44 protein-coding genes and 2 pseudogenes are annotated in these 44713 nt (G+C 70.5%); 9 read left to right on the top strand and 37 right to left on the bottom strand.

The window, feature by feature from the left end:
• The 3 genes from AOK22_RS04085 to AOK22_RS04095 form a co-directional block, all read right to left on the bottom strand.
• Positions 1-354, bottom strand: a 354-nt coding sequence (locus AOK22_RS04085; protein WP_167357825.1) for an aldo/keto reductase, incomplete at its 3' end; no start/stop codon positions are given.
• A gap of 165 nt (positions 355-519) precedes the next feature.
• Complete coding sequence (locus AOK22_RS04090) at positions 520-1791, bottom strand: DUF418 domain-containing protein (RefSeq protein ID WP_055697158.1); 1272 nt, start codon at positions 1789-1791, stop codon at positions 520-522.
• 68 nt (positions 1792-1859) lie between these two features.
• The gene (locus AOK22_RS04095) at positions 1860-2561 is read right to left on the bottom strand and encodes an SGNH/GDSL hydrolase family protein (protein ID WP_055697159.1); all 702 of its coding nucleotides are present in this window, start codon (positions 2559-2561) and stop codon (positions 1860-1862) included.
• A 90-nt stretch (positions 2562-2651) separates the two neighbouring features.
• Between AOK22_RS04095 and AOK22_RS04100 the strand changes: the two genes are divergently transcribed.
• Positions 2652-3641, top strand: a complete 990-nt coding sequence (locus AOK22_RS04100) for a hypothetical protein (RefSeq protein WP_055697160.1) — start codon at positions 2652-2654, stop codon at positions 3639-3641.
• Positions 3642-3675: 34 nt separating this feature from the next.
• On the opposite strand, the gene AOK22_RS04105 is transcribed toward AOK22_RS04100, so the two are convergent.
• Positions 3676-4464 carry a TetR/AcrR family transcriptional regulator gene (locus tag AOK22_RS04105; protein ID WP_055697161.1) on the bottom strand — a complete coding sequence of 263 codons (789 nt, stop codon included), beginning with the start codon at positions 4462-4464 and terminating at the stop codon, positions 3676-3678.
• Positions 4465-4577: 113 nt separating this feature from the next.
• Here AOK22_RS04105 and AOK22_RS04110 point away from each other — a divergent pair, with 113 nt between their 5' ends.
• Positions 4578-5552, top strand: a complete 975-nt coding sequence (locus AOK22_RS04110) for an ATP-binding cassette domain-containing protein (RefSeq protein ID WP_055697162.1) — start codon at positions 4578-4580, stop codon at positions 5550-5552.
• On the top strand, positions 5549-6379 hold the full coding sequence (locus AOK22_RS04115) for an ABC transporter permease (protein WP_055697163.1): 831 nt from the start codon (positions 5549-5551) through the stop codon (positions 6377-6379). The genes AOK22_RS04110 and AOK22_RS04115 overlap by 4 nt, the downstream gene beginning before the upstream one ends.
• Before the next feature lie 66 nt (positions 6380-6445).
• On the opposite strand, the gene serC is transcribed toward AOK22_RS04115, so the two are convergent.
• The 7 genes from serC to AOK22_RS04150 form a co-directional block, all read right to left on the bottom strand.
• Complete coding sequence (gene serC, locus AOK22_RS04120) at positions 6446-7564, bottom strand: phosphoserine transaminase (RefSeq protein WP_055697164.1); 1119 nt, start codon at positions 7562-7564, stop codon at positions 6446-6448.
• Positions 7565-7728: 164 nt separating this feature from the next.
• Entirely contained in the window at positions 7729-8949 is a 1221-nt protein-coding gene (locus AOK22_RS04125; protein ID WP_055697165.1) for a cytochrome P450 family protein, read from the bottom strand.
• Positions 8946-10208, bottom strand: coding sequence for a cytochrome P450 (locus AOK22_RS04130; protein WP_055697166.1), 1263 nt, complete (start codon positions 10206-10208; stop codon positions 8946-8948). The genes AOK22_RS04125 and AOK22_RS04130 overlap by 4 nt, the downstream gene beginning before the upstream one ends.
• Complete coding sequence (locus tag AOK22_RS04135) at positions 10205-10849, bottom strand: GTP-binding protein (protein ID WP_055697167.1); 645 nt, start codon at positions 10847-10849, stop codon at positions 10205-10207. The genes AOK22_RS04130 and AOK22_RS04135 overlap by 4 nt, the downstream gene beginning before the upstream one ends.
• On the bottom strand, positions 10830-11243 hold the full coding sequence (locus tag AOK22_RS04140) for a DUF742 domain-containing protein (RefSeq protein WP_063795191.1): 414 nt from the start codon (positions 11241-11243) through the stop codon (positions 10830-10832). Before AOK22_RS04140 ends, AOK22_RS04135 begins: the two co-directional genes overlap by 20 nt.
• A complete protein-coding gene (locus AOK22_RS04145; RefSeq protein WP_055556816.1) occupies positions 11240-11647 on the bottom strand; it encodes a roadblock/LC7 domain-containing protein in 408 nt (135 codons plus the stop codon). Before AOK22_RS04145 ends, AOK22_RS04140 begins: the two co-directional genes overlap by 4 nt.
• The gene (locus tag AOK22_RS04150) at positions 11644-13269 is read right to left on the bottom strand and encodes an ATP-binding protein (RefSeq protein WP_055697168.1); all 1626 of its coding nucleotides are present in this window, start codon (positions 13267-13269) and stop codon (positions 11644-11646) included. Before AOK22_RS04150 ends, AOK22_RS04145 begins: the two co-directional genes overlap by 4 nt.
• A 490-nt stretch (positions 13270-13759) precedes the next feature.
• Here AOK22_RS04150 and AOK22_RS04155 point away from each other — a divergent pair, with 490 nt between their 5' ends.
• Positions 13760-14881 carry an LLM class flavin-dependent oxidoreductase gene (locus tag AOK22_RS04155; RefSeq protein ID WP_055697169.1) on the top strand — a complete coding sequence of 374 codons (1122 nt, stop codon included), beginning with the start codon at positions 13760-13762 and terminating at the stop codon, positions 14879-14881.
• 157 nt (positions 14882-15038) lie between these two features.
• Here the strand turns inward: AOK22_RS04155 and AOK22_RS04160 are convergent, their stop codons facing one another.
• The 12 genes from AOK22_RS04160 to AOK22_RS04215 all read right to left on the bottom strand — a co-directional run bounded on the left by AOK22_RS04160 (position 15039) and on the right by AOK22_RS04215 (position 27045).
• On the bottom strand, positions 15039-17849 hold the full coding sequence (locus tag AOK22_RS04160) for a DEAD/DEAH box helicase (RefSeq protein WP_055697170.1): 2811 nt from the start codon (positions 17847-17849) through the stop codon (positions 15039-15041).
• A gap of 54 nt (positions 17850-17903) precedes the next feature.
• A complete protein-coding gene (locus AOK22_RS04165; RefSeq protein WP_055697171.1) occupies positions 17904-18794 on the bottom strand; it encodes a diacylglycerol kinase in 891 nt (296 codons plus the stop codon).
• A gap of 17 nt (positions 18795-18811) precedes the next feature.
• On the bottom strand, positions 18812-19708 hold the full coding sequence (gene tatC / locus AOK22_RS04170; RefSeq protein WP_055697197.1) for a twin-arginine translocase subunit TatC: 897 nt from the start codon (positions 19706-19708) through the stop codon (positions 18812-18814).
• A gap of 92 nt (positions 19709-19800) precedes the next feature.
• Positions 19801-20085, bottom strand: a complete 285-nt coding sequence (gene tatA, locus AOK22_RS04175) for a Sec-independent protein translocase subunit TatA (RefSeq protein ID WP_055697172.1) — start codon at positions 20083-20085, stop codon at positions 19801-19803.
• Between the two features lie 207 nt (positions 20086-20292).
• Positions 20293-20490 (bottom strand): hypothetical protein, encoded by a 198-nt coding sequence (locus AOK22_RS04180; RefSeq protein ID WP_055697173.1) that lies wholly within the window; start codon positions 20488-20490, stop codon positions 20293-20295.
• A gap of 9 nt (positions 20491-20499) precedes the next feature.
• Positions 20500-20757, bottom strand: coding sequence for a hypothetical protein (locus AOK22_RS04185; protein WP_055697174.1), 258 nt, complete (start codon positions 20755-20757; stop codon positions 20500-20502).
• Between the two features lie 11 nt (positions 20758-20768).
• Positions 20769-21746, bottom strand: a complete 978-nt coding sequence (locus AOK22_RS04190) for a helix-turn-helix transcriptional regulator (RefSeq protein WP_055697175.1) — start codon at positions 21744-21746, stop codon at positions 20769-20771.
• A gap of 16 nt (positions 21747-21762) precedes the next feature.
• Positions 21763-22716: a helix-turn-helix transcriptional regulator gene (locus tag AOK22_RS04195; RefSeq protein ID WP_055697176.1), complete on the bottom strand. Its 954-nt coding sequence runs from the start codon at positions 22714-22716 to the stop codon at positions 21763-21765.
• A gap of 137 nt (positions 22717-22853) precedes the next feature.
• Positions 22854-23228 (bottom strand): FKBP-type peptidyl-prolyl cis-trans isomerase, encoded by a 375-nt coding sequence (locus AOK22_RS04200; protein ID WP_055567247.1) that lies wholly within the window; start codon positions 23226-23228, stop codon positions 22854-22856.
• 58 nt (positions 23229-23286) lie between these two features.
• Entirely contained in the window at positions 23287-24285 is a 999-nt protein-coding gene (locus AOK22_RS04205; RefSeq protein ID WP_055697177.1) for an FKBP-type peptidyl-prolyl cis-trans isomerase, read from the bottom strand.
• A gap of 129 nt (positions 24286-24414) precedes the next feature.
• The gene (gene pafA / locus AOK22_RS04210) at positions 24415-25776 is read right to left on the bottom strand and encodes a Pup--protein ligase (protein WP_055697178.1); all 1362 of its coding nucleotides are present in this window, start codon (positions 25774-25776) and stop codon (positions 24415-24417) included.
• A 9-nt stretch (positions 25777-25785) separates the two neighbouring features.
• Positions 25786-27045, bottom strand: a complete 1260-nt coding sequence (locus AOK22_RS04215) for an MFS transporter (RefSeq protein WP_055697179.1) — start codon at positions 27043-27045, stop codon at positions 25786-25788.
• Positions 27046-27189: 144 nt separating this feature from the next.
• On the opposite strand from AOK22_RS04215, the gene AOK22_RS04220 reads away from it, so the two are divergent.
• Positions 27190-28197, top strand: coding sequence for a LacI family DNA-binding transcriptional regulator (locus tag AOK22_RS04220; RefSeq protein ID WP_167357827.1), 1008 nt, complete (start codon positions 27190-27192; stop codon positions 28195-28197).
• Positions 28198-28271: 74 nt separating this feature from the next.
• On the opposite strand, the gene prcA is transcribed toward AOK22_RS04220, so the two are convergent.
• The 6 genes and pseudogenes from prcA to arc all read right to left on the bottom strand — a co-directional run bounded on the left by prcA (position 28272) and on the right by arc (position 34073).
• Positions 28272-29048 (bottom strand): proteasome subunit alpha, encoded by a 777-nt coding sequence (gene prcA, locus AOK22_RS04225; RefSeq protein WP_055697181.1) that lies wholly within the window; start codon positions 29046-29048, stop codon positions 28272-28274.
• Between the two features lie 52 nt (positions 29049-29100).
• Positions 29101-29946, bottom strand: coding sequence for a proteasome subunit beta (prcB, locus tag AOK22_RS04230; RefSeq protein WP_055697182.1), 846 nt, complete (start codon positions 29944-29946; stop codon positions 29101-29103).
• Positions 29898-30089, bottom strand: a pseudogene (locus AOK22_RS42500) (endonuclease domain-containing protein); the annotation flags it as partial. The pseudogene AOK22_RS42500 and the gene prcB, both read right to left, overlap by 49 nt.
• A gap of 154 nt (positions 30090-30243) precedes the next feature.
• Positions 30244-30462 carry a ubiquitin-like protein Pup gene (locus tag AOK22_RS04235; RefSeq protein ID WP_030782898.1) on the bottom strand — a complete coding sequence of 73 codons (219 nt, stop codon included), beginning with the start codon at positions 30460-30462 and terminating at the stop codon, positions 30244-30246.
• A gap of 119 nt (positions 30463-30581) precedes the next feature.
• Entirely contained in the window at positions 30582-32093 is a 1512-nt protein-coding gene (gene dop, locus AOK22_RS04240; protein ID WP_079036329.1) for a depupylase/deamidase Dop, read from the bottom strand.
• 213 nt (positions 32094-32306) lie between these two features.
• On the bottom strand, positions 32307-34073 hold the full coding sequence (arc, locus tag AOK22_RS04245) for a proteasome ATPase (protein ID WP_055697184.1): 1767 nt from the start codon (positions 34071-34073) through the stop codon (positions 32307-32309).
• 254 nt (positions 34074-34327) lie between these two features.
• Here arc and AOK22_RS04250 point away from each other — a divergent pair, with 254 nt between their 5' ends.
• Entirely contained in the window at positions 34328-34639 is a 312-nt protein-coding gene (locus AOK22_RS04250) for a ferredoxin (protein ID WP_055697185.1), read from the top strand.
• A 19-nt stretch (positions 34640-34658) separates the two neighbouring features.
• Here the strand turns inward: AOK22_RS04250 and AOK22_RS04255 are convergent, their stop codons facing one another.
• The 3 genes from AOK22_RS04255 to AOK22_RS39455 form a co-directional block, all read right to left on the bottom strand.
• Positions 34659-35237, bottom strand: a complete 579-nt coding sequence (locus tag AOK22_RS04255) for a hypothetical protein (protein WP_055697186.1) — start codon at positions 35235-35237, stop codon at positions 34659-34661.
• A 220-nt stretch (positions 35238-35457) separates the two neighbouring features.
• Positions 35458-36360 (bottom strand): tRNA (adenine-N1)-methyltransferase, encoded by a 903-nt coding sequence (locus tag AOK22_RS04260; protein ID WP_055697187.1) that lies wholly within the window; start codon positions 36358-36360, stop codon positions 35458-35460.
• Between the two features lie 58 nt (positions 36361-36418).
• Positions 36419-37963, bottom strand: a complete 1545-nt coding sequence (locus AOK22_RS39455; protein ID WP_244164690.1) for an MFS transporter — start codon at positions 37961-37963, stop codon at positions 36419-36421.
• 65 nt (positions 37964-38028) lie between these two features.
• Here AOK22_RS39455 and AOK22_RS04270 point away from each other — a divergent pair, with 65 nt between their 5' ends.
• Positions 38029-38703 (top strand): TetR/AcrR family transcriptional regulator, encoded by a 675-nt coding sequence (locus tag AOK22_RS04270; RefSeq protein ID WP_055697188.1) that lies wholly within the window; start codon positions 38029-38031, stop codon positions 38701-38703.
• 54 nt (positions 38704-38757) lie between these two features.
• Here AOK22_RS04270 and AOK22_RS04275 read toward each other — a convergent pair whose 3' ends face one another.
• From AOK22_RS04275 to AOK22_RS41285, 4 genes are all read right to left on the bottom strand, one after another.
• Entirely contained in the window at positions 38758-39147 is a 390-nt protein-coding gene (locus tag AOK22_RS04275) for an anti-sigma factor antagonist (RefSeq protein ID WP_079036331.1), read from the bottom strand.
• Between the two features lie 444 nt (positions 39148-39591).
• A complete protein-coding gene (locus AOK22_RS41275; protein ID WP_157872173.1) occupies positions 39592-40128 on the bottom strand; it encodes a hypothetical protein in 537 nt (178 codons plus the stop codon).
• Positions 40129-41505: 1377 nt separating this feature from the next.
• On the bottom strand, positions 41506-42042 hold the full coding sequence (locus tag AOK22_RS41280; protein WP_157872174.1) for a hypothetical protein: 537 nt from the start codon (positions 42040-42042) through the stop codon (positions 41506-41508).
• Between the two features lie 242 nt (positions 42043-42284).
• Positions 42285-42803: a hypothetical protein gene (locus AOK22_RS41285; protein ID WP_141753696.1), complete on the bottom strand. Its 519-nt coding sequence runs from the start codon at positions 42801-42803 to the stop codon at positions 42285-42287.
• Between the two features lie 250 nt (positions 42804-43053).
• Here AOK22_RS41285 and AOK22_RS04295 point away from each other — a divergent pair, with 250 nt between their 5' ends.
• A complete protein-coding gene (locus tag AOK22_RS04295; RefSeq protein WP_055697193.1) occupies positions 43054-43419 on the top strand; it encodes a hypothetical protein in 366 nt (121 codons plus the stop codon).
• Positions 43416-44492 carry an NUDIX hydrolase gene (locus AOK22_RS04300; protein ID WP_055697194.1) on the top strand — a complete coding sequence of 359 codons (1077 nt, stop codon included), beginning with the start codon at positions 43416-43418 and terminating at the stop codon, positions 44490-44492. Before AOK22_RS04295 ends, AOK22_RS04300 begins: the two co-directional genes overlap by 4 nt.
• On the opposite strand, the pseudogene AOK22_RS04305 reads toward AOK22_RS04300, so the two are convergent.
• A pseudogene (locus tag AOK22_RS04305) lies at positions 44450-44713 on the bottom strand (MBL fold metallo-hydrolase); the annotation flags it as partial. The gene AOK22_RS04300 and the pseudogene AOK22_RS04305 sit on opposite strands and share 43 nt — an antisense overlap.

The following is a 44713-nucleotide window of genomic DNA, read 5'->3' on the forward strand; positions in this document are numbered from 1 at the left end:
CCGCAGCGAGGCCTCGACGGCCTGGCGGATGTGGAGCGCCGAGAGCTTCTCCTGGTTGGGCCAGACGCGCTCGCCGTCCGGGGCCGTGTTCCCGTACACCTTGGTGGCGAGGACGACCTTGTCGCGCCGTCCGCCGCCCTGCGCGAACCAGCTCCCGATGATCTCCTCGGTGCGGCCCTTGCCGGCGGTCTGGCCGTAGACGTCGGCCGTGTCGAAGTAGTTGATGCCCGCGCCGAGCGCGGCGTCCATGATCGTGTGGCTGTCGGCCTCGTCGGTCTGCGGCCCGAAGTTCATGGTGCCGAGCGTGAGCCGGCTGACCTTGAGCCCTGTGCGTCCCAGCTGCGTGTACTCCATGAGGATCAAGCCAACGGGGTGGAGTGGGCTCTAGGCAAGGGGAGTTGAGTCAGCCTCGGGAGAAATCGGGAGTGACGGCAGGGGCGGGAGCGGGGCCCGTGGCCGCCGCGCACCCGGCCGCTCGATCCGCCGTACGCAGCGGGACGCTGACGCCGTACCCGACCGTCACGTGCGGTACATCACCCGCCGCAGCACCGCCTCCAACGGCCCCCGCCGGCCCGCCCGTTCCAGGGCGTACGCGCCGGCCACCGTCACCAGCCACACGCCGACCGCGAACAGCGCCATCGTCGCGCTCGTCAGACGGGCGCCGAGGCCGAGGCCCCAGGCGGCGAGCAGCGGGGCGAAGAGGAGGGAGTGGGCGAGGTAGCAGGACAGGGAGCGTTTGCCGACGGCCGAGACCGCGTCGACCGCCTTCGCGCCGCGGCGCGTCGGGCGGCGCGTCCACCAGTGGACGAACAGCGCGACGGCGGCGACGTACCCCAGACCCGCGGCGTTCCCGGTGAGTTCGCGCAGGATGGTCAGTGCCCCCGACTCGCTCTGCGCGTCGTCCGGCACGCCGAGCGCGCCGATGTGCGCGAGCGCGGCGGGCAGCGCGCCCAGCCAGCCGACCGCGATGCCGAGGACGGCGGTGCGGCGCAGCAGCGGCAGATGGCGCCCCGGCTCCTCCAGGACGCGGCGGCGCGCGGCCCAGAAGCCGAGCAGGAAGACGGTGAAGCCGCCCCCGACGAGGGAGAGGGGCGCCGCGACGAAGGTGACGAAGAAGCCGCTGGCGAAGCGGGTGCGGGCCGCGTCGAGCCAGCTGGTGTCATCGGCCGCGTACGCCGTCGCGCCGGGCTCGGCGCCCGCGTCGCCGAGCGAGCCCAACCCGCCGTGCAGCGCGGCCGATACGACCGGTTCCGCCGCGACGTACACCATCAGCGCGATCCCGACGCCGATCCACCACGTCAGCGCGCGGTCGCCGCGCCGCAGGAAGAGCAGGCCGAGGGCGAGGCTCAGGACCCCGTAATAGCCGACGATGTCGCCCGCCATGAGGAGGGTGGAGTGCGCGAGGCCGATGACGATCAGGCAGAGGCTGCGCCTGCGCAGGAGGCCGGCGGCGCCGCGCGGGGTGGTCCCGGCGGCGGTCTGGCGCAGATACAGCTGCGTCATCCCGTACCCGAAGAGGAACGCGAAGAGCGGGTACACGCGCAGGTCCAGGGTGGTGATCATCGTGAACTGCACGGCGTGGTCGAGCGGTCCGCCGTTCACCGGCTGCCAGCCGGAGGGCCCGTAGGTGGAACGCCAGAGGTGGAAGGCGGTGTTGGAGAGCGCGATGAGCAGGAGCATCAGCCCCCGGGCGAGGTCGGGGGCGAGGGCCCGTTCGCCCGCCCGTACGCCCGCGCGGCGGGGCGCCGCCGTCTTCGTCGTCGTCCCGGTCACCGGGGTCTCGGCCGTCATGCCTGGACGGTAGGAAGCCGGGCGGGGCACCCGCGTCCGTCTTCCGGCCAGGCGCCGGAGACCTTCGGCTAGGAGGCGGCGACCAAAGTGGGGCCGTGCGGGCCGGGCGTCCCCCACGCCTGGGCCATCGCCGTCGCGAAGGCGTCCGCGAGCTTGCGCTCGCCGCTCGCGTTGGGGTGCGTGCCGTCGTAGGTGTCGGCGTGGATGTCGTACGCGTCCGGGCGCGAGGCCAGCAGCAGCGGCGAGGCGCCCGTGTCCAGGTCCGCCACCGCCTTCGCGAGCAGTTCGTTGAAGCGGGCGACCTCGGCGGCGAAGGGCGCGTCCGTCTCGGCGCGGACGTTGGGGATCACCGGCAGCAGGACCATGCGGATCCGCGGGTTGGCCGTGCGGGCCCGGGTGACGAAGGCGCGGACGTTGTCCGCGGTCTGCTCGGCGTCGGTGTAGAAGCCGAGGTCGATCAGGCCCAGGGAGACGAGCAGGACGTCGGCCGGGTCGCGGCCGAGGACGCCGGCGATCTCCGGGGCCATGTGCAGCCAGCCCTCGCCCCAGCCCGCGAGGTGGTGGCGGGGGAAGTCGGGGGAGGCGTCGGCGTAGTCGTGGGAGACGGGCCCGCCCGCGGTTTTGTCGTAGAGGGCGGTGCGCGGGCCGACCACCGCGAAGCCGTCGTCCCCGTACGTGTCCCGCAGGTGCCGCCACATGTGATGGCGCCAGGTGCGTTCCCCGGCGCTTCCGATCGTCATCGAGTCGCCGACGAACATGAACCTGAGCATCCGCTCATCATGGCGGATCCGGGTCCCCGCCTGCGATGTGAGGCTGAGCACGCCGCACGGCCCCCGTGCCGGGATGGCACGCTTGGGCCCATGCGTTCGCTTCGGGCTGTTCCGTCTGTTGTCGCCGGTGCCGTGGGGCTCGTCGCCGTGGGGGCGTTCGCCGCGCCCGCCGCGGCCGACGGCCACGACTCGTTCACCATCAAGGACCCGCGGATCGTGGAGTCCAGCGGCCTGGCCGCCTCCCGCGCCCACCCGGGCGTCTACTGGACGCACAACGACCAGGACAAGGGCGCCTTCCTCTACGCCGTCGACTCCCGGACGGGGAAGACGGTCGCCACCGTCACCATGACCGGCGTCGGCGCCCCGCGCGACGTCGAGGCGATCTCCGTCGGCAGCGACGGCAACCTCTATGTCGGCGACATCGGCGACAACTTGGGCGGCACCTGGCCCCACGTATGGATCTACAGGCTGCCCGAGCCCAAGGAGCTGAAGGACCAGAGCGTGCGCGCCACGCAGTACGTCGTGAAGTACGCCGACGGGCCGCGCGACGCCGAGGCGCTGATGGTGCATCCGAAGACGGGCCGGATCTACATCGCCGACAAGAAGGAGAACGGCGGCAGCCTCTACGAGGGGCCTGCCGAGATGTCCGCGTCCAGGACCAACGTCTTCAAGAAGATCGCCGACACCGATCTGTGGGTGACCGACGGCGCGTTCTCGCCCGACGGCAAGCAGCTCGCCCTGCGCGAGTACTTCGGCGGGGCGTCCTTCGCGTGGAAGGGTGCGGGCCGGGCGCCGGAGCGGGAGGGCCGGCTGAGCGTGCCGTTCCAGCGGCAGGGCGAGTCCGTCACGTACACGACGGACGGGACGACGCTGATGTACGGCACCGAGGGCGCGCAGAGCAAGGTCACGCCCGTGGAGGTGGCCGGGAAGGGCGGCTCCGGCTCGGGTTCGGGCCGGGGCGGCTCGGACGGCGGCGCCCAAGGGGCGGGGATCGGCGGGGACGTCAAGACCGGTGCCCTCGCGCTGGCCGCCGTGGTGCTGGCGTTCTTCGGGCTGAAGAGGGTGCTGCGCAAGAAGTGAGGCGGTAGCGGGCCCCCGGGGCGCCCGAGCGGGCTCAGGCCTCCCGCTGGACGGGCTCTGCCTCCCGCGCCGCCCGCCCGGTGACCAGCACGTCCAGGCCGTCGAGCAGGCGCCGCAGCCCGAACTCGAAGTGGTCGAAGTCGGGGCCGAACGCGTCCTCGGAGAGCTCCGCGAGCACCGGGTACCGGCCGCTCTTCATGATCCGCTCCAGCGTGGGCGCCTGCGCCTCCCAGAACGCCTGGTCCGTCAGGCCGCTCTTCTTCACCGCCTCCGCCTCGTGCACATGGGTGCGGGCGACCCCGGTGACGTACCCCTCGACCATGATGATCACGCTGATCAGCTCGGGGTCGGTGAGGCCCATCGGCTTGATGCGGGACAGGGTGCGGTCGAGGCCGCCGACGGCGCCGGGGCCGAGGACGGGGCGGGCCTGGTTGACGTGCAGCAGCCAGGGGTGTTCCCGGTAGAGGACGAGGGTCTCGCGGGCGTACCCCTCGACGGCCTCGCGCCAGGTGCCCGTCCAGGGCGCCTCGTCCGCGGGCACCGTGAACACGCGGTCCAGCATCAGGTCGAGCAGGTCGCCCTTGCCGGAGACGTACCGGTACAGGGACATCGTGCCGGTGCCGAGCTCCGTGGACAGGCGGCGCATCGAGACGGCGCCGATGCCCTCGGCGTCCGCGAGGCGCAGCGCCTCGGTGACGATCCGGTCCAGGGTGAGCCCCGGCTTGGGGCCCCGGGTCGGGCGCTCGCCCTTGCCCCAGAGCAGCTCCAGGCTGCGGGCGATCTCGCTGCCGGTGCGCTCTTCGCCACCGCTCGTGCTCGTCATGGCGCCCAGCCTAACCGTCCGCCGATTAATTGAGTACGCCGTACCCAAAGAACTGGGTACGCTGTACTCTCATCTGGGTACGCCGTACCCAGATAAGGGGAGAAGGGCAGGCCATGAACGGAAACGGCTTCGCGGTACGGGCCGAGGGACTCCAGAAGCGCTACGGGGAGAAGGACGCCCTCGACGGCTTCGACCTGAGCGTCGGACAGGGCACGGTGCACGGACTGCTCGGCCCCAACGGCGCGGGCAAGACCACCGTCGTGCGGATCCTGACCACCCTCGTCCGCCTCGACGGCGGCCGCGCCGAGGTGGCCGGCGCCGACGTGGCGCGCGAGCCCGACCTGGTGCGCGGCCGCATCGGCCTGGCCGGGCAGTACGCCGCGGTCGACGAGATCCTCACCGGGCGGCAGAACCTGGAGATGTTCGGCCGCCTCTTCCACCTGGGCACGCGGCGCGCGGCCCGGCGCGCCCAGGAACTCCTGGAGCAGTTCCACCTGGAGGACGCGGCGGAGAAGGCCGCCGGTCAGTACAGCGGCGGCATGCGGCGCCGCCTCGACCTCGCCGCCTCGATGATCCTCGCGCCCGCCGTCCTCTTCCTGGACGAGCCGACCACCGGCCTCGACCCGCGCAGCCGCCTGGAAGTCTGGGACTCCGTACGGGACCTGGTGGCGCGCGGCACGACCGTGCTGCTCACCACCCAGTACCTGGAGGAGGCCGACCGCCTCGCCTCCCGCATCACCGTCATCGACCGGGGCCGGGCCATCGCCGACGACACCCCCGACGGCCTGAAGAACACCGTGGGCGGCGCCCACCTCGACGTCGTGGTGCGCGAGGGCGCCGACCTGCCCGCCGCCGTCGCGGCCGTCGCCCGGGTCTGCGACGGCGAACCGCTCGCCGTCGCCGTGGAGCGCCGCGTGCAGGGCGCCGTCACGGACCGGGTCGGCGCGCTGACCGAGGTGGCGCGGACCCTGCGCGCGCAGGGCGTCGTGGTCGAGGACATCGGTCTGCGCAGGCCCAGCCTCGACGACGTGTTCCTGCGGCTCACGGGCCAGGCCTCCGACAACGACGAGCTGGAGGTGGTCGCATGAGCGCCGTCCTGACCGCCGACGCCGCGCACGGCCGGCTCTTCTGGGCCCTCACCGACTGCTGGAACGTCACCCGCCGCTATCTGACCCACTATCTGCGCCAGCCCGTGACCATCGTCTGGCAGCTGGGCTTCCCCATCATCAGCGTGCTGCTGTACGCGTTCGTCTTCGGCGAGGCGATGAAGGTGCCCGGCGGGGGCGACGACGGCGACTACAAGCAGTTCCTGATGCCCGGCATGTTCGTGATGACCATGGCCTTCGGCTTCATGAACACCGCGATGGGCGTGGCCACGGACTCGACGAAGGGCGTCATCGACCGCTTCCGCTCGATGCCGATGGCGCCCTCGGCGGTGGCGTCGGGGCGCGGCCTCGCCGACCTGATCGTGGCCTGCGCCGAGCTGGCCATCCTCGCGCTGACCGCCCTCGCCATCGGCTGGCGCTCCAGCGCGGGCCTCCTGGAGACCCTCGCCGCCTTCGGTCTGCTGCTGCTCCTGCGGTTCAGCCTGATCTGGGTGGGCGTCTTCCTCGGGCTCGTCGTGCCGAGCCCGGAGGCGGCCGGCGGGCTCTACGCCGTCGCCTTCCCGCTCACGATGATCTCCAGCATCTTCGTGGCGCCGTCCCTGATGCCCGACTGGCTCGGCCCGATCGCCGCGTGGAACCCGGTGTCCTCCACCGGCACGGCCACCCGTGAGCTGTTCGGCAACCCCGGTGCGGGCGGCGGCAGCTGGGTCGAACAGCACGCCCTGCTGATGTCCGTGCTGTGGCCGCTGGCGCTCTCGCTGCTCTTCCTGCCGCTCGCCGTACGGAAGTTCAAGCAGCTCAGCCGCTGAGAGCACGCGAACGGGGGCGCCCGGCACGGTCAGGTGCCGGGCGCCCCCGTCGGCGTACGCGCTGGGTCAGAGCTTCTCGATGACGTAGTCGATGCACTTCGTGAGCGCCTCGACGTCCGCCGGGTCGATCGCCGGGAACATCGCGATGCGCAGCTGGTTGCGGCCGAGCTTGCGATACGGCTCGGTGTCCACGACGCCGTTGGCGCGCAGGGCCTTGGCGACCGCCGCGGCGTCGATCTCGTCCGCGAAGTCGATCGTGCCGATGACCTGCGAGCGCTGGGCCGGGTCGGCGACGAACGGCGTCGCGTACTTGGACTCCTCGGCCCAGCCGTACAGCGTGCGCGAGGACGCGGCGGTGCGGCCGGTGGTGAACTCCAGGCCGCCCTGGCCGTTCATCCAGTCCAGCTGCTCGGCGAGCAGGAAGAGCGTGGCGAGCGCCGGGGTGTTGTACGTCTGGTTCTTGCGGGAGTTGTCGATCGCCGTCGGCAGCGAGAAGAACTCCGGGACGTGCCGGCCCGAGGCGTGGATCCGCTCGGCGCGCTCGATCGCGGCCGGGGAGAACAGACCGATCCACAGACCGCCGTCCGCGGCGAAGGACTTCTGCGGGGCGAAGTAGTAGACGTCCGACTCGGCGACGTCGACCGGCAGGCCGCCCGCGCCCGACGTGGCGTCCACCAGGACCAGGGCCCCGGAGTCCGCGCCGTCGACGCGCTTGACCGGCGCCGCGACACCGGTGGAGGTCTCGTTGTGCGTGAGGGCGTAGACGTCGACGCCCGGCTCCGCCTTCGGGTCCGGGTGGGTGCCCGGGTCCGAGGCGACGACGGTCGGCTCGGCCAGCCACGGGGCGAGCTTGGCGGCCTTGGCGAACTTGGAGGAGAACTCGCCGAAGCTGAGGTGCTGCGACTTGTTCTCGATCAGGCCGTGCGTCGCCACGTCCCAGAAGGCGGTGGAGCCGCCGTTGCCGAGGACGACCTCGTACCCCTCGGGCAGGGAGAAGAGGTCCTTGACGCCTTCGCGCACCCGGCCGACCAGGTTCTTGACCGGGGCCTGACGGTGGGAGGTGCCGAGGAGGGAGGTACCGGTGGCGGCCAGGGCGTCCAGCGCCTCCGTACGCACCTTGGAGGGGCCCGCGCCGAAACGGCCGTCGGCGGGCTTCATGTCAGCGGGAATCTGGATCTCAGCCACGGGGGGAGCCTAGCGGCTCAGGGCGCGGGGTCCTTGGGGTGTCCGGCGGCTGAGATCTCACCGTCACGTCGCGTGGACGACTCGGGGCGCTGCCCCGGACCCCGCTCCTCAATCGCCGGAGGCTCAATGATTGCTGGACGAGGCCGGATCGTGGCGGGTACGGGCTAGCTGCGGAGCTTCACCGGCAGTTCGTACAGGTCGTTCTGCGTCACCACCGGCTTGTTGCGGAGTTGTGATCGCGGGATCGCCAACGTCAGCTCGGGGAAGCGCTCGTACAGGGCCGGGAGCGCCACGCCCGCCTCCAGGCGGGAGAGGGCCGCTCCGGGGCACACGTGCGGGCCGTGGCCGAAGGAGATGTGGCGGGTGGGGGACGTGCGGGTGATGTCGAAGTCGCCCGCCGTGGGGCCGTGCGCGGCCTCGTCGCGGCCGATCGCGCCGTACGAGACGATCAGCGCGTCACCCTTGGGGATCACCTTGTCGCCGACCGGGACGTCCTCGGCGGCGAAGCGGATCAGGACGTGCGAGGTGGGGGTCGAGTAGCGCAGCGTCTCCTCGATCACCGCGTCCCAGCCGACCTCGCCGGAGCGGACCAGGGCCAGCTGGTCGGGGTGGGTGCTGAGGTTGACGACGGCGTTGACGATGAGGGAGATCGTCGTCTCGTGCCCGGCCGCGACCATCAGCTGGAGCGTGGAGACGATCTCCTCGTCGGTGAGGTGGTCGCCGTCCTCGGAGGCCTGGATCAGCGCGCTGGTCAGGTCGTCGCCGGGCTCGGCACGGCGGGCCGCGACGACCCGGCCCATCATCGCGGCCAGCTCGCCGAGCGTGGCCACGACCTCCTCCGGCGGGGTCTGCGAGGAGAAGAACTTGTCGAACAGGACCTTCAGGCGCGGGTGGTCGGCCTCGTCGACGCCCATCAGGTCGCTGATGACGTACATCGGCAGCGGGTAGGCGAACTCGGCCTTCAGGTCGACCACGCCGGACTCCGCGGCGGCGACCTTGTCGAGGAGGCCCCCGGCCAGCTCCGCGATGCGGCCCCGCATGTGCTCCACCCGGCGCGGCGTCAGCGCCTGCGCGACCAGCGCGCGCATCCGGCGGTGCTCCTCGCCGTCGACCGTCAGCATCGAGCGGCCCGGGTTGGCCAGGCCGATCAGCGGCCAGTCGGCGGGTATCTCGCCGCGCCGCCAGGCGCCCCAGACCTCGATGTCCTTCACCAGGCGCTTGTCGGTGAGGAGTTGGCGGGCCTCGGCGTGGTGGGTGACCGCCCACACCGGGACGCCGCCGGGCAGCTCCGCCGCGGCGAGCGGGCCCGCCGCGCGCAGCCGGGCGCTCTCGCCGTCCAGGTCGGTGACGAACGGGTCGAGGGCGATTCTGTCGGAGCCTGTCATCGGGGTTCTCCAAGGGCTGAGGTCGGGGTGAAGGCCACCGGCAGCTCGGTCAGGCCGCGCAGCCAGGGCGAGGGACGGCGGGTCAGGGACGCGGCCGGTACCGCGAGGTCGAGGTCGGGCAGCCGGTCGAGGAGCACCTCGATGCCGGTCCGCGCGATGACCTCGGCGACCTCCTGGGCGGGGAAGGGGCAGCGGTGCTCGCCGTGCCCGAAGGCGAAGTGCGCGCTGTTGCCGCCGGTCAGCGCGGAGCCGTCGGTACGGACCTGCGGGTCGGCGTTGGCGGCGGCGAGGCCGAGCAGCAGCAGGTCACCGGCGTTGATGCGGCGCCCGCCCAGCTGGGTGTCGCGCGAGGCCCAGCGCCCGGCGACGTTCTGGGTGGGGGTGTCCTCCCACAGGACCTCGTTCATGGCCTCGGCGACGCTGTGCCGGCCGCCGAAGAGGGAGGCGGCGAAGCGGTCGTCGGTGAGCATCAGGCGCAGCGAGTTGCCGATCCAGTCGGCGGTCGGCTGGTGGCCCGCCGCCATCATGACCATCAGGTCCTGGGCGATCTCCTCGTCGGTGAACCCGGAGCCGTCCTGCGCGAGCTGGGTCTCCAGCATGTGCGAGGCGACGTCCTGGCCCGGGTTCGCGTGCTTGTCGGCGAGCAGCGCGACCATCGACGAGGCGAGGTGCTGCTGGCCCGCGAGCGCCCGCTCCCGCCCGTCGATCATGTCGTTCATGGCGGTGACGAGGCCGGGGCCCTGCTCGTCGGAGAAGCCGTAGATGCGGGCGAGGACGCGCACGGGCAGGAGCATCGCGTACTCGGCGACGATCTCCGTGGCGCCCTTGCCGCAGAACCGGTCGATCAGCTCGTCCGCGAACTGCTCGGCGTGCGCCTTGAGTTCGAAGGGGTCGACGGCCTCCAGGGCGTGGGCGATCATCGCGGCGCGCCGCACGTGCCGCTCGCCGACGGTGTAGAGGATCGACGGCTGCTTGTGGCCGATCATCGGGAGCAGCGGCCAGTCGGCGGGGATGTGCGGCCACTGGTTCCACAGCTCGGAGTCGCGGCTGAACAGGACCGGGTCGGCGGTGACCTGGTGCAGTTCGCGGTAGCCGAGGACCAGCCAGGCGGGCACGTCGCCGTCCAGGAGCACGGGGGCGACGGGGCCGTGGTCGCGCCGCATCTCCCGGTACAGGACCGCGGGTTCGGTGGCGAACCGCGGGCCGGACAGCGGGACGGGACCGGGCGCGCCGGCGGCACCGGTTACGGGGCAGGTCACTGGGCGCTCTCCTGGCGTTGCGAGGGGGCGGTGGCGTACCGCGACGTGAGGTGCTCGACGAGCGTGATCAGGACGTCCTTGCCGGACTGCCGTGAGCGCGCGTCGCACTCGATGAGCGGCACGTGGGGGTCGAGGTCGAGCGCCTCGCGCAGCTCCCCGGGCGTGGGCGCGGGGCCGCCGAAGTCGTTGCGGGCCACGATGAACGGCGTGCCGTGGTGCTCCAGGCGGTCGATCGCGTACCAGGAGTCCTCCAGGCGGCGGGTGTCGACGAGGACGACCGCGCCGAGCGCGCCTTCGAAGAGGCCGTTCCACAGGAACCAGAAGCGCTCCTGGCCGGGGGTGCCGAAGAGGTAGAGGACCAGTTCCTCGGAGATGCTGATGCGGCCGAAGTCCATGGCCACGGTGGTGGCCGTCTTGGACTCGGAGCCGTAGTTGTCGTCGACGCCGATGCCCGCCTGCGTCATGGTCTCTTCGGTGGTCAGCGGGCGGATCTCGCTCACGGAGCCGACCATCGTCGTCTTGCCGACCCCGAAGCCGCCCACGATCACGACCTTCACGGCGGCGGTGGCCGTGTGCGGCAGGACGTCCTCGCTGCGGGGGCCGGTGATCGTGTCCGTGTTCTTAAAGCTTCTGGAGTCCATGCATCACCGCTTCGAGAAGGGATCGGTCGGGGAGCGCGGAGCGGACGATGGGGGCGCGCGCCTGAACGAGCTCGGTCGCGAGCAACTCCGTCAGGACGACGGTCACCACGCTGAACGGGAGCCCCATGTAGGCCGAGAGTTCGGCGACGGAGAGCGGCGTCGTGCACAGCCGCAGCACGGCGGAGTGCTCCGGCTGTGCGGTGGGCGACGCCTCGCCCTGCGCCACGATCAGGGTGACGAGGTCGAGCGGTGCCCGCTCGGAGCCCTCGCCGGTCAGGATGTACAGCCGCTCCGGGTTCTCGGGGCTGCGGCGCTCCCGCTGGGGAGGCGTGCCCTCGGGCGCCGTGGCGCCGTCCCGCTTCGGGCCTTGGGGGGAGTCTTGCGGAGGAGTCATACGGCCTGCCCGTCGCGTCGGGGCGGGCTTGTCAGATGCGCCCCGATGCGTACGACGAGATCGCGCATGCGGGTGCCGATGAGACCGGCGTCGACGGTCTCGTCGGCGAGCACGGCGAGGTAGGCGCCCGCGCCCGCGGCCATCAGGTAGAAGTAGCCTCCGTTGATCTCGATGATGACCATCTTCATGCCGCCGTCGCTGTGCGGGATCTCGGTGGCCACGGCCGCGGCGAGGCTCTGCAGCCCCGCGCAGGCCGCGGCGATGCGGTCGGCCGCGTCCGGGTCGCCGCCGTAGCGCGCGATGCGCAGGCCGTCGGCCGAGAGCACCACGATCTGGCGGGTCTGCGGCACGCCGTCGGCGAGCTCCTTCAGCATCCAGTCGAAGTTGGCGCGTTGCTGGATCACTGCCAGTCCCTCTCGTCGGCGCTGCCGTTGTTGTTCTGGGTGGTTCCGTGCTGGGGCGGGATGCCGCCCGGTCCGTCCTGCGGGGCGGCCGGGTCGGGGTCGCCCTTGACGCCCTTCATGAACGCCTCGATCCACAGGCCGGGTTCGACCTCGTCCTTCTTGGGCGGCGCGGGGGGCGGTGCGGTCGCGGCCGCGTGCGCCTCGGCGGCCCGCTGGGCCTCGGCCTCCTGGGCGTAGCGCTGGCTGAGCGGGATCTTCACGCGGCTGCGGCGCTGCGGCAGGCCGTTGGGGGTCCACTCGGTGACCTCGGGAACGTCGTCCTCCATGGTCGCGGCGGCCGGCGAGCGCAGCGGCGGACCCGCGGTGACGACACGGGGCTTCTTGCGGCGGATGTTGCGGGCGGGCTCCTCGATGGTCCGGCCGCTGTTGTCCACGCGCGGTACGGCGGAGGCGCCGATGCCGTGGGCGAGGCCGGGCGCGGGCCCGGTGGTCATCATGTCGCGCGGCACGATGAGGACGGCGCGGACGCCGCCGTAGGCGGACTGCCGCAGGGAGACCTGCATGTCGTACATCTGCGAGAGGCGGCCGACGACGGCCATGCCCAGGCGGGGCGTCTCGCCGAGGTCGTTGAGGTCGATGCCGGCCTGTGCCTGCTCCAGCATGCGCTCGGCGCGGGCGCGGGCCTCCTCGCTGAGGCTGACGCCGCCGTCCTCGATCTCGACGGCGATGCCGGTCTGCACCTCGACGGCGGTGACGTGCACCTTGGTCTGCGGGGGCGAGTACCGCGTGGCGTTGTCGAGCAGTTCGGCGCAGGCGTGGATGAGCGGCTCGACGGAGGTGCCCTTGATCGCGACGTTGGCGATCGAGTGCAGCTCGACGCGCGGGTAGTCGAGGATCCGGGACATCGCGCCGCGCAGCACGCTGAACAGCGGTACGGGCTTGGGCCACTGGCGGCCCGGCCGGGCGCCCCCGAGCACCGCGATGGAGTCGGCGAGCCGGCCGATCAGCGCGGTGCCGTGGTCGATGCGGAGCAGGTCGTCGAAGACCTCGGGGTTGCGGCCGTGGAACTCCTCCATGTCGCGCAGTTCCGCTGCCTGCTGGTGCACGATCGACTGGACGCGGCGGGCGATGTTGACGAAGGCGCGCTGCGCGGACTCGCGCATCGCTTCCTCGCGGTCCAGGGTGTCGAGGACGGAACGGAGCAAGTCACGCTGGGCGTCGGGCAGTTCGCGGTACGCCTCGTCCTTGTCGACGACGTTGCGGACCACTTCGACCGGCGATTCGCCCTGCCGCAGCCGCCAGAGCGCCTCGGGCAGGATCTCCCGGCCCAGGCGTACCGTCTCTTCGTCGTGGGATGCGATGCGCCGCTCCAGGAAGGCGAGCTGCTGCGCGTGGCGCGCGCGCTGCCCCCGGATGGTCCGGCCGCGCCGCACGGCTTCGGCACCGACCGCGATCACCATGAGGGTCGCGACGGCACCGCACCAGCCGACGGCGGTCCGGGCCGGTTCCGTCACTGCCGCGACGGCGGCTCCGGTCGCCGCGGCCATGAGCATGGCGGGCAGCAACAGTACGCGCGCATAAGGGACTTCTCGGCCACCGGGAGGCGATTGAACACTCACCATGTATGCCCTCTGAAGACTCGTCTTGGGGAAGGGGGTGTGGGGGAGGTACGGGGGAACACAAACCGAACTATCGAAAGATTTGGGAACAAGCGCGCGAAGTTATCGCAACTCGTTTCAACTCGCCGCGCTCCGGGCGAGCTTAGTCCGCCGGAATCATCGCCGAGTCATATTCGGCAACCCCCTGCAGAGCCCCGGCCGACAGGCATACACTCGCCCCATTTGCACGCGTGGCGATCATTCGAACACATGGAGTGACGTCCTCGAACGCCGTTGGCGATCACGGGAATTGCGGCCGCGCGGACGGGAATCCCCCGGCCCGGCGCATGGTTGACGCCTCGTATGGACGCCAGTTCTCCTGCGCGCATGCGACCTCAGCCGCGGTTGGTCACCCGCGACCACATCGACTTCGGCCGGGTGTGGTCGGCCGCGTGTCGTCCCTGACGGCACCGCAGACCACGTCATGTCACCGCGCAAGAGATGAGGCTTTGCCATGCCCGTCGAGTTCCTCGGCATCGCAGCGACCAACGAAGGCTCCGAAGTCACCGCCCGTTCGGGCGCCTCCTTCGACAAGGACTACACGCTCCGGCTCGCCCGCGCCCATGAGGACCACGGCTGGGACCGGGTGCTCTTCGCCTACGGCTCCGGATCCCCCGACCCCTCCCCCGCCGCCGCGTACATCGCGGCCCGCACCGACCGGCTCCAGATCCTGGTCGCCCACCGCCCCAACGTCTCGTACCCGACGTTCGCCGCGAAGACCTTCGCGACCCTCGACCGGATCAGCGACGGCCGGCTCGCGGTGCACTTCATCACCGGCGGCAACGACCACGAGCAGCAGCGCGAGGGCGACTTCCTCACCAAGGACGAGCGGTACGCCCGCACCCGCGAAGCCATCCAGATCATCAAGAAGGCCTGGACGTCGCACGAGCCCTTCGACCACGAGGGCACGCACTACCGGTTCAAGGACTTCGTCAGCGACACCTTCCCCGTCCAGCAGCCGCATCCGCGGGTCTCGTTCGGGGGATCCTCGCCCGCCGCGTACGCGGCCGGGGGCGCCGAGGCCGACATCTACTGCCTGTGGGGCGAGCCGCTCGCGCAGACCGCCGAGCAGATCGAGTCGGTGAAGGCGGCGGCCAGGGCCGCGGGCCGCACCGACGTCCCGAAGATCCAGGTCGCCTTCCGCCCGATCATCGCGCCGACCGAGGAACTGGCCTGGGAGAAGGCGTACGCGACGCTGGACCGCATCAAGGCCCGCAAGGCCGGATCACCGCTCTCGCGCCGTCACCCGCTGAAGAACCCCGAGAACTCCGGCTCGCAGCGCCTGCTCGCGGTCGCCGCGTCCGGCGACCGGCACGACCGCGCCCTGTGGACACCGACCGCCGCGGAGACCGGCGGCGCGGGCAACTCGACGGCGCTCGTGGGCACCCCGGAGACGGTCGCGCAGGCGCTCCTCGACTACTACGACCTGGGCGTGGAGATCCTCTCCGCCCGCGGCTACGACCTCCTCGACGACGCGATCGACTTCGGCCGCCACGTCATCCCGATCGTCCGCGAGGAGGTGGCGAAGCGGGACGCGGAGGCCGCCCGGCAGCGGGAGACCCCGCTGAGCGCCTGACGCCTGGCGCCGGTGCGGACCGCGAAAGGGGCGGACCGCACCGGCGCGTTCGACGTCCAGGCGGCCGAGAGGCGCCACCACGTTCGGACGGGCCCGGTCATCGCGGCCGGGCCCGTCCGTCGTGTCACCGCCACCGGGCCCCGCGGCCCGGACGGCCTCAGCCCACCGAGCTGTAGGCCACGACGCCCCGGAGCAGCTGGTCGACCGCCTTGCGGGCGTTCTTCGCGACCGTGCTGCCCTCGCGCGGGGCCGCCGCCGAGATCTGGCCCAGGACGTCGATGACCTGCTTGCACCAGCGCACGAAGTCCCCGGCCGGCATCTCCGCCTCGCGCAGCACCTCGTCCAGGCCCTTGTCGCTGGCCCACATGTACGCCGCCCAGGCGAAGCCGAGGTCGGGCTCGCGCTGGCCCACGCCCTCCGCCTGATTGATCTTGAACTCTTCCTCCAGGCCGTCGAGGCGGCCCCAGATGCGCACCATCTCGCCGAGCGCCGCCTTCGCCGCCCCGGAGGGCAGCTTGGGCGCCAGCGCGTCGTCGCCGACCCGCGACTCGTACACCAGCGCCGAGACGCACGCCGCCAGCTCGGCCGGGCCCAGGCCCTCCCACACGCGGGCGCGCAGGCACTCACTGGCCAGCAGGTCCAGCTCGCCGTAGAGCCGGGCGAGGCGCTTGCCGTGCTCGGTGACCTCGTCGCCGCGCAGATAGTCGAGCTCGGTCAGGAGCGCGACGATGCGGTCGAAGGTGCGGGCGATGGTGTTCGTCCGGCCCTCGATGCGGCGCTCCAGCTGCGAGGTGTCGCGCTTGAGGCGGTGGTACCGCTCGGCCCAGCGCGCGTGGTCCTCGCGCTCGTCGCAGCCGTGGCAGGGGTGGGCGCGCAGCTCCGCGCGGAGCCGGGCGATCTCCTGGTCGTCGGCCGCGGCCGCACGCCCCTTGCGGTGCCGGTCGGGCACGATGTGCCCGGCCTTGGTGCGCAGCGCGGACGCCAGATCGCGGCGGGACTGCGGCGAGCGGGCGTTGAAGGACTTCGGGATGCGCATCCGCTCCAGGGCCTCGACGGGCACCGGGAAGTCCATCGCGGCGAGCCGCTTGACCTGCCGCTCGGCGGTCAGCACCAGCGGGCGCGGACCGTCCACGTGGTCGAAGCCGCGGTGGCCGTTGGCCCGGCCCGCGGGCAGGCCCGGGTCGAGCACGAGCGCGAGGCCCGCGAACTTCCCCGTCGGGACGTGGATGACGTCACCCGGCTTGAGCTTCTCCAGCGCCGCGGCGGCGGCCGCCCTGCGCTGGGCCGCCCCCTGCTTGGCGAGCTCGGTCTCGCGGTCCTTGAGCCGGCGCCGCAGCTGGGCGTACTCCTCGAAGTCGCCCAAGTGGCAGGTCATGGAGGCCTTGTAGCCCTCCAGGCCCTCCTCGTTCTTCTGCACCTGCCGGGAGATCCCGACGACCGACTTGTCGGCCTGGAACTGCGCGAAGGACGTCTCCAGGAGCTCGCGCGAGCGGTGCCGCCCGAACTGCTCGACCAGGTTCACCGCCATGTTGTACGACGGCTTGAAGCTGGAGCGCAGCGGATACGTGCGCGTACCGGCCAGACCGGCCAGGTGCTCGGGGCTCATCGCGCGCTGCCACAGCACCACCGCGTGGCCCTCGACATCGATGCCGCGGCGGCCCGCGCGGCCCGTCAACTGGGTGTACTCACCCGGGGTGATGTCGGCGTGCTGCTCGCCGTTCCACTTGACGAGCTTCTCCAGGACCACGCTGCGCGCGGGCATGTTGATGCCGAGCGCGAGGGTCTCGGTGGCGAAGACGGCCTTGACCAGGCCGCGCACGAACAGCTCCTCGACGACTTCCTTGAAGGTGGGCAGCATGCCCGCGTGGTGCGCCGCGATGCCGCGCTCCAGCCCTTCCAGCCATTCGTAGTAGCCGAGGACATGGAGGTCCTCGTTCGGGATCGAGGACGTGCGCTCCTCGACGATCTGGCGGACCGTCATGCGCGCCTCGTCGTCGTTCAGCCGCAGGCCCGCGTACAGGCACTGCTGCACGGCGGACTCGCAGCCCGCGCGGCTGAAGATGAACGTGATGGCGGGCAGCAGCCCCTCGGCGTCGAGCCGCTCGATGACCTCGGGACGGCCCGGCGTCCAGATCCGCGATCTCTGCCGGCGCTCGCGCTCGCGGTCGGCCTCGCGGACCATCTTGCCCTTGCGGCGGTCGCGCGGGTTGTACGAGCGGCTGGCCTCCATGCGCGCCATGCGCGTGAGGTCGGGGTTGACCGCCTTCTTGTGGCCCTCGCCCTCCTCGAAGAGGTCGTACATCCGGCGCCCGGCGAGCACGTGCTGGAAAAGCGGCACGGGACGGTGCTCGGAGACGATCACCTCGGTGTCGCCGCGGACCGTGTCGAGCCAGTCGCCGAACTCCTCGGCGTTCGACACCGTCGCCGACAGGGAGACCAGCGTGACCGACTCCTGGAGGTGGATGATCACTTCCTCCCAGACGGCGCCGCGGAAGCGGTCGGAGAGGTAGTGCACCTCGTCCATGACCACATAGCCGAGGTTCAGAAGGGACTGCGAGCCCGAGTACAGCATGTTCCGCAGGACCTCGGTGGTCATGACGACCACCGGGGCATCGGAGTTGACGCTGTTGTCGCCGGTCAGCAGGCCGACCTTGTCCGAGCCGTACCGCTTGGCGAGGTCGGCGTACTTCTGGTTGGAGAGCGCCTTGATCGGCGTGGTGTAGAAGCACTTCTTGCCCTGGAGCAGGGCGAGGTGCACGGCGAACTCGCCGACGATCGTCTTGCCCGAGCCGGTGGGGGCGGCCACGAGCACGCCCTTGCCGGCCTCCAACGCCTGGCAGGCCTCGATCTGGAAGGGGTCGAGGCCGAATTCGTACATCTCGCGGAAGGACGCGAGTGCGGTGGCCTGCTCGGCAGCGCGCTTGCGCGCCGCCGCGTACCGCTCGGCCGGTGAGAGGTCCTCTGTCATCGTGCTTTCGAGACTACCGGGCACCACTGACAACGGACGATCAATATCGGCGGCTCACGGTGCGAGCACGCGCACCGCCCCCGCCACGCACTCCGCCCTCAGCGGCAGTGCGCCCAGGGGCTCCCCGTCCGCGTACCCCGTGATCCCGGGCGCGGCCAGCTCCACCCGCGCGGCCCGGTGGACGGTGACCTTCGGATGGTCGAGATGGGTGCCCTTGTAGACGCGCGGGAAGACCTTGAGCAGCGTCGCGCGGCTGCAGTCCCCCACCACGGTGATGTCGAAGAGCCCGTCCTCCAGGTCGGCCCCGGCGCAGATCCGCATGCCGCCGCCGTACGAGGTGCCGTTGCCGACCGCGACGAGCGTGGCCTCGACCTCGTGGACGACGCCGTCGTCCAGCGTGATGCGGTACGGGATCGGCCTGAAGGCGGCGAGCTCGGCGACCATCGCGAGGTCGTACTTGAAGCGTCCCGTGGGCCATCGCGCGCGGTTGCCGCGGTCGTTGACCCGCGAGTCGAAGCCCGAGGCGAGCACCGTCCCGAACCAGGTGTCGCCGACCTTCCCCAGGTCGACGTCGCGGGTGCGCGCCCCCTTGAGCGCCTCGGCCACGATCTCCCCGGCCGCGGCCGGCTCGCGCACCGGGAGCCCGAGCGCCCGCGCGAAGTCGTTGCCGGTGCCCACGGCGATCACCCCGAGCGGGGTGCGTGTCCCGGCGACGGCCTGCAGCGCGAGGCTGGCCATGCCGTCGCCACCGACGGCTATGAGGGCCCCGGTGCCGCCGTCGACGGCCTCCCGGGCCCGCCGCAGCGCGTCCGGGGCGTCCTCACCGATGACCGTCCGGACGGAGAAGCCGCGGGCCCGCAATGCGGAAGCGGCCGGCTGCGCCGCGTGAGCGCCCCGGCCGCGGCCCGCGGTGGGATTGACGAAGAGGGTGATCTCGCTTGTCACGGCGGGACCCTACAAGGTCAGGTCACGTCGTCGAAACCGTTGACGCGTTGGTCGGTGCGTCCGCTGCCCGCCTGCTCGGGCAGCGCCCTGGGCGGTCGCACGGAGTCGACGTCGCCGATGTCCTCGGGCGTGAGGTCGATGTCGGACGCCTCGTCGTCGTCCAGCTCGGCATCGGGGTCGTTGCGCCTGCGCCGCTTGTCGTTGAGGAGCGAGAAGCCCACGGCGATGAAGTACAGGACGACGATCGGGCCCGCGAGGGCGATCATCCCGAACGGGTCGGTGGTCGGAGTGGCCACCGCGCCGAAGATGAACACGCCCATGACGACACCGCGCCACCAGCCCGCCATGCGCTTGCCGGTCACCATGCCCGTGAGGTTCAGCATGATCAGCAGCAGCGGCAGCTCGAAGGCCGCGCCGAAGACCAGGATCATCCGGACGGTGAAGTCGAGGATCTTGTCCATCGGCAGGATGTTCGCCGAGCCGTCCGGCGTGATGCCGAGGAGCACGCGCATGCTGATCGGCATGATCACCCACGCGAGCCAGGCGCCGCCCGCGAACAGCGGCACGGCGGCGGACACGAAGGCGTAGGTGTACTTGCGCTCGCTCTTGTGCAGCCCCGGGGCGATGAACGCCCACAGCTGGTACAGCCAGATCGGGCTGGCGATGATGACGCCCGCCATGACGCTGACCTTGACCGTGGTGGTGAAGGGCGACAGCAGGTCGGTGTAGGCGACGACCGCGCACTCGCCGCCCTTGCTCTCCAGGCCGCCGTCAGGACAGCGCGGCACCGGAGACGCGAGGAACTTCATCAGCTTCTCGCTGTAGAAGGCGGCCACGATCGCCACGACCGTGATCGCCAGCATGCCCTTCGCGAGCCGGTTGCGGAGCTCGCGCAGGTGCTCCGCGAGGGGCATCCGCCCCTCGGGGTCCTTCTCCTTCTTGCGGGCAGAGTTGAGCAACCCACGTCCTCATCTCGTGCGGCAGGCCGGCCTGCGCCGGCCTTGGATCAGCGCTGCGTCGTACGGTCGGTGGGCTCGGTGACCGGGCGCGAGCTGGTCACGTCGCCGGGGGCCGCCTGGATCGTGCGCTGCTGGACGGCGGGGTCGCTCGGCGGGTCGGCCGGGGCGGCGGCGTCGTCCTTGCTCTCGGACTTCATGGCCTTGGCCTCGCTCTTGAGGATGCGGGCCGACTTGCCCAGCGAGCGCGCCATGTCGGGCAGCTTCTTGGCGCCGAAGAGCAGGACGATGATGACGAGGATGAGAATGATCTCGGTGGGGCCGAGCCTACCCATAGCTGTATACCTTCTTCACCGAGGCGACAGGAGTCTGGTTTGCTCGCAGATCGGACATTCATCCGACCTCCGCGCTGGCAGCGATCGTAACCCCCCGGGGTAAACGCTCGGCAATCCCCGCGCATACTCCGAGTACGGCCCCCGCCTCGATCCGGGCCGTATTCGCAGCGTACCCGCACGCCTTGGGCCGTTGACAGGTCGCGGAGGCTAAAGAGCCCCTCGGCCCGCACGGGCCACTCCGGCCGCGGCCCTCTCGAGGTCCTCCGCCGCCTTGTTGATCTGCCGTGTGGTCTCGGTCACCTGGCGGCCGAGCCGCTGTGCCTCCACGAAGACCTTGATCGCCAGTACGCCGAGGACGGCGAGACCCAAGAAGCCCGCCGTGATCGCGAGCATCGCCCAGAACATGCGCCGAGCCTAGACGGTCGAGTGCAGGCGCAGCGTCCGCACCCCACCGCCGGTGAGCAGTTCGACGATGCGCTCGCCCGCGGGCTTGCGCACCGCGGCCTCGCACTCGGGGCAGGTGAAGGAGTAGAAGGTCGTGCGCGCGCTGGCGCCGATCGCGAGCCGCAGGGCCCCCGCGGACAGCTCGAAGCGGGCGCGGCAGTCGGGGCAGGAGGCCGTGAAGAGGACGGGCGCGGGCCGCTGCGCCGGCACTCCCGGCAATCCGGACATGGTTGGTGTGCTCAATGCCCCTGCTCCTGCCTGTCGTAGTCCCTCTCGTAGGCCGCGAGGGCCTCCCGGGCGGCCTGCCGCGCGCTGTCCGCCAGCTGGGCCGGGGAGACGATCCGCCCGTCGCCGCCCAGGCGCAGCGCGAGGCGGCGCAGCGAGGCGGGGTCGGGGGTGCGCAGGGTGATCCGCAGGCCGCCGTCGGGCAGCTCGTCGGCGCTGTCGTGGGGGTAGTACTCGGCGACCCAGCGGCCGCCGGGGCCGACCTCGACGACGACCTCGGGGTCCTCGGCGGCGGGCTGCACCAGGCCCTCGGACAGGTCGCGCAGCTCGACCTCGGGCGGCGCGGACGGCTCGTCCAGGATCTTGATCTCGGCGACGCGGTCGAGCCGGAAGGTGCGCCGCGCCTCGGAGCGCCTGCACCACGCCTCGACATAGGTGTGGCCGACGCTCACCAGGCGGATCGGGTCGATCTCGCGCTCGGTGACCTCGTCGCGCGCGGGCGAGTAGTAGCGGATCCAGAGCCTGCGGCGCTCGGAGATGGCCCGGTCGACGTCGGCGAAGACGCCGCCCTCGGACTCGAAGGTCACCGAGAGCCGGGCGCTGGCGCCCGCCGCCTCGCCGGCCGCGGTCTCCAGCTTCGCGGTGGCGCGCAGCAGCGCGAGGCGGTCGCTCTCCCTGAGGCCCGGCAGCGTGGCCACGGCGCGGGCCGCCACCAGGAGCGCGGTCGCCTCGTCGGCGGCCAGGCGCAGCGGGGCGGCCACGTCGTCGGGGTTGTGCCACCAGATGCGGTCACCGTCGGTGTCGATGTCGAGCAGGTCGCCGCCGCGGAAGCTGGTGCCGCACAGCGGCAGCACGTCCAGGTCGGAGATCAGCTCGTCCGTGGTGATCCCGAAGGCACGGGCGACGTCCTCGACGTGGGCGCCGGGGCGCTCGCGCAGATAGGTCACCAGCGACAGCATGCGTCGCGTCTGGTCGATGGCGTTCGAGGCCATTGGTCTGCGCTCCCCCTCAGCCCTTGGCCACGGCACGCAGCCGGTCCACCACGTCGGCCCGCAGCTCGGCGGGCTCCACGACCACCACGTCGGGCCCGAACTCCACCAGCCACGCGTCCAGGCCGTGGCCGTACGGAATCTCCAACTCGTCCCACCCGTCGCCCCGTTCCCGCACCGAGACGGCCTTGGCCCGCAGCGGGTAGCCGGCGCCCGTGCGCAGCCGGATCCGGGCGGTGCGGTCGGCGATCTCCCCGGCCCAGCTCGCGACGGTCTCACGGACCGTGACGACGTCGGGGACGTCGGCGGTGTACTTGCCCGCGCGGGCGCGCACCTTGCCGGTGATCCGCGAGAGCCGGAAGACGCGCTCGGCCCGCCGGTCGCGGTCCCAGCCCGCGAGATACCAGTGTCCGCGCCAGCACTCCAGCGCCCAGGGCTCCACGTGGCGCTGCTCGGGCTGGGCGGCGGTGGCCTTGCGGTAGTCGAAGACGACGGGGCGGCGGTCGCGGCAGGCCAGCATCAGCGGTTCGAAGGACGCCTCGTGCGCGGGGATGCGGGGCTCCAGGGCGCCGTGCGCCTCGTACGGGTCGACGTCCTCGGGCAGGCCCGCGGCGCGCAGCTTCTGCAGGGCGCCGCTGGCGGCCCCGGCCAGGCGCGCCTGCTGCCAGACCTTGGCGGCCAGGCCCAGGGCCGCGGCCTCCTCGGCGTCGATCGTGACGGGCGGCAGCCGGTTGCTGTCGCGGCGGGCGAGGTAGCCCACCTCGCCGTCGAGGTTCTCGACGGTCTCGATGACCAGGCCGAGCTCGCGCAGATCGTCCTTGTCACGCTCGAACATCCGGTTGAAGGAGTCGTCGGACCCCGCCTCCAGATAGGCCTCGATGGACTCGCGCAGCTCCCGCTTGCTGAGCGGCCGCCGGGTCCCGAGCAGGCACAGCGCCAGATTCATCAGCCGCTCGGCCTTGGCAATGGCCATCGACGCCCTTTCTCGGCCTTACTGCATACAGTGCTTCCGACCGATGACCGTACCGCCCCGGGGTGTCGTGGCAAAAGCCAAGGGTCCATGCCAGACAGGCATGGACCCTTGACGAACAGATCAGGTCACAGACGTCCTCAGACGGAGACCAGGTCGCAGACGAAGATCAGCGTCTCGCCCGGGGCGATGCGGCCGCCGCCGGCGCCGCGGTCGCCGTACGCGAGGTGGGCCGGGATGGTCAGCTCGCGCCGGCCACCGACCTTCATGCCCTGCACGCCCTGGTCCCAGCCGGAGATGACCTGGCCGGCGCCCAGCTGGAACTCCAGCGGGTTGCCCCGGTTCCAGCTCGCGTCGAACTCCTCGCCGGTGCTGAAGGCGACGCCCACGTAGTGGACCTTGACGAAGTCGCCCGCCTTGGCGACCGCCCCGTCGCCCTCCCAGATGTCCTTGATCTGCAGGTCGGCCGGCGGCTCGCCGACGGGGAAGTCGACCTCGGGCTTGTCAATGCTCACGAAAATGCTCCTGCTTGATACGAAAGGTCAGCGCGGACAGTCTTACATCCCCGAGGGCTCAGGCCTTCGCGAGGATGTCCACGGAGAAGACCAGCGTGGAGTCCTTCTTGATGGAGCTGCCCTGCGGGGGCTGGTCGCCGTACCCCAGCTCCGGCGGGATGACGATGAGGACGCGGCTGCCGACCTTCTTGCCGGTCAGGCCCTGCGCCCAGCCCTTGACGACCTGCGCCAGCTGGAACTGCGCGAGCTGTCCGCTCTTGTACGAGGAGTCGAACTCCTTGCCGTCCGCCCAGAGCACGCCCTTGTACTGGCACAGGAGGCTGTCGGTCTCCTTGACCACGTCCCCGTCGCCCTCCAGGACGTAGGACGCGACGAGCTTCTTGGGCGCGTCCGTCTTGGGCACGTCGATCGAGGGGGCCTTGCCGTCGGTGTTCGTGCCGACCTTGGGCAGGTCCTTGTTGGACTGCGCGACCTCCTTGCCCTTGGCCGAGCTCTTGGCGTTGAAGGTGTCGACGATGTCGACGACGAACACCAGGGTGTCCGAGCCCTTGATGCCCGCCTGCTTGTTGCCCTCCTCGCCGTACCCCATCTTCGGGGGGATGGCGAGCTCCACACGGCTGTCGATCTTCTTGCCGACCAGGGCCTGGTCCCAGCCGGGGATGACCTGGCCGACGCCGATCGGGAAGACCGTGGGGTTGCCCCGGTCGTAGGAGTTGTCGAACACCTTTGCCGTCGCCCAGATCTGGCCGAGGTAGTTGGCCTGGAGGTAGTCGCCCTTGACGACCTCCTTGCCCTTGCCCTCGATCAGGGTCTTGACCGCGAGGTCGGAGGAGGCCTTGCCGGGACCCTTGGCGACGGTCGGCTTCTCGCCGAACTTCGTGCCCTTGGTGATCTCGGGCAGCGGGCCGTCCACGATCTTCGCGGTCGGCGGGGCCGACGGCGAGTTGGACGGGCTGTCGCTGGTCTTGGACTTGGCCTTGTCGGCCTTGTCGTCACCACAGCCTGCCAGCGTCAGCAGGCCGGCCGGGACGGCAAGGAGAAGTGAGCGTCGGCGCACGGTGGGGGCCTCGTATCGATCGATCTTGTGGGTTGGCGTGCGCGCAACTCTACGGCGTGAGAAGGGCGCCGCACGAGGAACGCACGGCGCCCGCGTTGCGTTCCCGCAACGCCCCACACTTCACAGGGTTCACATTCCGGCGATGAGCTTCTCCACCCGGTCGTCGACGGACCGGAAGGGGTCCTTGCACAACACGGTGCGCTGTGCCTGGTCGTTGAGCTTGAGGTGCACCCAGTCGACCGTGAAGTCACGGCGCTGTTCCTGGGCCCGCCGGATGAAGTCGCCGCGCAGCCTCGCGCGCGTGGTCTGCGGCGGCACCGACTTGCCCTCGAAGATCTTCAAGTCGTTGCAGATGCGGGCGGCTTGCCCCTTCTTCTCCAGGAGGTAGTAGAGCCCTCGGCGACGGTGGATGTCGTGGTACGCGAGGTCTATCTGCGCGACCCGGGGGTGCGACATGGTCATGTTGTTCTTCGCGCGGTACCGCTCGATGAGCTTGTACTTCATGACCCAGTCGATCTCGGTGCCGATCCGGTCGAGGTCCTCGGCCTCGATCGCGTCCAGCGTGCGGCCCCACAGCTCAAGCACCTGTTCGACGGTGCCGCTGCGGATGCCGCGGCGGTCGACGAAGTCCACCGCCTTCTCGTAGTACTCGCGCTGCACTTCGAGGGCCGAGGCCTCGCGGCCGCTGGCCAGGCGCACCTTGCGCCGGCCGGTGATGTCGTGGCTGACCTCGCGGATGGCCCGGATCGGGTTCTCCAGGGTGAGGTCGCGCATGACCGTGCCGGCCTCGATCATGCGCAGCACCAGGTCGGTGGCGCCGACCTTCAGGAGCATGGTCGTCTCGGACATGTTCGAGTCGCCGACGATGACGTGGAGCCTGCGGTAGCGCTCGGCGTCCGCGTGCGGCTCGTCGCGGGTGTTGATGATCGGCCGGGAGCGGGTGGTCGCGGAGGACACCCCTTCCCAGATGTGCTCGGCGCGCTGGCTCACGCAGTACACGGCTCCGCGCGGTGTCTGCAGCACCTTCCCGGCGCCGCACAACAGCTGCCGGGTGACGAGGAACGGAATGAGGATGTCCGCGAGTCGGGAGAACTCTCCGTGACGGGCCACCAGATAGTTCTCGTGGCAACCGTAGGAGTTTCCCGCCGAGTCGGTGTTGTTCTTGAAGAGATAGACGTCGCCGGCGATTCCCTCCTCGTGCAGGCGACGTTCGGCGTCGACGAGCAGGCCTTCCAGAATGCGCTCGCCCGCTTTGTCGTGGGTGACCAGCTCGGTCACGTTGTCACATTCGGGTGTGGCGTATTCCGGATGTGATCCCACGTCAAGATAGAGGCGGGCGCCGTTCCGCAGAAAGACGTTGCTGCTGCGGCCCCATGACACGACACGGCGGAAGAGGTACCGCGCCACCTCGTCAGGAGACAGGCGGCGCTGTCCCCTGAACGTGCATGTGACGCCGTACTCGTTCTCCAGCCCGAAAATGCGGCGGTCCATGACTGAACATTACGCCTGATGCCCGGCACTGAAACCGGGTTCGACAGCACCGTTTCGATCATTTTCCGATGAACTCGCAACGACTTCCGAATCCCCGACCGGTACGAGTACCCGCGCCGTGGCCAGCAGAACCACGAACGCGGCCGCGCCGGCGAGTCCGGGCACCGCGAATCCCCACGCCGTCCCGCCCCACTCGACGACCGGACCCGCGGCGGCGGTGCCCAGCGAGGCCCCCACCGTGAACGTCGTCACGAGCCACGAGAACGCCTCCGTCACCGTGCCCCGCGGCGCGTGCCGGTCCACGACGATGAACGCGCACGCGAGCGCCGGCGCCAGGAACACGCCCGCCAGCGCCGTGAGCGCCGTCATGGCCACCGCCCCCGGGGTGAGCATCAACGGCCAGTAGCAGAGCGCCAGCAGCCCCACCAGCAGCCCGAGGCGCCGCTCCGGCGCGCCGCTCCACTGCCGCGCCCCGTACACCGCGCCGCCCACCAGCGCGCCGAAGCCGAGCGCCGCCATCATCCAGCCGTACACCGCGTCACCGCCGTGCCCGTCGGCGTACGACACCCCGGCGACGGTGATGGAGCCGAGCGCCATGCCGATGAACAGGAAGGCGCCGAGGAGCGCGAGGAGTCCGCGCGAGCGCAGGGCCCCGAGCCAGTGCGCCTCGCGCGGCGCCGAGCGCCAGGCGCGCGAGGGCCGCGACATCACCACGGAGAGCGCCCCGAGCACGCCGACGGCGTTCACGACGAGCAGGGCCGCCTGCTCCGACCACAGCGCCACACAGCCCGTCACGAGCAACGGCCCGGCGGTGAACATGACTTCCTGGGCGATGGCGTCCATGGCGTACGCCGTGTGGACCTGTTCCTCCTTGTCGAGCACGCTCGGCCACAGCGCGCGCAGGCCGCCCTCAAGGGGCGGCGTGAAGAGCCCCGCGGCGGCCACCGAGACGTAGGCGAGGGCGAGCCGGTCGGGGCCCGTGAAGGCGAAGAGGGCCATGCCGAGCGCGGAGAGCAGCGCCGCGGGCAGCTGCACCCGCGGCTGGCCGTACAGGTCGACCAGCCGGCCGAGCAGCGGCTGCCCCACGGCGTTGGCGACGCCGTACACCGCGGCGAGCGCGCCCGCGAGGCTGTACGTGCCGCCCTCGGCCCGGATGAACAGCACGATGGCGATCGCCGCCGTGGCGTTCGGCAGCCGGCCCACCAGCGTCCCGGCCAGCAGCCGCATCGCGTAGCGCGTCCGGAGGATCTCCGCGTATCCCGCAGCCATGCCCTGCCGCCCTTCCTCACACCGCCGAGGCTGAAGTTTTACGTATAACGTTCGGCGTCATACGTACCATGAGCGCTGTCCGCCGGTCCACCGCACAGCCATGACGCGGGCACGAACCAGGAGGCGCCAGTGGCCGCACCACAGCTGGACACCGGGGGCACCCGCCCCACGAGCCGCGACGTCGCGCGCGCCGCGGGCGTCTCACAGGCCACCGTCTCCCTCGTCCTCGGCGACAAGTGGCGCGGCCGCGTCGCCGCCCCCACCGCCGAGCGCGTCCGCACCGCCGCCCGCGAGCTCGGCTACCGCCCCAACCTCGCGGCCCGCAACCTCCGCCTCGGCCGCACCCGCACCGCCCTGCTCGTCGTCCCCGAGCTCACCAACGAGTTCTTCGCGCACGTCTACACCGGCGCCGCCCGCGTCGCCGCCCGCCACGGCTTCGGCGTCGTCATCTACCCCTCCCCCGACGGCATCGGCCCCGCCCGCGACCCCTTCGCCTCGGCCCGTGCCTCGCTCGACGGCGTCCTCGCCTCCTCCATGGCCTCCGACGCCCTCGCCACCATCCGCGGCGACGACCTGCCCCTCGTCATGCTCGACAGCGACCCCGCGGGCAGCCTCGGCGCCACCACCGTCAACCTCGACCTCGCCGACGGCATGCGCCAGGTCACCGAGCACCTGCTGGCCCTCGGCCACCGCGACTTCCTGCACCTCGCCGCGGACGTCGACTCCTGGACCTTCGACCTGCGCGCCGAAGCCCTCGCCAAGGCGCTGCGCGGCACCGACACGGCCGTACGCCGCGTCGCCGCGCCCCTGGACGTCGAGCGCGCCCGCGTCGTCGCGGAGGCCGCCCTGTCCACGCCCGGCCCCCGCCCCACCGCCGTCGTCTGCGACGACGACTTCCTCTCCGCCGGCGCCTGCAAGGCCGCCCGCCGGCTGGGCCTGCGCGTCCCCGAGGACCTCTCCGTCACCGGGTTCGACGACCTCATCCTGGCCACCGCCGTCGAACCGGAGCTCACCACCGTCCGGCTGCCCGCCGAGCGCTTCGGCGAGCGGGGCATGGAGTCCCTCGTCGCCGTCCTGGAGGGCCGCACGCCCGACGCCACACCGCTCCCCGTCGAGCTCGTCGTCCGCGGCTCCACGGGCCCCGTGCGCTGAGCCGCCCCCGGCACACGAAGGCGCCCCGCGCCCCGGCCCGAGGGCCGGCACACGGGGCGCACCCCGAGAACGCGCTACTCGACGTCGCCGCCCGAATCCGGCTCGGCCGACCCGCCGTCGCCGTCCCCGGCGGCAGCGGCCTGCGACGTGCCGCCCTCTTCGAGCAGGCGCGACAGCTGCCGTCCGACGATCCGCTTGAACTTGCGCTGCTGCGGCCGCGTCCGGTCCAGGACGGCCACCTCGAGGCGCTCCGCGGGGATCTCCCGCTCGCTGCCGTTGGTGTCGCGGGAGAGCGACGTCACCGCCAGCTTGAGCGCCGCGGCCAGCGTCATCCCGTCCTCGTGGCGCTGGTCCAGATAGGTGCTGATCTGCTCGGCGTTGCCGCCGACCGCGACCGAGCCGTGCTCGTCGACGATCGAACCGTCGTGCGGCAGCCGGTAGATCTGGTCGCCGTCCGGCGTCGTGCCGACCTCGGCGACGACCAGCTCGACCTCGTACGGCTTCTCCGCGTTGCTGGAGAAGATCGTGCCGAGCGTCTGCGCGTACACGTTCGCCAGACCGCGGGCCGTCACGTCGTCACGGTCGTAGGTGTAGCCGCGGAGGTCGGCGTAGCGGACGCCGCCGATCCGCAGGTTCTCGTACTCGTTGTACTTGCCGGCGGCCGCGAAGCCGATCCGGTCGTAGATCTCGCTGAACTTGTGCAGCGCGCGGGACGGGTTCTCGCCGACGAACACGATGCCGTCGGCGTACTGCATCACGACAAGGCTGCGGCCGCGCGCGATGCCCTTGCGGGCGTACTCGGCCCGGTCGGCCATGGCCTGCTGGGGTGAGACATAGAACGGCGTCGACACCGGATCCGTCCCTTTCTGTCAAAAACTTCAGTCAGTGGCGAATACGGAGCGATCAGAGCAGCGCGGCCCGCGGGCCGTCGGGCTGTTCGAGACGCTTCTCCAGGATCGCGCGCGCGATCGAGGACGTCTCCTCCTCCGTCAGCCGCCTGAACCCCTCGTCGGAGATCACGGTGACGATGGGGAAGATGCGGCGGGCCACGTCCGGACCACCGGTCGCCGAGTCGTCGTCGGCGGCGTCGTACAGGGCCTGGACGACCAGGGTCGTCGCCTGCTCCTCCGTCAGACCGTCGTGGTAGAGCTTCTTCATCGCACCGCGCGCGAAGACCGAGCCCGAGCCGGTCGCCGCGAAGCCGTGCTCCTCGGAGCGCCCGCCCGTGACGTCGTACGAGAAGATGCGCCCCTTCTCGCGGTCCACGTCGTAGCCCGCGAAGAGCGGCACGACGGCCAGGCCCTGCATGGCCATGCCGAGGTTGCCGCGGATCATCGTCGAGAGGCGGTTGGCCTTGCCCTCCAGGGAGAGCGTCGCGCCCTCCACCTTCTCGAAGTGCTCCAGCTCCAGCTGGAAGAGCTTGACCATCTCCACGGCCAGACCGGCGGTACCGGCGACGCCCACCGCCGAGTACTCGTCCGCCGGGAAGACCTTCTCCATGTCGCGCGAGGCGATCACGTTGCCCATCGTCGCCCGCCGGTCACCGGCGAGGACCACGCCGCCGGGGAACGTGACGGCCAGGATGGTGGTGCCGTGCGGAGCCTCCAGCGGGCCCTGGGTGGGCGCCAGTTGGCGGTTGCCGGGCAGCATCTCGGGCTGGTGGTCGGAAAGGAAATCCATGAAGGACGACGAACCAGGCGTCAGGAAGGCAGCTGGTAGACGCCCGTTGCTACGAGTGTTGGCTTCCACGAGGATCCTTCCAAGTAGGCGGCAGCCCGACGAACAGTGTCGGGATGATCTCCCAACTTGCCGATGGCCGAATTGCAGTTGAAGCACATTACGCCACGGACCTTACCCGCCTCGTGGCGTTGATCCACATGAAAGGCCGGAGCGTTCGTCGGAGACGGTCGCCGTCCGGCCTGGACGGTCGCGGTCCGTGCGAAGGCTGCCCGCGGCTCCTCGTCCCGACACCGCGGGCAACGCTTCACTTCCGTGCCTTCGTGCTCCAGCGCCCCCGCAGGCCCTGGAATCGAAGACAAAAAGGACTTACTGTCCGCCCTTCTGGACGAAGGAGCGCACGAAGTCCTCCGCGTTCTCCTCGAGGACGTCGTCGATCTCGTCCAGGACGGAGTCCACGTCGTCGCTCAGCTTCTCCTGGCGCTCCTTGAGGTCCTCGGAAGCCTGCGCATCCTGCGCCTGCTCCTCGGTCTCCTCGGTGGAGCGCGTCGCCTTCTGCTGTCCGCCGCCGGTGTCCTTGGTCGCCATCTGCCTCACCCCGCTCGGTTAGACGTTCTTGATCAGACCCTACAAGCGAGGTCTGACATCGGCCCCTTACTTCCACAACATCCGGGAACCACCTCGATGATTCCCCTACGCCGGGTCTTTCAGCCCCCGGACAGCACCCGCACCAGGTCCTCCGCGGTACGGCAGCGGTCCAGAAGTTCCTTCACGTGGTTCCTCGTGCCGCGCAGGGGCTCCAGCGTGGGCACCCGCTGGAGGGAGTCCCGGCCCGGCAGGTCGAAGATGACCGAGTCCCAGGAGGCCGCGGCCACGTCGTCCGCGTACTGCTCCAGGCAGCGGCCCCGGAAATACGCGCGCGTATCCTCCGGCGGCTTGGCCTGGGCCCGCTCCACGTCCGCCTCGTCCAGGAGGCGCTTCATCTTGCCGCGTGCCACCAAGCGGTTGTACAGGCCCTTCTCGGCCCGTACGTCGGCGTACTGGAGGTCGACCAGGTGGAGCCGCGCGGCGTCCCAGTCGAGGCCGTCACGGCGGCGGTAGCCCTCCATGAGCTCGCGCTTGGCGACCCAGTCGAGCTCTCCGGAGAGGCTCATCGGATCGCTCTCCAGCCGGCCGAGCACGTCCTCCCAGCGGGTGAGCACGTCCTTGGTCTGTTCGTCCGCGTCCGCGCCGTAGCGCTCCTCGACGTACTTGCGGGCCAGCTCGAAGTACTCCATCTGGAGCTGGACCGCGGTGAGTGAGCGGCCGCTGCGGAGCGTGACGAGGTGGTTGAGGGTCGGGTCGTGGGAGACCTGGTGGAGCGTGCGCACGGGCTGGTCCACGGCCAGGTCCACCGCGATGAAGCCGTCCTCGATCATCGCGAGGACGAGCGAGGTGGTGCCCAGCTTGAGGTACGTCGAGATCTCGGAGAGGTTGGCGTCCCCGATGATCACGTGCAGCCTGCGGTACTTCTCGGCGTCGGAGTGCGGCTCGTCCCGGGTGTTGATGATGGGCCGCTTGAGTGTCGTCTCCAGGCCGACCTCGACCTCGAAGTAGTCGGCGCGCTGGCTGAGCTGGAAGCCGTGCTCGTGGCCGTCCTGGCCGATGCCCACGCGTCCCGCGCCGGTGACGACCTGCCGGGAGACGAAGAACGGCGTCAGGTGGCGCACGATGTCCGAGAAGGGGGTCTCCCGCTTCATCAGGTAGTTCTCGTGCGTGCCGTACGAGGCGCCCTTGTTGTCGGTGTTGTTCTTGTAGAGGTGGATCGGCTGGGCCCCGGGGAGCGCCGCGGCGCGCTCGGCGGCCTCGGCCATGATGCGTTCGCCGGCCTTGTCCCAGAGGACGGCGTCCCGGGGATTGGTGATCTCCGGGGAGCTGTATTCGGGGTGTGCGTGGTCGACGTACAGGCGCGCACCATTGGTGAGGATCACGTTGGCGAGGCCGATGTCCTCGTCGGTGAGCTGGCTGGCGTCGGCGGCCTCGCGGGCGAGGTCGAAACCCCGCGCGTCCCGCAGCGGGTTCTCCTCCTCGAAGTCCCAGCGGGCGCGTCGCGCCCGGTGCATCGCCGCGGCGTAGGCGTTGACGATCTGGGACGAGGTGAGCATGGCATTGGCGTTGGGGTGGCCGGGGACGGAGATGCCGTACTCCGTCTCGATGCCCATTACTCGCCGTACGGTCATGCGGCCCTCCTTGCCCGGCGGCGCTCCCGTTCGGGAACGGCGCTCAAGTACCGCTGGTTCTCCGGTGCGTGTGCGGTGCCCGTCCCCGCACTGCGCGACTCGGCGGTACCGAAGAGCCTAGAACGCCTTTGCGCTGGTGGGGAGATCATTGCCTTCATTGAAAAACAGACGGCTGCGGGTACCCGTGAAGGACACCCGCAGCCGCCCTGTGTTCTACAGGTATTGACCGGTGTTGGCCACCGTGTCGATGGAGCGTCCGGTGTCCGCGCCCTGCTTTCCGGTGACGAGGGTGCGGATGTAGACGATCCGTTCACCCTTCTTGCCGGAGATCCTGGCCCAGTCGTCCGGGTTGGTGGTGTTGGGCAGGTCCTCGTTCTCCTTGAACTCGTCGACGCAAGCCTGGAGGAGGTGAGAGACCCTGAGGCCCTTCTGGTTCGCCTCGAGGAAGGCCTTGATGGCCATCTTCTTGGCGCGGCCCACGATGTTCTCGATCATGGCGCCGGAGTTGAAGTCCTTGAAGTAGAGGACTTCCTTGTCGCCGTTGGCGTACGTGACTTCGAGGAAGCGGTTTTCCTCGGACTCGGCGTACATCTGCTCGACGACCGACTGGATCATGCCGTGCACCGTGGCGTGCCGGTCGGCGCTGTGCTCGGCGAGGTCGTCGGCGTGCAGCGGCAGCCGCTCGGTGAGGTACTTGGCGAAGATGTCCTTCGCCGCCTCGGCGTCCGGACGCTCGATCTTGATCTTCACGTCGAGCCGTCCGGGGCGCAGGATCGCGGGGTCGATCATGTCCTCACGGTTGGAGGCGCCGATCACGACCACGTTCTCCAGGCCCTCCACACCGTCGATCTCGGCGAGCAGCTGCGGGACGATGGTGTTCTCCACGTCCGAGCTGACACCGGATCCACGGGTGCGGAAGAGCGATTCCATCTCGTCGAAGAAGACGATGACGGGGGTGCCCTGGCTTGCCTTCTCCCGCGCACGCTGGAAGACGAGGCGGATCTGCCGCTCGGTCTCACCGACGTACTTGTTGAGGAGCTCGGGTCCCTTGATGTTCAGGAAGTAGCTCTTCCCCGCGGCCTGTCCGGTCACCTCGGCGACCTTCTTGGCGAGCGAGTTGGCGACGGCCTTCGCGATCAGCGTCTTGCCGCAGCCGGGGGGCCCGTACAGCAGGACGCCCTTGGGCGGCCGCAGTTCGTGCTCCTTGAAGAGGTCCGGGTACAGGTACGGCAGCTCGACCGCGTCGCGGATGAGCTCGATCTGGTTGCCCAGGCCGCCGATCTGCTCGTAGCCGATGTCGGGGACCTCTTCGAGGACGAGCTCCTCGACCTCGCTCTTCGGCACGACCTCGTAGACGTACCCGGAGCGGGGTTCCAGCAGGAGGGCGTCGCCGGGACGGATGGTGATGTCCAGCAGCGGCTCGGCGAGCCGCACCACCCGCTCCTCGTCGGTGTGCCCGACCACCAGGGCGCGCTCGCCGTCCTCGAGGATCTCCTTGAGGGTGACGATGTCGCCGACGCTCTCGTACTCCATGGCCTCGACCACGTTGAGCGCTTCGTTGAGCATCACTTCCTGGCCACGCCTGAGCTCTTCGAGCTCGACGCTTGGGCTCACGTTCACCCGGAGTTTGCGGCCGCCTGTGAAGATGTCGGCGGTGCCGTCCTCGTTCGCCTCGAGGAAGACTCCGAAGCCGGCCGGCGGCTGCGCGAGCCGGTCGACCTCCTCCTTGAGGGCCACGATCTGGTCGCGGGCCTCGCGGAGTGTGTTGGCGAGCCGCTCGTTCTGCGCGGACACGCCGGCCAGGTTGGTCTGCAGCTCGACGATCCGCTCTTCGAGAATCCTCGTATGACGCGGAGAGTCGGCGAGCTTACGTCGCAGGACGGCGATTTCCTGCTCGAGATAGGCAACCTGACCGGCAGGGTCTTCAGACCCTCGCCCCGGCCGGATGCCGCGGTTGATGTCGTCGTCGTGGGCTGCCACGGTCCTCACCTCCTCCAAGGGGAGCTGGACGCTTCCAGACCCTACCTGGGTGGGTGTCGATTGAAACCCCTAGATCACAAAGACGATGGGGGTGTGTCCGATCTTCACCCTTGCGCTCTCCCTCACGTCAGGGGAATACCCACCCAACAACATCGGAAAGCGGGCGGTTGTATCGTCGAAGTGTTCAACACCCGTCAGGGCTGGCCCGACTTACTGCAAATTGGGGCCGCCCGGCGCAGCGACCGGCAGGAGAGATGACCGTGCGGCACGAGGCCGAGACCGGCAGTGAGAGCGATCTGCTGGAGGTCTGGATCGACCAAGACCTCTGCACCGGGGACGGCATCTGCGCGCAGTACGCGCCCGAGGTCTTCGAGCTGGACATCGACGGTCTGGCGTATGTGAAGAGCGCCGACGACGAGCTGCTGCAGGCGCCCGGGGCGACGACTCCGGTGCCGCTGCCGCTGCTGACCGACGTGGTCGACTCCGCCAAGGAATGCCCCGGCGACTGCATTCATGTGCGTCGCGTTTCGGACAGGGTCGAGGTGTACGGACCGGACGCGGAGTGACTCCGCGTCCGGCGGGGTATCAGACGCTCCGGGCCTCGGCCGGTCCCGTCCGCTCGAATGTGCCGTCCTTCCACTGCCACGTGGCCTTGTCCTGACGGTCCGGGCAGCAGCGGGGCACCTCCGGTGAGGAGTAGCCGAGCAGGGTGGCGGCGACCGCGCCGTCGCGTACGGCGAAATCGCTCACGTTCAGTCGGTCCTTGGGGTCGACCAGTGTGGCGACGACTCGGGGCCTGCCCGATCCCGACCGGGTGATGACGTAGACGCCGTCGGGCGGGGTGCCCGAGCCGGCCCGGCAGTGCACGACGGCGACGGTCTCCGGCCTGCCGTCCCCGTCGAGGTCGCCGGAGGCCTTCTTCTTGACGACGGGGTCGACCGGGCCGCAGCTGATCGGGAAGTCGACGGCGGCGGGGTCGGGGGCCGGGGCGTGCGCGCCCGCTGCGGCTCTGGAGTGCGGCGGCCCGGTCTGCGCGGCGGTCGCCGAGTCGGGCTGCAGGACGGCGGAGCCCGCGATGACGGCGGCCAGGGCGGCGGCGGTGGCCAGCCAGTGGACGGGGCGCGTGGTGGTGTGTGCCAGTTCCGGGACGGCGGGGTGCTGCACGAGAGAAGTGTCTCCTGTGAGGGCTGTGCCGGTGGGGGAGGTGGCCAGCATCGTGCCATAGGTCACAGTGAGGAGGAACACCGGGGTCCGGTGGGGTCTCTTGATTCTTCTGATACGCCGCTGGTGCCCTGTCAACGAAACGGCGCCGCCGCCGAGTTCCCCGGTCGGTCAGGGAACTCGGCGGCGGCGCCAGCTTTTTGGCCGGGGCCCGCCGCGCGGGTCAGCGCGGGGTGCCTCCGTCGGCGTTCGGACCGGAGTAGTCCTCGCCGTAGGCGCCCTTGGCGGGGCGGCGACGGCGCATGGGGGGCTCGACGCCGTCCGCGAGGCGGCGGGCGGTCAGGAGGAAGCCCGTGTGCCCGATCATGCGGTGGTCGGGACGGACCGCGAGGCCCTCGATGTGCCAGTTGCGGATCATCGACTCCCAGGCGGTCGGCTCGTTGAAGCCGCCGATCTCGCGGATGGACTCGACGGTCCGGGCGAGCTGGGTGGTGGTCGCCACGTAGCAGCACAGGATGCCGCCGGGGACGAGCGCCTTGGAGACGGCCTCCAGGCACTCCCAGGGGGCGAGCATGTCGAGGATGACGCGGTCGACGTCGGTGTCGCTCAGGTTGTCCTGGAGGTCGCCGACGGTGAGCTGCCAGGCGGGGTGCGGGCCGCCGAAGTAGCGCTCCACGTTCTGCTGGGCGATCTCGGCGAAGTCCTCACGGCGCTCGTACGAGTGCAGCATTCCCTGGTCACCGATGGCGCGCAGCAGGAAGCTGCTGAGCGAGCCGGAGCCCACGCCCGCCTCGACGACGCGCGCGCCGGGGAAGATGTCGGCGAAGGCCAGGATCTGCCCCGCGTCCTTGGGGTAGACCACGGCGGCGCCGCGGGGCATGGACAGGACGTAGTCGGGGAGCAGGGGTCGCAGCGCCAGGTAGGCGACGTTTCCCGTGGTACGGACAACACTGCCCTCGGGAGCGCCGATCAGCTCGTCGTGCGGGAAGGAACCCTTGTGGGTGTGGAAGTTCTTTCCCTCTTCGAGCGTGAACGTGTAGTGGCGTCCCTTGGGGTCGGTGAGCTGGACCTGGTCCCCGACCTTGAAGGGCCCGCGACGGCGGGCGGCACCGGTCGGTTCGGACATGTGACCAGCCTACCGGCCGTGACGGGGGCCGCGGACCACGGCAGGGCCCGGGGGGCCGCTAGGCGGGGCGGGCCATGGCCTTGACGAAGGCGCGCTCGACGTCGGCGGCGGACAGGACGCCGTAGATCTCACCGGATTCCTCGACGACGAGGTACTCGGTGGCGGGGGTGGCCCGCAGGGTGTCGAGCAGTTCCTCCCCGGCGAGCTCGGCGGAGACCCGCATGCCTTCGGTGATGTCCTGGGCGAGGCCATCGACGGTGACCCAGGGGCGGCGGTGCTGGGGCACGGAGACGATGGCGGCCTCGCGGACGACGGCCAGGGGGTCGCCGTCCGGGTCGACGACCACGAGGGCACGGGCGCCGGCTTCGTTGGCCCGGCGCAGGGCCTCGGAGAGCGGGGTGTCGCCCTCGACGGGGACGGCGCGGCGGGTCAGGGTGCGGGCGCGCAGCTCGGGCAGGTGCTCGCGCAGGCGGGCCATGCGGAGGCTGTTCCCGGCGCCGGTCCAGATGATGGCGGCGAGGATCGCGGCGAGCAGGGCGTCGGTGACGGTGTCCATGCCGCCGATGTCCTGGGGCTCGCCGCCCAGGGCGCCGGACTGGTTGAGCAGGGGCAGGCCGATGAGGACGGAGACGGCCAGGGCGCGGCCGACCCAGGCGGCGGCGATGGTGCCGCTCATGGGCTTGCCGGTGATCTTCCAGACGACGGCGCGGAGCATCCGGCCGCCGTCGAGGGGCAGGCCGGGCAGCAGGTTGAAGACGGCGACGATGAGGTTGGAGATCATCAGGCCGGCGAGCAGGACGCCGGTGCCCGCGGCGAGCAGAACGCTGCGCGCCACCGGGGTCGCCCACCACGGCCCGCCGTCGAGGGCCGGCGCCCGGTCGGCACCGCCGAGCCTGCGCAGTTGCGGGAGTACGAGCACGGCCGCGAGGGCGACCAGCGGAAGCAGCAGCACGAACACGCCGCGCCAGGAGACGTGATCGGAGATCAGGGCGGCGATCGTCGGCCCGACCAGCGACGGAACGGTCCAGCCGCCCGACACGAGCGCGAACATCCGGGCGCGCAGCCGTTGCGGATAGGCCAGTGCGATCGCGGTGTACGCGAGGGCCATCACGGCGCCGACCCCGAGCCCCTGCAGGAATCGCCCGGCCAGGAACATCGGCCAGTTCGCCGCCGACCCCGCCACCGCGCAGCCGACGGCGAAGACCGCGAGACCGAGGGCCAACGGCCGTGCGGGGCCGCGCCGGTCGGCGTCCCGGCTCGCGGTGACGGTCCCGATGAGGTTGGCGAGCATCAGCGCCGAAAGGCCCCAGCCGTAGGCGCCCAACCCGCCGAGTCTTCCGGCGATTTCGGGCAGGACGGTGGCCACGCCCATGGACTCGAAGGCGACCAGGCCGACCGACAGGACGATGCCCCAGGTCAGCGCCGCGTAGGGGGCGCTGAACACGCCTTCGTGGCCGTCGGGTTCGGTGCCTTCGCGTGGGACGCCTCCGGGCTCGGTGTCCTGGCGTACGACGTCACGTGATCGTGCGTCACGTGATTCCGCGGCACGTAAATCCGAGGACTTGGCGAGCACGCGTTCGGCGGTCGGATCCTGCTCGGGCAAGACGACCCCTCCTTATGTTTCGATCCGGAACGGAACGAAATCACATGCTACCTATACTCCCTCCCATGGCAACCCCCGATCCCGCGGCCCGCGCCGCACGCCCCGCGGGTCGTCCGCGCGACAGCCGGCTCGACGAGGCGATCCTGACGGCGACGCAGGAACTGCTGGAGGAGGCCGGTTACCCCGGCCTGACGATGGAGGCCGTGGCGCGGCGCGCGGGCACGACGAAGCCGGCCATCCGGCGCCGCTGGCCGTCCCGGCAGCACCTCGTCATCGCCGCCCTGGCCGACATGATGGGCACGGCGCCGACGCCCGACACGGGGTGCACGCACTGCGACCTGATCGAGGGGATCGACACGCTCAGCCGCGCGTTCGGCGGCAGCCTGGGGCGTCGTACGCTTCCGGCGCTGATGGCCGAACTGGCCGACGACCCCGAGCTGGACCGGGTGTTCACCGAGACGATCTTCCGTCCGCGCCGGACCACCACCGAGGCGGCGCTGCGGCGCGGCATCGAGCGCGGTGACATCCGGCCGGACGCCGACATCGACCTGCTCCTGGACATGCTCGGCGCCACGACCTACCACCGGGTGCTCTTCGGTCATCTGCCCGTCACGGAGTCGCTCGCCCACGACGTCGTGATGACGGTCATGGGCGGTGCCGCGACACCGGCCTGGCGCGAGCACTATCAGCGCCGCCACGCGCCCGCGAAGCCGCGCAGGCGGCCGCTGCGCACCGGATGACATGGTTCATCGGGGGCACCGGTTCCCGGGCCCCCGGTCCTCGTCCCGGCCGCGTCAGCCCTCGCCGTACGGTTCGAGCAGCGCGGCGCTGACCGTCGGTGCCGGTGACAGGGTCGCCGAGAGGTTCGTGATGCGCAGGATGCGCAGGGTCAAGGGGTGCGAGCAGACGACGCGCAGCTCGCCGCCCCGGTGTCTGACGCGCCGACGGGCCCGCATCAGCAAGGCGACCCCGGAGCAGTCGAAGAAGTCGACCTTGCTCAGGTCGATGACCACGATCGGTTCAGGGCCCGCGGCCACGGAGTCCAGCAGGGGAACCATCCGCTGATAGGCCACGAGATCGATTTCGCCGTGCAGCTCGACCACGATGGCGCGGTCGAGCCCGTACACCCGAGGAGGTTGATCGGACTCCTCGCGTGCGTATTCGCTCAGTTGGTCCTGCCGCATCCATCCCCCCAGCGCGGACGCTCGCGCGCCTTCGTCGGGGCGCGCTGCAACGGAGTGCCATGTGTGGAGGCCACCGGGGGCTGGGGCGCCTGTGCAGTAACGCTAGCGGGGACCGGCGCACTCTGGAGTGCGGGAACGATTCACGGAAGTGCCGCACCACTCGTTGGAGTGAAGTCGTTGCAAAAAGCTTGACATCAAGAAAAGTCGTGAGCGCTCCTCTCGTATCAGCGTCTGGTTTCCATGGCAGGGTGTTGCGGGCAAGCCACAGGGGGCCAACACCAGCAGGGGGGGCCTACGGAAGAGGGCACACCGTGATCATCGGGAACGCCTTCACCGCCAGGTCCGCAGCAGCCCCGCCGCCGGCCCCATCAGGGCTGTGGTCGCCGCAGCGACCACGGGCAGCCCCACGCCGACGACGGCGAACGCCGGGCTAGGTGAAGCCGGTCACTCGACCGTTGGGGCTCGGCCCAGCTCTTCTCTGCACGTGTCGATGAACCTTTCCCGAGCTTCGTGGACTCGGTCGGGGAGGCCGGCTGCCTCTTCCTCCCGGCCCGTGAGGTCCTCCTGCAAAAATACGATCAAGGAATTCGCCAGGTCGAGCAAGTTCTCCGCCTGCTGGACCAAGGCCGGCGGCCCGGCAACGGACACTGAGACGCGGGCCCGTGATACACCAATCACCGCTTCCTGCAGTCTGGTTGCCGCCTGCTCGATCCCCTCGAGGTCTCCGTCGGCAGCCATGGTCAGTCGAAACTGAAGTACAGCATCGTCGAAGCTTTGGAGGATTGTGTTACAGGCTGTGGCGCGCTGCTCACGTTGCCAATGGCCGTGGTCGACGGCGGCTTGAGAATGGACCTGCCGGGCCACGGCTTCCGCTGCGATGACAGCACCTTGTTCTACGGAGCGTGCTCCGAGCCGTGCTCCGAGGAGGCCGGCCCCGGCAGCGACGAGCGCCGTGCCAGCTCCTATGATCGCTCCGATCACTTCCGGTCTCATCACCCAATAGTCCTGCGGAAGGGGTGATACCGGGAGAAGCTGGCTAACCGCGAAACCAGTGAAGCAGTGGGACGGCCATCAACCGGAGCATGACCTCGCGATCACTTTTCATGGGCCGCTCCAAGTACTTGGCCTGTCTGCCCGGCAAGTACTTCCAGGTGAGCTCTCCATGCTGACGGACTGCGTACACGGTGTCGGAACTGATCACACCGTTCGGCCCGTCCACGTCGACACGACCGGAGCGTTCGAGGGCGCCCTCGTCGAGGGGCACGAGCTCCTGAGCTTTGCCCAGAGTGTTTTCAAGAGCGCGTTGCAGCCTCTCGGAGGCGAGGTGCCGGCCGCAGGAGGTGCTCGCTGAGCTGAGGCGTCCAAGGCTCGTTGAGAGGCCTGCCTGAGGGCGGGTCTGCGCGCCGAGCAGCACCCCGCCGGGTGACGAGCTCGCGGCCGATGTCCAGCGCGCCGAGCTGGTGCGGCGCGTGGTCCCCCAAGCGTGGTTGAGGGCAGTCGCCCGGCTCCACGAGGACGGATCGCGGCGGCGCACGGTGTCCGCGCGGACGGGAACAGCACTCCTTGTCGCTGCACCAAAGGCACCCTTCTGAGGGTGCCTGCGCTCTGTCCCTACGCCCTAGGCGGCTCTACGTTCCGTCTATGGGCGGGACTGACTCGACTACGTTTGTGATCGCACTCCTCGGATTGATCTTCTCGGTCCTGTCGGTGTGCTGGCAGATCGCCAACTACTTTCTGCACGGTCCACGTCTGAGGGTTCGCCTCCGAGTCGGAGTGCATGACGAGGCGACCCTGGAGGACGGGGAGCATTACAGCATTAGGACGGCGTCACGTAGCAATCCGCCTCCGTACACGCGGCCGTTCAAGTTCGAGATGAACGGCTTCTACCTGATGAACCCCGGTGAGACGCGGGATTGGGTTGAGCCGATGTGGCCCGGCATTGAGGAGTATCGGAGGGCGCGCCCGGGGCGGAAGGTGGTAGTGAGGGCAATCGTTCGCTTGGGCGACGGTCGCAGCCGAAGCTCGCCTTGGCGCAACGCGTTGCGCGTCCCAGACGGTACGCCTCGACTCCTCCCGGATGCGACCAGGAATGAGTGAAGGCCCACGCAGGGGTGCGGCGGGGACTTCGTGACGCGACGACGTGGGCTCAGAGATTGGTGGCGCTGCGGCCAAGCCCCCTGTTGTGGTCCACGACGTACTGAGTTGCGCGCATCGTCGTCCGCGGCCCGGTCACCGGTGAACGCCCGTCGGCCGGGACAGTCCTTGAACTCGGCGACGCGCTTGGCAACGGCACAGCATGCGTGGATCAGGAGTGAAGTGGCGGGGCAGTCGGGCGAAGCACTACGAGGCGGAGTGATTTCATGGTGCGGCCTGTGAGGTGAGCAGACGGTACAGCATCTCCATGTCTGCGGTAATTTCTTGATCTGGGACCGAGAAGCGCCTTTCACCGCGAGCCGGGGCCGGTAGCACGAACTGAGCGTGCGTTCTACGGACAGTCATGGTGACTTGCATGACGGGTGCCTTGAAGTTGCTGTCACCGAGTACCAGAACCTTGGCGCTCGTGGCGTTGATGGTGCCGAGTGCCTCCTCCAACTGGCCTCTCAGCTGTTCGAGGGGAAGGTGCGCTTCATAGTTCTCGGGAACCAGGGAGTCCCATGTGAAAAGGGCTTCGACGAATGCTGCGAATGCCTGCGAAGCTTGCTCGCGTCGGCGCGAACGATCTTGTAAGCGTGCTGCTGCGACGGCGCCGCCGATGGCGCCAGCCGCCCCAACGATCCCACCTAGGACGGCTGCGATAGCGCCGAGTGCGGCGACGCCTTCAGAGCACGAGAAGAAGCTCGCGCTCATCGACGGCGTGGCCGAGGTCCCGAGCGGGCAACCGGCGGAGGCGGGCACGCCCCCCCCGTGGCGGACGGCCCGTGTCTGGATGCTCAGAGATCGAAGTGGTGGCGGCGTAGTTTCACCCAAAGAAGTAGCCGCAACCTGCGCACCTGAACAGAACTCGGCGTAGCCGTGGGGCTCTTGACGGGCACGCGAATTACGCTGCGGCGAGCCCGCGCGCTGCCGCGATCATCCGGCCCTCGCTCCAGACCTGCCCGTACCCCGTGCAGTGCGCGAGGGGCTGCCGGCCTTCCCCATTAATCGTGCCGCCACGTGAACACGACACGATCGCCTGGATCTAAAGCGCCAAGGAAGCCGATTTGGATGACGTCGACCCAGATTCCGAACATCTTGGGTTTGCGGAAGGTGAGGACCTGGCCGTTTTGGACCTGGTGCGCCCAAAGGCCATTGGATGCTGAAGCCCCTCGCCCCTGCGCCCGAATCTCCCATTGGCTCCCAAGGCCATCTGGCATAATGATGGCTTTGGCCCATCCGCTAGTCGTCTTCCCGCCGCATGTGCAGGGTTGGGCGAGGGTGCGGTGTGGCGCGGCGATGTCGAGGGCCCGCTCGACGCGCTCAGCCGCGCCCTCTGCGACGAAGCCGATGCGTGTGCGCTGCGGGTTGGTGAGCACGGTGAACGGCCCCGCCGTTCTGCTCGATGCGTGCGAGGAGCCACAGCGCGGCGTACGGCGCCGTCCGTTGGCCGGTGTGGCGCCGGCGTCGCGGGTCCAGCGCGTCCGCCCGTGCGACGGCGTCGCTTCGACCTTGGCCTCCATCGCGAGCGGCGCCTCAGGGGCCCGTATGGCGACTGCCAGGCAGGCCGGCCAGGGCGGCGCACGGCCTTTCCGCCGTCCTCGACGAGCGGTCATGGCCTCATGGACTTCTCGGCCCCGCTCGGCGACTGCGCGCGCGATCTCCGGCTCGCCGTATTCGATCTCGGCGCGCGACGACGGGCAAGCCGATGCTGTCGACGAACTTCAAGGTGGACTACTGCTATTCGATGCGGGACGGCGCGGATAGCGCATCGTGCGGGCACGATACGACCGGTGGCAGCGCCCTAAGATCCCGGCTGTTCCCGGGAAGGCCGTCGAGGACATCTACCGTTTGCGGCACTGGGCGAAGGCGAAGGCCAAGTCGGACGAGCCGGGCGATATCCCCAAGGTGGCGATCGCGGCGTGCATGGGACACGAGCTGCCGGGCATCGAGGGTACGTACAGTGAAGTCACGCTCGCGATGGAAGAGCGGATCGTGGAGTACCTGCAGTCCGTTTGGGAGAAGGAAGTACTGGGGGCCGGACTGTGGACACCACCGTTTCCCATCTCGTCCCCAGATGATCTACTCAACGAGCCTCCGCCGCTGTTCAGCGGCCTTCCGGTGCTGGAGAATGAATGATCGTCTGGATCAACGGCGCGTCCGGTGCGGGCAAGACCAGCGCCGCACGGGAACTGATCGAGCTGATCCCGAACAGCACACTCTTCGACCCCGAGGTCATCGGCGGCGCACTGACCCAGCTGCTGCCGCCCAAGCACCTCGCCGAGGTGAGTGACCATCAGGACCTGCCGATCTGGCGCAGGCTCGTCGTCGACACGGCCGCCGCGCTGCACGCGGAGGTCGGCGGCGCGCTCGTGGTGCCGATGACACTGCTGCGCCAGGAGTACCGCGATGAGATCTTCGGCGGTCTCGCCTCGCGCAGGATCGCCGTGCACCATGTCCTGCTCGCCCCGGATGAAACGATCCTGCGCGCACGAGCGGCCGGCCGGGACGCGGCCCCGGACCCGTCCGACGGGGCGGACAGAGCGGACGGAACGGACGGAACGATGCGCGTCCGGCAGTGGTCGTCCGACCCCATCGAGCCGTATCGCACCGCCCTCACCGGCTGGCTCGGCGCGGACGCCCACCGCATCGACACCACCGCACTCACCCCGTACGAGACCGCCGAACGCCTCGCCGACGCCGTCCGTACCGGCACCGCGCCCGTCTGCGACATCGTGCAGACACCCGAGCCCACCGCCGAGACCCTCGCCGCCGGAGTGCTCCTCTTCGACGAGCAGGACCGGGTGCTGCTCGTCGACCCGACGTACAAGCCCGGATGGGAGTTCCCCGGCGGCGTCGTCGAACCGGGCGAGGCACCCGCGCGCGCGGGTGTGCGTGAAGTGGCGGAGGAGACCGGCATCCAGCTCACCGGGACCCCGCGCCTGCTCGTCGCCGACTGGGAGCCGCCCATCCCACCCGGATACGGCGGGATGCGCCTGCTCTTCGACGGCGGCAGACTCGACGGCGGCGAGGTCCGCATGCTGCTGCCAGGGCCCGAACTGCGCGCCTGGCGCTTCGTCACCGAGGAGGAGGCCGCCGGCCTGCTCCCCGCCGTGCGCTACGCGAGGCTCCGCTGGGCGCTGCGCGCACGCGAGCGCGGCACCACGCTCTACCTGGAGGCCGGCGCCCCCGGCGACGGGCTCGACGCATAGCCGTCCGCCGCGGCCCGCAGCACCTCCGAGGCCCGCTCCGTCACCGGGTCCCCGTGCCCGAAGCACGCCACCTCGTGCTCCAGCGCGGCCAGCCGGCGCAACGAGTCGATCGCACGCGCGCGGTCGAGATTGAACACGCCGAGTACCACCTGGCCGTCCACGGGCGACGCGGCGACCGCGTCGCCCGTGAACAGCACCCCGCGCGCGGGCAGATGAACGGC

This window comes from Streptomyces silaceus, assembly GCF_001419745.1.
Lineage (GTDB): Bacteria > Actinomycetota > Actinomycetes > Streptomycetales > Streptomycetaceae > Streptomyces > Streptomyces silaceus.

Coding starts and splice junctions, on each gene's coding strand:
- AOK22_RS04090 (WP_055697158.1), bottom strand. CDS start 1,791: ATGACGGCCGAGACCCCGGTGACCGGGACGACGACGAAGACGGCGGCG.
- AOK22_RS04095 (WP_055697159.1), bottom strand. CDS start 2,561: ATGCTCAGGTTCATGTTCGTCGGCGACTCGATGACGATCGGAAGCGCC.
- AOK22_RS04100 (WP_055697160.1), top strand. CDS start 2,652: ATGCGTTCGCTTCGGGCTGTTCCGTCTGTTGTCGCCGGTGCCGTGGGG.
- AOK22_RS04105 (WP_055697161.1), bottom strand. CDS start 4,464: ATGACGAGCACGAGCGGTGGCGAAGAGCGCACCGGCAGCGAGATCGCC.
- AOK22_RS04110 (WP_055697162.1), top strand. CDS start 4,578: ATGAACGGAAACGGCTTCGCGGTACGGGCCGAGGGACTCCAGAAGCGC.
- AOK22_RS04115 (WP_055697163.1), top strand. CDS start 5,549: ATGAGCGCCGTCCTGACCGCCGACGCCGCGCACGGCCGGCTCTTCTGG.
- AOK22_RS04125 (WP_055697165.1), bottom strand. CDS start 8,949: ATGACAGGCTCCGACAGAATCGCCCTCGACCCGTTCGTCACCGACCTG.
- AOK22_RS04135 (WP_055697167.1), bottom strand. CDS start 10,849: ATGGACTCCAGAAGCTTTAAGAACACGGACACGATCACCGGCCCCCGC.
- AOK22_RS04140 (WP_063795191.1), bottom strand. CDS start 11,243: ATGACTCCTCCGCAAGACTCCCCCCAAGGCCCGAAGCGGGACGGCGCC.
- AOK22_RS04150 (WP_055697168.1), bottom strand. CDS start 13,269: ATGGTGAGTGTTCAATCGCCTCCCGGTGGCCGAGAAGTCCCTTATGCG.
- AOK22_RS04155 (WP_055697169.1), top strand. CDS start 13,760: ATGCCCGTCGAGTTCCTCGGCATCGCAGCGACCAACGAAGGCTCCGAA.
- AOK22_RS04160 (WP_055697170.1), bottom strand. CDS start 17,849: ATGACAGAGGACCTCTCACCGGCCGAGCGGTACGCGGCGGCGCGCAAG.
- tatC (WP_055697197.1), bottom strand. CDS start 19,708: ATGCCCCTCGCGGAGCACCTGCGCGAGCTCCGCAACCGGCTCGCGAAG.
- tatA (WP_055697172.1), bottom strand. CDS start 20,085: ATGGGTAGGCTCGGCCCCACCGAGATCATTCTCATCCTCGTCATCATC.
- AOK22_RS04180 (WP_055697173.1), bottom strand. CDS start 20,490: ATGTTCTGGGCGATGCTCGCGATCACGGCGGGCTTCTTGGGTCTCGCC.
- AOK22_RS04185 (WP_055697174.1), bottom strand. CDS start 20,757: ATGTCCGGATTGCCGGGAGTGCCGGCGCAGCGGCCCGCGCCCGTCCTC.
- AOK22_RS04190 (WP_055697175.1), bottom strand. CDS start 21,746: ATGGCCTCGAACGCCATCGACCAGACGCGACGCATGCTGTCGCTGGTG.
- AOK22_RS04195 (WP_055697176.1), bottom strand. CDS start 22,716: ATGGCCATTGCCAAGGCCGAGCGGCTGATGAATCTGGCGCTGTGCCTG.
- pafA (WP_055697178.1), bottom strand. CDS start 25,776: ATGGACCGCCGCATTTTCGGGCTGGAGAACGAGTACGGCGTCACATGC.
- AOK22_RS04215 (WP_055697179.1), bottom strand. CDS start 27,045: ATGGCTGCGGGATACGCGGAGATCCTCCGGACGCGCTACGCGATGCGG.
- AOK22_RS04235 (WP_030782898.1), bottom strand. CDS start 30,462: ATGGCGACCAAGGACACCGGCGGCGGACAGCAGAAGGCGACGCGCTCC.
- dop (WP_079036329.1), bottom strand. CDS start 32,093: ATGACCGTACGGCGAGTAATGGGCATCGAGACGGAGTACGGCATCTCC.
- AOK22_RS04250 (WP_055697185.1), top strand. CDS start 34,328: ATGACCGTGCGGCACGAGGCCGAGACCGGCAGTGAGAGCGATCTGCTG.
- AOK22_RS04260 (WP_055697187.1), bottom strand. CDS start 36,360: ATGTCCGAACCGACCGGTGCCGCCCGCCGTCGCGGGCCCTTCAAGGTC.
- AOK22_RS04270 (WP_055697188.1), top strand. CDS start 38,029: ATGGCAACCCCCGATCCCGCGGCCCGCGCCGCACGCCCCGCGGGTCGT.
- AOK22_RS04275 (WP_079036331.1), bottom strand. CDS start 39,147: ATGCGGCAGGACCAACTGAGCGAATACGCACGCGAGGAGTCCGATCAA.
- AOK22_RS41285 (WP_141753696.1), bottom strand. CDS start 42,803: ATGGAGGCCAAGGTCGAAGCGACGCCGTCGCACGGGCGGACGCGCTGG.
- AOK22_RS04300 (WP_055697194.1), top strand. CDS start 43,416: ATGATCGTCTGGATCAACGGCGCGTCCGGTGCGGGCAAGACCAGCGCC.